Annotated in this window: 44 protein-coding genes (1 of these 44 cut by a window edge); 20 read left to right on the top strand and 24 right to left on the bottom strand. The window is 62.9% G+C overall.

Annotated elements, in window-relative coordinates; genetic code table 11:
- Window positions 1-285: the 5' portion of an MAPEG family protein gene (locus ACOTSS_RS04865; protein ID WP_448690404.1), read on the bottom strand. Its footprint begins 6 nt before the window's first position; 285 of the gene's 291 nt are visible here — the first part of the coding sequence; it begins with the start codon at window positions 283-285; its stop codon lies off the left edge, out of view.
- Between the two features lie 158 nt (window positions 286-443).
- On the opposite strand from ACOTSS_RS04865, the gene ACOTSS_RS04860 reads away from it, so the two are divergent.
- Entirely contained in the window at window positions 444-812 is a 369-nt protein-coding gene (locus tag ACOTSS_RS04860; protein WP_448690403.1) for a winged helix-turn-helix transcriptional regulator, read from the top strand.
- Between the two features lie 396 nt (window positions 813-1,208).
- On the opposite strand, the gene ACOTSS_RS04855 is transcribed toward ACOTSS_RS04860, so the two are convergent.
- From ACOTSS_RS04855 to ACOTSS_RS04830, 6 genes are all read right to left on the bottom strand, one after another.
- Window positions 1,209-4,586, bottom strand: a complete 3,378-nt coding sequence (locus tag ACOTSS_RS04855; RefSeq protein WP_448690402.1) for a TonB-dependent receptor — start codon at window positions 4,584-4,586, stop codon at window positions 1,209-1,211.
- A gap of 100 nt (window positions 4,587-4,686) precedes the next feature.
- Window positions 4,687-5,847: a mandelate racemase/muconate lactonizing enzyme family protein gene (locus ACOTSS_RS04850; protein ID WP_448690401.1), complete on the bottom strand. Its 1,161-nt coding sequence runs from the start codon at window positions 5,845-5,847 to the stop codon at window positions 4,687-4,689.
- A 159-nt stretch (window positions 5,848-6,006) separates the two neighbouring features.
- The gene (locus ACOTSS_RS04845) at window positions 6,007-7,356 is read right to left on the bottom strand and encodes a family 16 glycosylhydrolase (protein WP_448690400.1); all 1,350 of its coding nucleotides are present in this window, start codon (window positions 7,354-7,356) and stop codon (window positions 6,007-6,009) included.
- Window positions 7,357-7,471: 115 nt separating this feature from the next.
- Entirely contained in the window at window positions 7,472-8,629 is a 1,158-nt protein-coding gene (locus ACOTSS_RS04840; protein ID WP_448690399.1) for a mandelate racemase/muconate lactonizing enzyme family protein, read from the bottom strand.
- Between the two features lie 27 nt (window positions 8,630-8,656).
- On the bottom strand, window positions 8,657-9,277 hold the full coding sequence (locus ACOTSS_RS04835; RefSeq protein ID WP_448690398.1) for a 2-dehydro-3-deoxy-6-phosphogalactonate aldolase: 621 nt from the start codon (window positions 9,275-9,277) through the stop codon (window positions 8,657-8,659).
- 24 nt (window positions 9,278-9,301) lie between these two features.
- Window positions 9,302-10,219: a 2-dehydro-3-deoxygalactonokinase gene (locus ACOTSS_RS04830; protein WP_448690397.1), complete on the bottom strand. Its 918-nt coding sequence runs from the start codon at window positions 10,217-10,219 to the stop codon at window positions 9,302-9,304.
- A gap of 178 nt (window positions 10,220-10,397) precedes the next feature.
- Here ACOTSS_RS04830 and ACOTSS_RS04825 point away from each other — a divergent pair, with 178 nt between their 5' ends.
- Together ACOTSS_RS04825 and ACOTSS_RS04820 are read left to right on the top strand one after the other, a co-directional pair.
- A complete protein-coding gene (locus ACOTSS_RS04825) occupies window positions 10,398-11,954 on the top strand; it encodes an MFS transporter (protein ID WP_448690396.1) in 1,557 nt (518 codons plus the stop codon).
- A gap of 44 nt (window positions 11,955-11,998) precedes the next feature.
- Entirely contained in the window at window positions 11,999-12,778 is a 780-nt protein-coding gene (locus ACOTSS_RS04820) for a glucose 1-dehydrogenase (protein WP_448690395.1), read from the top strand.
- Here ACOTSS_RS04820 and ACOTSS_RS04815 read toward each other — a convergent pair.
- Genes ACOTSS_RS04815 through ACOTSS_RS04785 form a run of 7 tightly spaced genes read right to left on the bottom strand, consistent with a single transcriptional unit; the run spans window position 12,766 to window position 21,906 of the window.
- Window positions 12,766-14,241 carry a sulfatase-like hydrolase/transferase gene (locus ACOTSS_RS04815; protein WP_448690394.1) on the bottom strand — a complete coding sequence of 492 codons (1,476 nt, stop codon included), beginning with the start codon at window positions 14,239-14,241 and terminating at the stop codon, window positions 12,766-12,768. The genes ACOTSS_RS04820 and ACOTSS_RS04815 overlap by 13 nt on opposite strands.
- 51 nt (window positions 14,242-14,292) lie before the next feature.
- Window positions 14,293-15,039, bottom strand: a complete 747-nt coding sequence (locus tag ACOTSS_RS04810) for a FadR/GntR family transcriptional regulator (protein ID WP_448690393.1) — start codon at window positions 15,037-15,039, stop codon at window positions 14,293-14,295.
- 60 nt (window positions 15,040-15,099) lie between these two features.
- Window positions 15,100-15,987: an SMP-30/gluconolactonase/LRE family protein gene (locus tag ACOTSS_RS04805; RefSeq protein ID WP_448690392.1), complete on the bottom strand. Its 888-nt coding sequence runs from the start codon at window positions 15,985-15,987 to the stop codon at window positions 15,100-15,102.
- Window positions 15,984-17,528 (bottom strand): sulfatase-like hydrolase/transferase, encoded by a 1,545-nt coding sequence (locus tag ACOTSS_RS04800; RefSeq protein WP_448690391.1) that lies wholly within the window; start codon window positions 17,526-17,528, stop codon window positions 15,984-15,986. The genes ACOTSS_RS04805 and ACOTSS_RS04800 overlap by 4 nt, the downstream gene beginning before the upstream one ends.
- Before the next feature lie 3 nt (window positions 17,529-17,531).
- The gene (locus ACOTSS_RS04795) at window positions 17,532-19,004 is read right to left on the bottom strand and encodes a sulfatase-like hydrolase/transferase (protein WP_448690390.1); all 1,473 of its coding nucleotides are present in this window, start codon (window positions 19,002-19,004) and stop codon (window positions 17,532-17,534) included.
- A 2-nt stretch (window positions 19,005-19,006) separates the two neighbouring features.
- Window positions 19,007-20,407, bottom strand: coding sequence for a family 16 glycosylhydrolase (locus tag ACOTSS_RS04790; RefSeq protein WP_448690389.1), 1,401 nt, complete (start codon window positions 20,405-20,407; stop codon window positions 19,007-19,009).
- Between the two features lie 47 nt (window positions 20,408-20,454).
- Complete coding sequence (locus ACOTSS_RS04785) at window positions 20,455-21,906, bottom strand: aldehyde dehydrogenase family protein (protein ID WP_448690388.1); 1,452 nt, start codon at window positions 21,904-21,906, stop codon at window positions 20,455-20,457.
- 314 nt (window positions 21,907-22,220) lie between these two features.
- On the opposite strand from ACOTSS_RS04785, the gene ACOTSS_RS04780 reads away from it, so the two are divergent.
- Both ACOTSS_RS04780 and ACOTSS_RS04775 read left to right on the top strand, forming a co-directional pair.
- On the top strand, window positions 22,221-23,084 hold the full coding sequence (locus ACOTSS_RS04780; protein ID WP_448690387.1) for a formylglycine-generating enzyme family protein: 864 nt from the start codon (window positions 22,221-22,223) through the stop codon (window positions 23,082-23,084).
- A gap of 90 nt (window positions 23,085-23,174) precedes the next feature.
- Window positions 23,175-24,107 (top strand): SDR family oxidoreductase, encoded by a 933-nt coding sequence (locus tag ACOTSS_RS04775; RefSeq protein ID WP_448690386.1) that lies wholly within the window; start codon window positions 23,175-23,177, stop codon window positions 24,105-24,107.
- Window positions 24,108-24,132: 25 nt separating this feature from the next.
- Here ACOTSS_RS04775 and ACOTSS_RS04770 read toward each other — a convergent pair whose 3' ends face one another.
- A complete protein-coding gene (locus ACOTSS_RS04770; RefSeq protein ID WP_448690385.1) occupies window positions 24,133-26,670 on the bottom strand; it encodes an alpha-amylase family protein in 2,538 nt (845 codons plus the stop codon).
- Window positions 26,568-28,496, bottom strand: a complete 1,929-nt coding sequence (locus tag ACOTSS_RS04765) for a CRTAC1 family protein (protein WP_448690384.1) — start codon at window positions 28,494-28,496, stop codon at window positions 26,568-26,570. The genes ACOTSS_RS04770 and ACOTSS_RS04765 overlap by 103 nt, the downstream gene beginning before the upstream one ends.
- Before the next feature lie 633 nt (window positions 28,497-29,129).
- Between ACOTSS_RS04765 and ACOTSS_RS04760 the strand changes: the two genes are divergently transcribed.
- From ACOTSS_RS04760 to ACOTSS_RS04715, 10 genes are all read left to right on the top strand, one after another.
- Window positions 29,130-29,459, top strand: a complete 330-nt coding sequence (locus ACOTSS_RS04760) for an ArsR/SmtB family transcription factor (protein ID WP_448690383.1) — start codon at window positions 29,130-29,132, stop codon at window positions 29,457-29,459.
- Window positions 29,460-29,472: 13 nt separating this feature from the next.
- Window positions 29,473-29,901, top strand: a complete 429-nt coding sequence (gene arsC, locus ACOTSS_RS04755; RefSeq protein ID WP_448690382.1) for an arsenate reductase (glutaredoxin) — start codon at window positions 29,473-29,475, stop codon at window positions 29,899-29,901.
- A 9-nt stretch (window positions 29,902-29,910) separates the two neighbouring features.
- Window positions 29,911-30,978 (top strand): ACR3 family arsenite efflux transporter, encoded by a 1,068-nt coding sequence (gene arsB / locus ACOTSS_RS04750; protein WP_448690381.1) that lies wholly within the window; start codon window positions 29,911-29,913, stop codon window positions 30,976-30,978.
- A 5-nt stretch (window positions 30,979-30,983) separates the two neighbouring features.
- Complete coding sequence (gene arsH, locus ACOTSS_RS04745) at window positions 30,984-31,742, top strand: arsenical resistance protein ArsH (protein ID WP_448690380.1); 759 nt, start codon at window positions 30,984-30,986, stop codon at window positions 31,740-31,742.
- Window positions 31,743-32,062: 320 nt separating this feature from the next.
- Window positions 32,063-34,435, top strand: coding sequence for a CHAT domain-containing protein (locus ACOTSS_RS04740; protein ID WP_448690379.1), 2,373 nt, complete (start codon window positions 32,063-32,065; stop codon window positions 34,433-34,435).
- Between the two features lie 179 nt (window positions 34,436-34,614).
- Window positions 34,615-34,833 (top strand): DUF1153 domain-containing protein, encoded by a 219-nt coding sequence (locus tag ACOTSS_RS04735; RefSeq protein WP_448691289.1) that lies wholly within the window; start codon window positions 34,615-34,617, stop codon window positions 34,831-34,833.
- 568 nt (window positions 34,834-35,401) lie between these two features.
- The gene (locus ACOTSS_RS04730; RefSeq protein WP_448690378.1) at window positions 35,402-35,782 is read left to right on the top strand and encodes a hypothetical protein; all 381 of its coding nucleotides are present in this window, start codon (window positions 35,402-35,404) and stop codon (window positions 35,780-35,782) included.
- Between the two features lie 54 nt (window positions 35,783-35,836).
- A complete protein-coding gene (locus tag ACOTSS_RS04725; RefSeq protein ID WP_448690377.1) occupies window positions 35,837-36,232 on the top strand; it encodes a MerR family transcriptional regulator in 396 nt (131 codons plus the stop codon).
- Window positions 36,233-36,511: 279 nt separating this feature from the next.
- Window positions 36,512-36,931, top strand: coding sequence for a DUF983 domain-containing protein (locus ACOTSS_RS04720; RefSeq protein ID WP_448690376.1), 420 nt, complete (start codon window positions 36,512-36,514; stop codon window positions 36,929-36,931).
- A 6-nt stretch (window positions 36,932-36,937) separates the two neighbouring features.
- Window positions 36,938-38,302 carry an aminotransferase-like domain-containing protein gene (locus ACOTSS_RS04715; RefSeq protein WP_448690375.1) on the top strand — a complete coding sequence of 455 codons (1,365 nt, stop codon included), beginning with the start codon at window positions 36,938-36,940 and terminating at the stop codon, window positions 38,300-38,302.
- Between the two features lie 146 nt (window positions 38,303-38,448).
- Here the strand turns inward: ACOTSS_RS04715 and ACOTSS_RS04710 are convergent, their stop codons facing one another.
- Entirely contained in the window at window positions 38,449-39,237 is a 789-nt protein-coding gene (locus ACOTSS_RS04710; RefSeq protein WP_448690374.1) for a hypothetical protein, read from the bottom strand.
- A 250-nt stretch (window positions 39,238-39,487) separates the two neighbouring features.
- Between ACOTSS_RS04710 and ACOTSS_RS04705 the strand changes: the two genes are divergently transcribed.
- The 5 genes from ACOTSS_RS04705 (at window position 39,488) to ACOTSS_RS04685 (ending at window position 50,906) form a co-directional block, all read left to right on the top strand.
- Window positions 39,488-44,242, top strand: coding sequence for a DUF3320 domain-containing protein (locus ACOTSS_RS04705; protein WP_448690373.1), 4,755 nt, complete (start codon window positions 39,488-39,490; stop codon window positions 44,240-44,242).
- Between the two features lie 24 nt (window positions 44,243-44,266).
- A complete protein-coding gene (locus ACOTSS_RS04700) occupies window positions 44,267-45,385 on the top strand; it encodes a metallophosphoesterase family protein (protein ID WP_448690372.1) in 1,119 nt (372 codons plus the stop codon).
- Complete coding sequence (locus ACOTSS_RS04695; protein ID WP_448690371.1) at window positions 45,385-48,021, top strand: AAA family ATPase; 2,637 nt, start codon at window positions 45,385-45,387, stop codon at window positions 48,019-48,021. The genes ACOTSS_RS04700 and ACOTSS_RS04695 overlap by 1 nt, the downstream gene beginning before the upstream one ends.
- Before the next feature lie 102 nt (window positions 48,022-48,123).
- Entirely contained in the window at window positions 48,124-49,173 is a 1,050-nt protein-coding gene (locus ACOTSS_RS04690) for an SIR2 family protein (RefSeq protein WP_448690370.1), read from the top strand.
- Window positions 49,170-50,906 carry an ATP-binding protein gene (locus ACOTSS_RS04685; protein ID WP_448690369.1) on the top strand — a complete coding sequence of 579 codons (1,737 nt, stop codon included), beginning with the start codon at window positions 49,170-49,172 and terminating at the stop codon, window positions 50,904-50,906. Before ACOTSS_RS04690 ends, ACOTSS_RS04685 begins: the two co-directional genes overlap by 4 nt.
- Before the next feature lie 267 nt (window positions 50,907-51,173).
- Here ACOTSS_RS04685 and ACOTSS_RS04680 read toward each other — a convergent pair whose 3' ends face one another.
- The 7 genes from ACOTSS_RS04680 to ACOTSS_RS04650 all read right to left on the bottom strand — a co-directional run bounded on the left by ACOTSS_RS04680 (window position 51,174) and on the right by ACOTSS_RS04650 (window position 57,275).
- Window positions 51,174-51,680 (bottom strand): sigma-70 family RNA polymerase sigma factor, encoded by a 507-nt coding sequence (locus ACOTSS_RS04680; RefSeq protein ID WP_448690368.1) that lies wholly within the window; start codon window positions 51,678-51,680, stop codon window positions 51,174-51,176.
- Window positions 51,677-52,126 carry a hypothetical protein gene (locus ACOTSS_RS04675; RefSeq protein ID WP_448690367.1) on the bottom strand — a complete coding sequence of 150 codons (450 nt, stop codon included), beginning with the start codon at window positions 52,124-52,126 and terminating at the stop codon, window positions 51,677-51,679. Before ACOTSS_RS04675 ends, ACOTSS_RS04680 begins: the two co-directional genes overlap by 4 nt.
- Before the next feature lie 263 nt (window positions 52,127-52,389).
- Window positions 52,390-53,313, bottom strand: a complete 924-nt coding sequence (locus ACOTSS_RS04670) for a nucleotidyltransferase and HEPN domain-containing protein (protein ID WP_448690366.1) — start codon at window positions 53,311-53,313, stop codon at window positions 52,390-52,392.
- 104 nt (window positions 53,314-53,417) lie between these two features.
- Complete coding sequence (gene rlxS, locus ACOTSS_RS04665; protein WP_448690365.1) at window positions 53,418-55,382, bottom strand: relaxase/mobilization nuclease RlxS; 1,965 nt, start codon at window positions 55,380-55,382, stop codon at window positions 53,418-53,420.
- A gap of 358 nt (window positions 55,383-55,740) precedes the next feature.
- Window positions 55,741-56,100 (bottom strand): hypothetical protein, encoded by a 360-nt coding sequence (locus ACOTSS_RS04660; RefSeq protein WP_448690364.1) that lies wholly within the window; start codon window positions 56,098-56,100, stop codon window positions 55,741-55,743.
- Between the two features lie 362 nt (window positions 56,101-56,462).
- The gene (locus ACOTSS_RS04655; RefSeq protein ID WP_448690363.1) at window positions 56,463-56,786 is read right to left on the bottom strand and encodes a DUF736 domain-containing protein; all 324 of its coding nucleotides are present in this window, start codon (window positions 56,784-56,786) and stop codon (window positions 56,463-56,465) included.
- Window positions 56,787-57,089: 303 nt separating this feature from the next.
- Window positions 57,090-57,275: a hypothetical protein gene (locus ACOTSS_RS04650; RefSeq protein WP_448690362.1), complete on the bottom strand. Its 186-nt coding sequence runs from the start codon at window positions 57,273-57,275 to the stop codon at window positions 57,090-57,092.
- Window positions 57,276-57,671: the final 396 nt, after the last annotated feature.

Genomic DNA, 57,671 nt, shown 5'->3' with positions numbered 1-57,671 from the left:
GATAACCAGCGCTCCGGCTCCCGCGAGCAGTGCGCCATAGGTCGTGACCATTCCGGCCGCGCGTACCGGCGTCAGGCCGCTTAACATTCCCGCTGCATGGAGAGCGCGGCCAATGACGAGCAGCGCCGCTATCGTCCACAACAGCGCAGTTGCTACCTGTCGGTGTTCTGCGAGCCCAAGCAGGATGAGACCGAGCGGTACATATTCGACAAAATTGCCCTGCGCCCTGATGCGCCGCAGCAATGCCGGATCGTCGCCCACGCCGATCTCCGTGCCCACCTTCATGCGAAGCAGGCTGACCGGGAGGCTCAAGGCAATGAGCGAATTGCAGCCAGCGCTGCAACCATCGAAGTGATCGGAAGCATGTGATTTCTCCGCTATGCCAAGTGGTCGGGGTTGGTATATATCCTAACTTGTATTTTGCAAGTTAGGATATCGCGATTATGAAAGGCTTTCGCTCCGGCTGTCCGATCTCTTCGGCCCTCGATCTAATCGGCGACAAATGGACGTTGGTGATCCTGCGCTCTATGGTCATGGGCGCGAGCAGCTATTCCGACTTGCTTTCAGTCCCCGAGCGGATTTCCACAAATATCCTTTCCGAGCGGCTGCGAAGAATGGAAGCGGCCGGTCTTGTCGAGCGGCGTACCACGCGCCGGGGCGCCGCGCGCGGCGTCTACGCGCTCACCCGCAAGGGGGCAGCGCTGTTGCCCACGATTCAGCAACTCGCCCGCTGGGGTGAAGAGTATATTCCGGATCGATGGCAGGCTCCCGACAAATTCTACGCCGCACGTGCCGAGCAATTGGCCGGATAGCACGCAAGTCGCCGCAGCTTCCGCAATGATATTCTGTGAAGGGGCTGCGATTCCCGGCGATGAAAATCTGTGAAATGCTGGCAGGAATAGCGGATAGAACTGGCGCATCAATTTGCACCACGACGCGCTGCGCATGATCTGAGCTGCGAAAGGGAGCGTGCCGCCCAGCGAAATTGTCCATCGCTTGCGTCTGGTCGAAGGCGATCACACCATTGAAGCCGGGCAAAAACCATTCGATTGTATCATCGATGCGGCTTGTCGCTTCCCGGCGACACAAGTCGGCGCTTTGGTGTTGGACGCTCGTCGATCTCGAACCAACAGTTGGTGTCAAAAGATGCTCGAAGGGCCGTTCGTCCGTTGACAGACGAACGGCCCCGATCCTCATCTCAGAGCGCGTCAAAAGGTATAGCGGAAACCGAACCGGAAGATGCGTCCGGTGTTCGAGAGGAGAAGCGTGCGCCCCTTCGGCACGCTTCCAAGTGAGAGTGACTCGCCCGCAATGGCATTCGGAACCGGCTCATCGGCTTCAAGTACGGCATAATCGCGCCGCACCGTGTCGAGCAGATTGACGGCTTGGAAGTTGAACTGGAGGCGGTCGGTAATGTCGATGCCGCCCGAAACGTCGAGCGAGTCATAACCTTCCGTGTAGCGTCGCAAGCCGCCTTGCTCGGGCGCCGAGGAGACAAGATAGTCCGAGCGCCAATTGTAGGCCACACGAAGCTGGATCCCGCCCTTCTCGTAAAATCCGGTCAGATTGAACGTATGGTTCGACGTGTTCGGCAACGGTGCGGCACGAAACACCTGCGGGTTACCGAGCGCGTCGGTGATCGTCTGCTCCTTCAGCTTGGAGTCGGCATAGGTATAGTTGGCGACGAAACCGAGCCCGCTCAGGATGCCGGGGAGATAGGTGAAATTGTGCTGCAGCGACACTTCGACACCGCGCACATACCCGCTGCCGGCATTGACCGGGCGGTTGAACTGCACGATTTCGCACTCCTGGGTGGGATTTTGCAGCGAAAGATCGAGCACCCGGTTCGGCAGGCAATCGCCGAGCGGCTGGGCATTGGGCGTGTAGGGCAGCAACAATGTCGAAGCCGACGGGTCGAAGCTGCTGTCAGGATCAAACAAGCCGTTCGCGTCAAAGAGGAGCTTGCGGAAATCGCGAATGTAGAAGGTCTCCGACACGGAGCGTTCGGCATCCTTCAACTGCTTGTTGAACAAAGCGACCGAGAGAAGCGAGTTCCTATCGAAATACCATTCGACCGACAGGTCGAGATTGGTCGATCGGAAGGGCCGCAGGCTGGGATTGCCCGCGGTCGCGAAAGAATTGGAAAAGGTATTTTCGTTGAACAGGAAATTCGGCCGCAGCCGGTCGATATTCGGCCGAGCCATGGTCTGCGACGCCGCGAAACGGACGACGAGATTGTCCTTGGCAAGCCAGTTGAGGTTCAGCGACGGAAGGAAATTGTCGTAGCTGAAGCGATCCGTGGCGTCGACGGCCTGCAGAGGAACGAACGCGGGGTTGGTCTGGGCGACCAGATCGGGCCCCAGAACGTTGATGACGGCCGCACGCGCTTGCGCGAGCGTGGCGGTATTCGCCGCATTTCCAGCTCCGAAATAGCCGAAGAATGCAAGGTTTTCGGGTCGCTCTGCGAATTGAAGAAAGCTGGGCGTCGGCAGCGAGCCACCACGCACATCGACGTTGGTCTTCACCCAGCGACCGCCAAGATCGCCGAACACTCGGCCATCGGCAAATTCGAAATTGGCAAGCAAATAGCCGCCGAACACTTCAAGCGTCAGATCTCGAAAATCGCGGCCGTCGGGCGATGTGATGCCGGCATTTCCGCGCTGCTCCTGAAGTGCTGTGCGGAGCGCGAAGGGATCGAACTTGACGATGCCGTCGGTGATGCTGTCGCGCGGAAGACCGATCTGTTCGCCGAAGCCGTCGCGCAGGGCGCTCTCGCCGGGCACGACGAACGGCAGGATGCTGGCGCGCGGATCGCTGAAGGCAAAGCGGTCGAGGAAGGTGTTGGTCTGGCGTTGGACGCGGTTGCGCTTGTCCCACTTCGCGCCGATCTCGATCGATTTGATGGGGCCGAAACGCGTTTCCCAATCGACATCGAAATAGAGGCTCGTAGCCTTGTCGTCGATGGCGCGGTCGCGCGAGTTGATTGAACCGATATCGAACTCGAAACCGTCATCGACAATCGCGAGGTTCGGGTTGGCGCCATTGGTGCCGCCTTGCGTGCGATTGGGTACCGTGTCGCTGATGAAGATCGAGCAGATTCCTCCCGCTACACAGTCATAGCCCTTGGTGAATCCCGGACGATTGTCGAAGCCGTTGAATCCGTTGTCGAAACTCAGCGGCCCCGCCAAATCCTGATTCTCGATTTGGGCCGTGGCATAGATATACTCGTTATCACGGCCCTTGCTGCTCGAATGCCCGCCGGAGAAGTTGAAGGTAAAGTCCCCCGCCTTGTGCTCGGCGTCGAAACCAAGAACAAAGGTTTCTTCGTACGTGTCTTCATATTCCTGTACGGGGCGGACATAGCCGGGATTACGGGCATCGCCCGGACCATAATTTGTTGCGATCGAGCGATAGTTCAGAAGCGTTGACGTATTGGGGTCATACACATTGAATTGCCCTTCGCGTAACGGGAAGAACTGCGGCGCCGCGCGCATAGCCAATTGCGCCCGGTCGCGCTTCCGGTTTACATGCGTATAGGTCGCGTCGATCTGAATATCGGTGTCCGGCGTCGGTTGCCACTGAACCGTCCCGGTCACATTGTTGCGCTGCGTTTCAAAGAAGAGCTGGTCGTAGGCAATCTCGAAAGGCAAGAGCACCCGCTGCTTGTCTTCCGGTGCGGCTCCGCTCTGTTCGATCTGCCCGGTTTCGATATTGGTAAGGCCACCAGTGAAAAGCACGCCGGTGTTGTTGGAAAAAGGGCCAGCGATATTGTTCGTCGCCTCGTAGCGCGGGATATTGAGCGCATCGGTCCGGCCCGAAGTCTGCTCCGACGTTGCGACGAGCGACACGCCGATGGTGTCGTTCGCGAACTTCTCGGACAATGCTAGATTGACGCGATAATCCCCACCAAAAATATCGTCGCCGACGCTGAAGCCGGGGTCGGCGAACGGCGAGTAGCGCGCCTGGATATCGATCACGCGGCGGTCTTCCTTGACGGCGAGCGGCTTGAATGTCGTCAAGCGGATCGTCGCGCCGAGACTGCCTTCATTGTCGTCGGCGCTCGCGGTCTTTGCGACCTCGATCCGCGAGAGGATATCCGACGTAAAGGAGCTGAAATCGACCGCCTGCCCGGCGCTCCCGTTCCGCACGTCGCCGGCGGCATTGGTAACGGTAACGCCGTTGAGCGTGACGTTGTTCAGATTGGCGTCGACGCCGCGGACCGTGACCGTCGATCCTTCGCCATTGCTGCGCTCGATCGACACGCCGGTCACGCGCTGCAGAGCTTCGGCGATATTCTGGTCGGCCGACTTGCCAATATCTTCGGCGTTGATCCCGTCGACGATATTGCCGGATTCGCGTTTCGCGTCGAGGGCATCGGCGAGCGACCGGCGAAAGCCGGTCACGACGATCGCATCATCATCATCGACATTATCGTCCACAGACGCGCTGTCTGCCTGAGGCGATGCGGGTTCCTCGACCTGCGCAAGCGCGGGCGTCGCGGCATAGAGCAGCGCGCCAAAAGAGGCAGATAGAAGAAGGCTCCGGCCGAACCGAGCCTCCCCGCTCCGGTTAATAGTCATGGACATGATACTCTCCCCAAATTTTGTAATATTTGTCGTCATATTCGTCGATGCTCCGAGCGGCGGTGACAGCAAGGCCATCGGCGCGCGCGCGCGGAAATCGCTCTCAACTCACTTCAAAATGCCGTATGAAATCAGGGTCGGGATCGACACCAAGGCCGGGCTTTGTCGGCAAGGCAACGCTTCCGCCGCTCTGCTTGACCTGCTCGGAAATTCGCAACGGTTCCTGTAGCAATTCCTCGCGGAAGCGGTTGGGCGTCGTGTCATATTCAAGCATCGGCTGGACCGGATGCGCCCCGCCAGGAAAATCGGGGAGCGCGGCGAGCAGGTGCAGGTTCGTGCCGACCGCGATCGCTGAACCCCACACATGATTGACCACCGGCACGAAATGCGCCTGGGCGAGCGCAAGCACCTTCAGATATTCGGTGATGCCGCCAAGGCCGCAAACCTCGGGCTGAAGGATGTCGACGCAGCGTCCGCCGATGAGGTCACGAAAGCCCCAGCGGGTGAATTCGGCCTCACCGCCCGCTATATTGATATCCAGCGCCTCGCACAGATCGCGATAGCCTTGCCGATCCTCGGGTGCGACCGGCTCCTCGAACCAGGCGACGTCGAGCCGTTCGAGGGCGCGCCCGAGCCCGATCGCCTCGCGCGCGGTATAAGCGTGATTGGCATCGACCATCAGCCCCGTCGCATCGCCGATGGCGCCGCGCACCGCTTCGACAAGTTCGATATCCGCCTTGGGCCCAAGACCGATCTTCATCTTCATCGCGCCGAAGCCCGCATCGCGGATCTTCACGCTTTCTTCGGCGAAGCGGCGGGCAAGGTCATTCTTGCGCTGCAGCATCATGCCATAGCCATAGACCTCGATGCGGTCGCGAAACGCACCGCCCATCAACTGATAGACGGGGCAGTCGCACGCCTTTCCGGCGATATCCCAGAGCGCAATATCGACGCCGGAGAGCGCCTGGATCGGCATGCCCTTCTGGCCATGATCGCGTAGAAGATTATACACCTTGTGCCAGATGACTTCGCGGTCGCGCGGATCCATCCCGACGATAAGTGGCGCGATGACGCGCTCGACGATCGTCTTGTTGGCGAAGGCCACCGCCCCGCCGCCAAAGCATTCGCCCCAGCCGGTGACCCCCTCGTCGGTCTGAACCTCGACGAGATGCGCGGTACGCTTCGCATAATATTGCTGCGAATAACCGAGCTCTTCGTCGAGATCATATTGCAGCACATGACTCTTGATGGCGGTAATTCGCATCAGAGTGCGACCAACGGCATTTTAAAGACCGGCATGATCCGGCGCCTCCCTCTCCCAGTTGCCCGGCATGGACCGAATCGACAACACATCTAATTAAACATCATATGTTTCGAAATGCAAGACATCCATTGCTCGCGTGAGCGAACACAGTAAGGAATCTCAGGGAATCAAGGCGAAAGGTGGACTTTCGTCGCTCGACAAATGCCCGTCCTTGTTCTTGTCGCGATTGGAAAAGACCCAAAGATAGACGCGCACGATTTCGTCGGCGCTCATTTCGTCGTTTCCGTCGGCGTTGAAACGCTCGAGCGTCAGCTTCTGAAACCCGCCTTCGTTGCCACCGAGCCACTCAGCCGCGGAGATCTTGCCGTTCTTGTCGGCGTCGCGGATCTGGAGCTCGCGCGTCCCCATGAACATCACGAATTCGGCGGGCGAAAGGCGCCCGTCAACGTCGCCATCGACGCCCGGCTTGAACGGCGACGATGCGCCAGCGCTGCTGTGCGGCGCCGCAACAGACGATTTGACCATCGCGGGCGCACCCAGACGCGGCTCGTCCGACCGGCGCCACGTGCGCACCCAATCGACTTCCATCGTGCTTGGATAGCCATCAGCCGTCGCCGCCGCAGGGACGGGACAGCGCCAGAAGCCCCCGGCACAGTCCCGATAGGTGACATGCGGCGAGCGCAGACCCAGCGAGAGCGTGACATACATGGGAAGGTGCCAATAAAGGTTCGGCTTTCGCGCGACCTCGACTCCATCGACATACCAGATGACTTCGTCGGGTGACACGCGAGCGCCATAGACGTGAAAGTCGTCGCGCGGATCGAATTTGGCCTCGATCCGGTTTTTGGTCATCTCGGGAAAACTGCCCGGCCGCTTCCATATCTCCTTGCCGCCTTCGATCATCCGCATGTGGAGGTTCATGTCGATCACCTCGGGGCCGTCGCGCCCGACCGCATTTTCGACAAAGCCGCCTTGCTGAAGCTCGACGATATCGACTTCGGAATAAGTGACCGCGCCTTCCTTGCGTTCGAAACCGTGCCGTTTGTTGGTGTCAGCGACGCTATAAATCCAGAAGGCCGGACTGGAACCCGGGAAAGTCGGCACGCCCTTGATGCGGGCCTCGTAATAGCCATAGGTCTGATAGTCCCTTGAACGGACAATCCCCGATTTATAATAGAGCTGCTGCTCGCTCGGGCCGCTCGCTGCGGGAGCACGGCGCGAAGCGCGGTGGGGTGCGTAGCGGATCGTCAGCCGTAGGCGCCCGTCTTCAACCGCCGCATTGTCCGGATCCCACGTCCAGGGACCCCAATCGTCGACATCGGCATCCCAACGAGAAGGATCGACCTTCGCTTCGCCGAATTCGTCCGACAGTGTCTGGACCAACTCCCACCCGGCCTGCTGATCGGCCGGAAGCATCGGGCGGTCAGGCTCCAGGGCCTGGGCGCCGCTCGCCAGGGCCGCGCTGCCGACGCTTAAAGCGATGATCGACGTCACGTCTGAAATCCTCATGGATCCGCTCCCTCTTTCAGCGGGCGCGACTTTGCGCGCCTCGATTCTCTATGATGTTTATAAACATCATATGTTTCAGGATTGCAAGCCATGTTCGACGGATCGCGCGGCTCGACTACCAGTTCGTATAAGAGCCGTCGGGCTTTTGCATTCGCGGCGCTTCCCAATATTTGAAGCTGCACGCCGCAACCGCTTCCTCGTTCACGAGAACGCCATGCCCGGGCCGGTCGCCGATCGAATAGGTGCATTGCTCGACGCTGGGGACATGTTCGAAATAGCGCGAGAGATCCTCCTTGTCGCGCAATTCATAGGGCGCGATTTCGTGCGAGAAGAAATTGGGGATGGCGGCCGCCATTTGCAGCGTCGCCGCGGTACAGATGGGCCCCAGGGGATCGTGCGGCATCACGTCGATATAATGGGCTTCGGCAAAGGCCGCGACCTTCATCGCTTCGGTAAGCCCGCCGACATTGCACACGTCGATCCGCGCAAAATTCGTGAGACCCGACTCTATGAGTGGCATGAACTGCCATTTGTCCGAACATTCCTCGCCGATTGCAAAAGGAATGTCGGTCATCTGCCTTAGCGTTCTGTAGGCCTCGACCGACTGGTAGCGGATCGGTTCCTCGAGAAAATCGAGCGTAGCGGGCGGCAGCTTCTGACAAAAGGACGCCGCTTCGGCGACGCTGAGCCGATGATGAAGGTCGATGCCGAGCGCGACGGTCTCGCCGATCTCCTGGCGCAATTCCCTGAGCGCGGCTGCGGTATCGGCCATCGATTTGCGAATGTCGATGATCGTCGTCCGATCGCTCGATCCCAAATCGCCGGCAGCGAGGCGCACGGTTTTCCACCCGTCCGCTACGAAGCTTTTGACCTCTTCGATCATCGTCGCGTCGTGGGGCTTGATGCTCGTCACGAAACAGTCGACCCGGTCACGCTGCTTGCCACCGAGAAGGCGATGCACCGGAACGTCGAGCGCCCTACCCGCAATGTCCCAGAGCGCGATGTCGATCGCCGAGAGCGCAGCGGTGAGGACGCGCCCGCCTTCGAAATATTGGCCACGATAGACTTCCTGCCAGATCGCGCCAATGCGCGTCGGATCCTTGCCGATCAGAAACTCGCGAAAATGGTCGATCGCCCCGACCACCGCCTTTTCGCGGCTCGACAGGCCTGACTCGCCCCAACCGTGAAGCCCCTCGTCGGTCTCGACCTTGACGAGGCAGAGGTTACGGTGCCCGACCCACACCGGATAGGCTTTGACATCGGTGATCTTCATGGTTGCTGCGAACCTCCCCAAGCAAACTCAACCGCCGATGGCAGCGCGCAAGGCCTCGGCCCTGGTTTTCACGGCTTCGACCGAATCGCCGGGCCGATATAATTCGCTCCCGATCCCGAATCCCGCCGCGCCCGCCGTCTTCCATTCGGCGATAGTCGACGAACTCACCCCGCCTGTCACGAGGATGCTGACATCGGTTGGCAAAACCGAGGACAGTGCCTTCAAATGTCCTGTGCCGTATGTCGTTGCCGGAAAGAGCTTGAGGTGGCGTGCCCCCGCCTCGACCGCGACAAAGGCTTCGGTCGCGGTTGCAACGCCAGGCACCGCAATCATATCCGCCGCGATGGTCGCGCGAATGACGTCGGCATTGGTGTTGGGAGTCACGATAATCCGTCCCCCCGCCGCGCGAACCTTCGCGACCGACGCGACATCGAGTACCGTTCCCGCGCCGGTGATGCAGTCGCCCGGCAGGGCATCGGCCATCGCGCGGATGGACGCATAGGGGTCAGGCGAGTTCAGCGGCACTTCGATGCAGCGGAAGCCCGCATCGTAGAGAATGCGGGCCACAGGAGCGGCCTCGTCGGGCCTTATGCCACGTAAAATCGCCACCAGAGGCATGTGCGCGAGCGCTTGTTCGATGCTTGTCATCATCGTCGATCCTTCAATTTGAAACTATAACGCAAGAAAGCCGGCGTGAACGGCGTCGACCCCGTCGAGGATCCGGCACGACTGTCCCATGCGCTCGATGGCATGCGCATATTTGCGGCATAGGGAGGGATCACCGACAAGCTCGATCCCGGCTGCGGGGATGCCATAAAGATCGAAGGCGTTCTGCACGCACGAACCAATGAGCAGGCCCGACAAATAGCTCGGGCCGTCGCCCGCCGCTTCGCCCTGAACGAGTTTGCGCGTTCGCGTCGAGAAGAGTGAATGAAGCAGCGCGCTGGGCTGGTCGAGAATGACGTCGACACCCTTGAGAAATGTGTCCTTCTCGAACGGCTTGGCGAATATCACATCGTCCTTGGGGACAAGGATCGAATGTTCCTTGAGCATCGCGAAAAGCTCGCCGGTGAGCGACGTATTGAAAAATTCGAGGCGCCCGCCGTCCATCCGACACCACTTCGTGTGCGTTCCGGGCAGGCAGTATAGCCGGTCGGCCTGCGACACACCCGCATTCGCAGCCAGCCAACCGAGCATTTGCAATTCTTCGCCACGCATCAGGTCGGGCTGCCCCATCGGATTGGTGCAGCGCACGCCGGGCAGGATCGCCATGCGGTGGCCACACTGCTCGAACCGCTCGGCCTGGTCGGTGAGGTCAGCAAGGCTGGCGGGACACGGAAGATAGCGAGTCTGGCGCCATCCGATATTCGATCCGACCATCCCCGCCATTACGATATCGAGCTTGCCATGTTTGTCGGTCCACGGTTCGATAGCCGACAGGAGGACGTCGGCGATCGGACGGTCGAGCCTGGCGATGCCGTCGCCATAAACGACATGGTCGCGATCGGGCGCCTGCCCCTCTTCCTCGATCAACATGGCGCGCATACGACTGGTGCCCCAGTCGACGCCGACATATGGCCGGGTGTGCATGATATTATCCTCTCCTATGCGCGCTTGCCTCATCTCCCAGCTCAGCGCCATCGCTCTACATCATTCATCATATGTTTGCGAAGGTCAAACTAATATGGCATAGCGCCAGCAGTCGCCCGTAGATAATCGGTTCCGTCGGGCTATCGACGGGAACCAGGGCAGAGGGAGAGGAAATTCGATGCTGGCAACCGCCACCCAGCGCAGTGCGACGCGCTATGCCTTTATCGCCGCCTTTGGCGGCTTTGTGTTCGGGCTCGATGCGGCGAACCTGTCAGGGGCGATTCGCTATATCAGCGCACTCTTCGCGCTCGATTCGTTCGAGGTGGGGCTCGTCGCAACCTGTTCGATCGTCGGCGTCATCGTCGCCCTCTTCTTCACGGGATGGCTGTGCGAACGCTTCGGGCGCAAGAAGATCCTCCTCGCCATCGCCCTCGCCTATTCGCTGTCGTCGATTCTCTCCGCGCTGGCCGTCAACTTCGAGATGCTCGTGATCGGGCGCTTCATCGGCGGGGTCGCCTTCGCATCGATCACGGTTTCCGCCATGTATATCGGCGAGATCGCGCCTGCCGACGAGCGCGGGCGCTTCGTTTCGATGTCGCAGCTGCTGATCGTGCTCGGGAGTCTCGTGGCCTTCATAGTCAATTATTTTCTGGTCAAATCGCTGCCGACATCGACCTTGTTCACCGAGCAGAATGTCTGGCGCTACATGCTCGGCTTTGAACTGATCGCGAATGTCATCTGGGTCGCGAGCTTGCTCACCGTGCCCGAATCGCCGCGCTGGCTGATGGGCAAAGGCAGGCAGGAAGACGCCCTCCTCGTCTTTCGGCGGACGATTCCCGATCACCAAATTCCGGCAACGGTCGCCGACGTAGAAGCAAGCATCGCGGAGGAAGCCCGCCAACGTCCCTTGGCCCAACTCAGGGAGCTGTTCAGCCGTCACTATGGCTATGTCATCGCGATCGGCGCGGTCTATGCCGTGGTCCAGGGAGCGACGGGCATGAACGCGGTCCTGTTCTTTGCACCGATGGTGTTCGAACAGATCGGCATGAGCGTCGAGGACAGTTTTTTCCAGACCATCATCCTCGGGGGCACGGCGGTGCTCGGGACGATCATCGCGATCCTGTTTGTCGAGAAATGGGGGCGTCGTTTCCTGACCATTGCCGGGCTGACACTCATTTTCGTTGCCCATTTGTCGACCTGGCACGGTTTCGACAGCGCCAAATACCGGATCGACGAAAGCGCAATCGCGGCCATCGCCGAGCAGGGCGTCGATTCAAGCAAGCTCGCGCCCCTGTCCGGCCGCACCTATGACAGCGACGTCGCGCTCAAGCGCGATCTTGCGTCCGTCTATTCGATGCAGGAACTTCCGCTTGTGACCGGGCCGGTGATCAATTCGACGATCGACATCAATCCGATCTTCGTCCTGTTCGGCATTTTCGCCTTTTATGCGGCGTTTAATCTCTCGATCGGTCCGATCATGTGGGTCATCTTTTCAGAGATATTTCCGAACGCTGTGCGAAGCGTGGCGATGCCCTTCGTCGCGCTCGTGCAGACGATCGCGGGCTTCATCATCTCCTATTTCTTCCCCTGGCAGCTCGAAAATTTCGGCGCGGCCTCGACCTTCCTGATCTTCGCGATCGTCGCGGGAATCGGGGTCGCGGTCATGGCCTTCATCCTGCCCGAGACGAAAGGCAAATCGATCGAGCAGCTTGAGCGCGAGCTCGTCAGGGACTAGCCCATTTTCAGCGATTTGCAGCCATGCTGCCAAGGAGATTCATCATGCCGGGACGGCTCGAAGGCCGCATTGCCATCGTGACCGGGGGGGCCGACGGTATCGGCCGCGCCATCAGCGAACTCTTCGCGCGCGAGGGCGCGCACGTCTGCATCGCCGATCGCAATGAAGAGTTGGGCACGAAAGCGGTCGCGGACATTTCGGGCGACGGCGGCATCGTCCATTTTGTCCCGACCGATATCGCCAACGCGGCTAGTATCAAGGCGATGGTCGCCGCGACTTGCGCCCGGTTCGGCGAACCGAATATTCTTATCAACAATGCCGGCTATATTACGTTCACCGACGACCCGGTCGAAGCCACGCCAGAGACCTGGCGCGACATTTTTCAAGTCAATCTGGAGGGCATGTGGGAGTGCAGCCGCGCCGTCCTTCCCTTCATGCGCAGTGCAAAAAAGGGCTCGATCATCAATCTCGGGTCGGTTCATTCGTTTCAGATCGTGACAGGCCATTTCCCTTATGCCGTCACCAAACATGGCGTCATCGGCCTGACGCGAAGCCTTGCGGTCGAATATGGCCGCGACAATGTCCGCGTGAATGCCCTGTGCCCCGGAATGGTCGAAACACCGACCGCCCTGCGCGGCTGGGCCGCGACCGACGACCCTGAGGGCATCCGCAAGGCCGTCGGTGAGACCCATCCGCTCGGACGTAACGCAAGTCCCGAGGAAATGGCCTATCCCGCCCTTTTCCTCGCGAGCGATGAATCGAGCTTCATGACCGGCCAATCGCTGATCGTCGATGGCGGACGATCGGCCTTTTATTCCGACTGATCGGTCGTGCCGTCGGCTTTCCAGTCCCAGGGCGTCGTATAGGCATCGAGCGCGGGCTTGCGATACCGGTCCATGCGATCGGTGTCATATTCCTCGAACTGCTGATCGAGCGTCCAGAGCGGGCGCTGCTGGGTCAGCTCCCATTCGTGGAGCCGCTTGAACAATGCGAACACGCGTTCGGGAAAGCGCGCCGCAAGGTCGCGTTGCTCGCCTTCATCGCGCGCGAGGTTGAAGAGTTGTGCCGGTCGGTCGGCAAAGCGGATGAGCTTCCATTCGCCGTCAAGCACCGCCGCGCGAACGTCCTTTTTCCAGAACAGATAGCGATGCGGCGAGGCCGAACCCGCGTTTCCGATAAAGGGAATGATATTGGAGCCGTCGACGTTGCGCAGCACGCTTGTATCGCCGCCGGCGGCGGCAAAGAAGGTCGGCAGCAGGTCCATCGTGCTCACCGGTCGGTCATAAACAATTCCCTCAGGCAGACGGGCCGGCCAGCTCAGAAGGAAAGGCACCCGGATGCCGCCCTCGAGGTGGTTTGATTTTGTGCCCGCAAGCGGCCAGTTGATCGATCCGTTCTTGTCGGTCGGCCCGCCATTATCGTTAGTGAAGACGACGATCGTATTATCGCTGAGTCCGTGCTTCTCGAGCGATGCCATCACCGTTCCGATCGCGCGATCCATCGACAGCATCATCGCCGCATAGGTTTTACGCTTGCCGGTGAGCGAAGGGAAGCGCGCCAGATCCTCGTCCGTCGCTTCCATCGGCGTGTGCGGCGCATTAAAGGCAAGATAGATAAAGAAGGGACTCTCGGCGTTGCGATCGATGAAGTCTGCCGCTTCATCGCCGAGCTGGTCGGTCAGATAGCGGCTCGGCTCCTCCAGCTTGCCGAAACCCCGCTCCATCAGCTTGTCGCGCGCAACGCTGGCATCGCCTGCGCGATAAGCGAAATAGCTCCGATCGCCGCCGCGAAAGCCGTAGAATTCGTCGAAGCCCCGACTGAGTGGATGAAAGCGGTCGGCATTGCCGAGGTGCCATTTGCCGTACATCGCGGTCCGGTATCCGCGCGTCTTGAGCAGTTCGGCCATCGTCGTCTGGCTGAGCGGTACACCCATGTCGTCGCCGAGAAATTTCGAATTGGGGCTCATGAATCCCGGGACGTTGATTTCCTGATAGCCGAACTTCTGCTGATAGCGTCCTGTCAGCAGCCCCGCGCGCGACGGTCCGCATGTCGCGTCGGTGACATAGCCACGGGTGAATCGCACGCCCCTGCGCGCCAGCGCGTCGAGATTCGGAGTCAGAATGTCGCGAGCGCCCTGAAAGCCGAAATCATGATAGCCCGCATCGTCGGAGAAGATGAGGATGATGTTGGGCTGTTCGGTCTGGCTGGCGGGACGTGTCTGCGCCGCGACAGGAAGAGAGGCTGCTATGCAAACCGCTGTGCAGAGGGAGAGGATTTTGCTGATCATCGGTGGTATTTGCTCATCGGTGGAGGTTGGAAACGGCCGCAGATAGCCGCGCTAGATCAAGGGATCGTCGCCAAATTCGAGGTTGAGCCGACGGACGGCATCCTCGAGCAATTTGGCCGTCAATTTTTCGGCCTTCGCGCCGTCGCGTTTCTCGATCGCGTTGGCGACGTCGCGATGGAAAGGGATGGAAGCGCCATTTTCGCGGGGATCCTTGTTGGTGATCCGAACGCTGATGAGCAGCGCCGAATAGGTCACCCCCTCGATCGCGGCGATGAACTCATTATGCGCTGCATGGAGGATGGCCTTGTGAAACAGCGCGTCGGCGATGATGAAGCGTTCGGCCGATCCCTGTTCTTCGGCCATGCGGTCGCAGGCGAGCTGAATATCCTGAACTTCCTCGTCGGTCGCGCGCTCGGCAGCCCAGCGCGCCGCCTTGGGTTCGATCGCGAGGCGTATCTCGGCGAGCTGCGACAGGAATTGCTTGCGCGGCGGGGCAGAGAGGTGCCACGCCATCACATCGTCGTCGAGCAGCTTCCAGTTGTTGCGCGCGCGCACATGGGTGCCGATCCCGCGGCGAACCGACAACATGCCCTTCTCGACGAGAATCTTCACGGCTTCGCGTACGACAACCCGGCTCACCGCATAGCGTTCGGCCAGCGAATTCTCGTCCTCGATGAGTTCGCCGGGCTGGAATGTGCCGGCAACAATCCGCCGCCCCATCTCGCGCGCCATCTGGGCGGGAAGGCTCAACCGGACATTGGGTGTGTCCTTGAGATCATAATAGACGAGTTCGCTCATAATATCTCCATCAAGCTTGCCCGGTCACCCTAACACATAGATATGATGTTTGTATTGGCCTTATAAGCCATCGACAACGAAGCGCGGCTCGGCCACGCCGCGCGCGACGCCCGGAAAGCATAATGTGGTGCCGTGCGGCGCGGCATCCTGCGACCGAGCGTCGAGACCGATGGCCGCCGTCGTCACGAAAAGGTCCGAATAATCGCTGCCGCCGAACGCAGGACAGGTCGGACGCGGCGTTCGCGTATCGAACCGTTCGACGAGTTTGCCTTCGGGGCTGATCCGCAGCACCGCCGAGCCGTCGAAGATTGCGCACCAAAGATGCCCTTCGCGATCAATGATCGCGCCATCGATTGTCGTCACGCAACCGGAATAGTCGAGAAACAGTTCGGGATCGCCCACCGGCCACCCATCCGCGTCGAGCGTCAGGCGCCACGTCTTGCGCAGCGCCGAGTCCGTACAATAGGCGATTTGGCGCGCGCGGTCGATGCAAAGGCCATTGGGGATGGTCATCCGCTCAACCAGCCGCCGAAGCTCACCCCGATAAAAGCGATAAATGGCGCCAGCCTCGGGGTCCGCCTTCTTGCTCATCGTGCCGACCCAGAAGCCACCCCACGGATCACCGCGGCCATCGTTGCTTCGTGTGGCCGAGTTATCGGCCTCGATCGGGCAGATCGGCGTCCGAGCCCAGTCGGCGATCGCAAGCCGGTAGAGCCCGGTTTCGCTCGCGAGCAGCAGGGTGTCGCGATCGATCCAGCCGAGCGCCGAGATCATTTCGTCGAAGTGCTGCTCGCGCGCTCCGTCCGGGCCGCGCGCCATCAGCTTCTGCTTGGGAATATCGACCCAGAACAGTTCGTCCCGCCCGGGGTGCCACAGGGGCGCCTCGCCGAGTCCGCAGCGACGATCATCGAAAATCCGCGGGGGAAGACTGTCCGCGCTGCCGCTCATCGCTTTTCGCTCCGGTCGATCAGCAACGCCAGATTAGCCGCGGCAGGGTCTTCCACGGCGCGGAGACGCTCGAGCAGCCGATGCCGCAATCCCGCCAGTTTTGCGGCATGGCGAGGCGAATCGATCAGATTGACCGTTTCGCCCGGGTCGGCCTTCAAGTCGTAAAGCTCGTCGATCGTATCGCCGGGGTTCCACACATATTTATGATCGCGCGTGCGCAGCGCGCGAAGACCGAACCAGGCACCATTATACCATTCATAGGCGTAGAGCGCGTCGTCGGGCCCCTTATAGGCCGCGCTGCCGTCGATGAGGCCGGCGAGCGACTGGCCGTCGATCGGCTTGTCGGGGGCCAATCCCATCCAGTCGAACAAGGTCGCCGGAATATCGATGAGCGACACATGCCGGTCGACCACATGGGGGCGTGCATCGGGATCGCGCATCAACAAGGGTATGCGCATCAATTCGTCATAGGCATAGGCCGATTTGTCATAGAGACCATGCTCGCCGATCATGCTCCCCTGGTCGCCCAGCAGGACGATGTGCAGATCGTCATAAAGGCCCGCTTCCTTCGCCGTGCGGATGAGGTCGCCCACCGCGCGGTCGATCATCGCCACCGCGCCATAGTATTTGGCCCGCGCCTCGCGCCAGTCCCGATCGGTCATGTGCCCGACGTCGTGCCACGGCCACCAGGGATATTCCTGGCTCAGCGGCGTGGCGACGCGCGGCGCGAGATGGTTGGCCGGAAGTTTGATCGTGTCAGGATCGAACATCGACGCATAGGGTTCGGGAACGCGATAGGGCGGGTGCGGCTGCTGAAAGCTCACAACGGCGAGGAAAGGCCGATCCTCTTTCGCAACCTCGCGGATGAATTGCTGACCCTTGTGGACCTTCCCGGCGGTAAAGCTGGTTTCGTAACTGCCGGCGAGCGTCTCATAATATTGATGTTTTTCGCCGCCAGCATCACGCTCCCCGGCCTGATAGCGCCGCACGGCGGCAAGCGAGTCGCGCGGGGTGTAGGGTTTGCGCGCCGCTTCTTCTTCCTCAAATGCCTCGACATATTCGGCTCCGCGGATTTGCGGGCCGCGCTCGCCGAGATGCCATTTCCCGACATATCCGACGCGGTAACCGTTCCGGCTCGCCGCGCGCAGCAATCCCCCCTCGTCATCGCTGAGCTTCGCGAGGCGCGAATGCCAAAGCTCGACATTGTCGTCGAGGCCGGTGCGATGCCCCCACCGGCCGGTAAAAAGCGCGGCGCGTGAGGGCGAACAAAGCCCCGTCGTGCTGATCGCAAGGTCGAAGCGCGTCGACTGCGCTGCCAGCGCATCTATATTGGGCGTCGGGACCGGTCCGCCCCGGTAAGAAAAGCTGTCGAAACGCAAATCGTCGAAGAGGAGGATCAGGACGTTCGGCTTGCGGACCTTTGCTTTCGCTGTCGAGGAGGGAGCCGTAGCGTCAGCCGCAGCTCCCGCCGGCGCTGCCTTCGCCGCAACCAGCGTGGAGGCACTGAGCGCAAGACCGAGCGCGAGCGAACGAACCAGCATCGTTCAGGACCCTTCCCATTCATTGTAGATGGCGATGGCGCTACGCTTCGCCATTTGATCGTTCCAGCGCTGCCAGGCGGCATCGAGTTCGTGCGCGCGCTGTTTTCGATCACCCCGCAGATTTTTCTGTTCGCCAATATCCTTCGACACGTCGAACAGCGATTGGTCGCGCTTATATTCGACCAGCTTGTCATTCCCATCGATCGCCGCACGGCGGCCGATCCGCAAATTGTCGCGCGTATCGGCGGGGTAGCGCCAGAACAACTGGCGATGCGGGGCTTCGCCTTTCTTGGCGCCCGTCAAGTAAGGGATGAGGTTGACCCCATCGAGCGCGTTTCGCGCCGGAATGCTGATCCCGTTGACCCCGGCGGCGGTCGCCGCGATGTCGAGCGAACTGACGCTGTGCGGATAGTTGACGCCGGCCGGGATCCGTCCGGTCCAGCGCATGGCGAAAGGAACACGAACCCCGCCCTCGAACAGGTCGCCCTTGCCGCCCCGAAGCGGCAAGTTGACCGAACCGTTGCGGGCGCGAACGAGCGGCCCTCCATTGTCGGAGAGGAAGAAAACAATGGTATCGTCCGCAAGGCCGAGCGTGTCGAGCCGGTCAAGAAGCACACCAACCCCGTCGTCGACAGCACTGACCATCGCGGCATAGGTCCGCCGACGCTCATCAGCGATATGGCGGAAACGGTCGAGATATTTCTGGGTCGCCTGCATCGGCGTATGCGGCGCATTGTAGGCGAGGTAGAGGAAAAATGGCCTTTCCTTGTGACGTTCGACGAACTCGACGGCGCGTTCGGATAGCCAGTCGGTCAAATAGCCCGAGGTAGCAACCTGCTCGCGTCCGACCATCAGCCAGCTCTCATAGAGCTGTCCGCCGTTCTTGGCCTCCTTGATCGGGATGTTGCGGAGCCGATCGAGGAAATAATTGTGCCCGCCGTTGGGGAAGCCGTAAAATTCGTCGAAGCCGCGCTCGAAGGGGTGAAACTGGTCATGGTTGCCCATGTGCCATTTCCCCAGCGCCGCGCTGGTATAGCCCGCTTGGTCCAGAATATCGGCGATCGTGCGTTCGGAAAGCGGAAGACCGGCGGTGGGATCGTGCGGGTTTTCGCTGGCGTTAAGATCATAGCCGAAGCGCGACTGATAGCGCCCCGTCAACAAGCCGGCGCGGCTCGGACCACAAACCGGAAAGCTCACATAGCCGCGATCGAAACGCACGCCTTCCTTCGCGATACGGTCGATATTGGGCGTCGGAATCTCGGTCGAACCGTTGAACCCGACATCGGCATAGCCCTGATCGTCTGTCAGGATGACGATGATGTTCGGCGGGCGATCCTGCGCTTTTTTCGCAGCGGTGACGGGCTGCGCCGCCGGTACGGCGAAGGTGCCATCGCGTTCGGATGCCGAGCAGGCGGCGAGCGCCATCGAGACCCCGAGCAGGAAAGCGCTCCGTATCGCCAGTTTCTTGCCCTTCATATTCACTCCGCCTCCCCTGCCGGCACCAGCGACACATCGTCGAAATAATAGGTTCCACTAGCCCGCCCGTCCTCGTTGACGAGCATGATCCGCACCCGGTCATTTGGCCCTGAGGCTGCGTTGCGGGGAATGCGGATGGGCAGGTTTACCCACTGATCGCGCGGAAAGCGGGAGAGGTCGATGGGCGGCGACTGGTACCAGGGCTCGTCGAGGAAAAACTGGACGACCGCGCGGCCGGGTCCGGTCGGCACATAGACACGCACCGAGAAATCCTGTTCGCCCGCATCGCTCACGACGGAACCGGGGGGCGCGAATGCGGTCAGCCGGCCCTTCGGGGCTTTGTCGGCGACAAGCCGCAAGCTGCGCTTTCCGCCGAGATATTGCTCATTTTCGGCGATCGCAAAATGCTTCGCCGCCGCGCCATCGAAATACCAGTCCTGCCGCCACTCCTCTTTGTTGCGGACTTTTTCGGAAGCACCGGGAGGCTTGCGACCAAGAGTGAAGAGCGGCCCCTCGAAACCGTAAAAAGCCCGGTCGAGGCGCTCGGTATCGGGTTTTTGCCACACCCGGACATAATCGACTTCATAATCGGCGGGCAGCTCGGCGGCATGCGGATAGCCGAGCCAGGAAAATATCTCGGAATCGAAATAGAGCTGCAGCGGATTGGTGAGCACCCAGCCGTCGCCGATTTCAGCCCGCGTCGCCTCGCGGATAAATTTGCCATCCACGTAAAAGCGCAGATACGCGGGATCCCATTCGACCCCATAGACATGGAAATCATCCGCAACGCGGAAACCAAGGTCGTGCTTTAAATTGAAAACCTTGTTGAGCGGCACGCCGCCGGTCGAGAATTTGCCGGGCCGCCAGTCATGGATCGCGGCGTTGAGCGTATCGGCCTCGATCCCGCCATCGCTCTTTTTCGGCCGCCCCATCTGCTCGTAGATATCAAGTTCGGACTCATGACCCAGCGTCCAGAAAGCGCTCGTCATCGCCGCATCGGCGGCCTTGGATCGGACCTCCATATAGCCGTAAAGAAAACGGCGGTTGCCGATCACGCCGCCGGTGGTGACGGGGGCGACAGGATCGCCGTAGCGCACGCCTCCCTGCGACTCGCCAACGAAGTCATAATCCGGATCCCATTTCGAGCGGATCTTGAGCTTGCCGTCCTCGACGCGAACATTCTCGGCAACGAATTGCGAAGGCGCGCGCCCCTTCCAGCCATTGAAGCCGCCGCCTCGCCCTTGCACATTCCATTTGTCGTGATCGATGTCTTCGCCATTAAATTCGTCCGACACCAGGTGATTGAGCACCCAGCCGCTGCCATTTGACGGATCGGACAAAGGAGCCGGATCGCTCGCCCAGCTGGGGCCTCCGGTGCCGAGAATGCTCGCGCCGAACAGCATCGCGGACGCGCGCGCGCAGCGAAGCATAGCCATGTGGACACCCCGCATCACGCGGCGGTGTCCGGCGTAAGCGCGGTGCTGATCCGCTTCACCGCGAAATAATCATCGAGCGCCAGATCCGAACAATCGACGCCGATCCCCGACTGTTTCAGGCCGCCATGGGGAAGATTGATCGCATATTTGACGCCGTTGATCTGGACCTCGCCAAAACGCAGCGCGCGAGCACACCGCCGCGCGCGCGCGGGATCGGCCGTAAACACATAAGCGGTGAGGCCAGCGTCGGTATCATTCGCGGCCGCGAGCATCTCATCTTCGCCCCCGGGCGGTTCCATCAAGTTGACGACCGGGCCGAATACCTCTTCGCGCGCGATGCGCATGTCGCCTGAGACATGTCGCAGCACCGTCGGTGCGAGGAAGGCGTCGCTGGGACTTGCTTCCGGCGCAGTGCCCCCCGTCAATATTTCGGCCCCCGCAGCAGTCGCATCGGCAATGAGCCCTTCGATCCGCGCGCGCGCGCCGCGATCGATCAGCGGCCCCATCGCGATCGCGGCGTTCCGGTCGAAACCCACGATCACCGCCTGCGCGCGCTCGACGATCTTTTGCGCCAGCGCGTCGCGGACCGCGTCTTCGGCAAAGACCCGGTTGGGTGCGACGCAGATTTGCCCCGAATTTCCGAACTTCAGCGCGGCAATCACATCTGCCGCAAGATCGAGATCGGCATCGGCAAAAACCAGCACCGGCGCATTGCCGCCCAGCTCCATCGAATAGCGTTTGATCGATGTCGCGCCGGTCCGCATGACATGCGCGCCGGTCGCGGTCGATCCGATCAGGGTGAGCATCGCGGGGATCGGTGACGAAGATATGCGATCGCCGATCATCGCGTCGTCGCCGCCCACGATGTTTACGGCGCCCGCAGGCAGGCCGGTCGCATGGCAGATTTGTCCGACCGCATAGGCCGATAGCGGCGTCTTTGCCGATGGCTTTATGACAATGGGGCATCCCGACGCCAGTGCCGGCCCAAGCTTGTAGGCGAGGTTCAGCAGCGGGAAATTCCAGGCGAGAAATGCGCCGACGACGCCGACCGGCTCGCGGGTGATTTCGTGGTGATGCGTACCCTCGCGATCCTCGATCAGCGCGCTGTCGAAGCCGCGCGCGAGTCCGGCATAATAGTCGAGACTGTCGAGCAGCATCGAAAAATCTTCGCCCGCTGCCGCCCAGGGCTTGCCCATCTCCAGATGAACAAGGGTGCGAAGCCATTCCTCCTTCGCCGCGATGGCTGCGCGCAGTCGGTTCATCCATTCGGCCCGTTCGGCCCCGCTCAGCGCCGACCAGCGGGGAAAGGCCGCCGCAGCCGCGGCGAGCGCCGCATCGACAGCCTCCGGCGACGCAGCGGCGATGCGGCCGACGATCTGATCGGTCGCCGGATTGACGACATCAACGGCAGTATCTGCGCCAACCAGCCGGCCAGCAATATAAAGGGGGAAAGTCTCGCCCGTCATTCCATCTCCCGCGGCCGAACCGCCCGTTTGTCGTGCCCGGCGACGCCTCGAAACATTGACCTCGCCAGCGCACAGTTATAGGACGTGATTAAACATCATATGTTTCATGAGTCAATGAGCTTTGGGAGATGGACATGCGAAACCATGTCGGCCGCCGCGGCCTGGCCGCGATGCTACTTGGTGCCGCGGGACTGGCCGGAGCCGCGGCAGCTGCCTGGGCGCTCCTGCCAACAGGCGAGCGACCGGGAGAAGCTGAGCCGCGCATTTGCGCAGCCAGAGCGCCCGGCTATGTGCATATAACGGCTGGATCCTTCATGATGGGCCAGGAGGATGTGTATGCTGGCGAAGGTCCGGTGCGCCGCGTTGCAGTCGATGGCTTCTGGATCGACCGAACCGAGGTGACCAACGCCGACTATGCGCGGTTCGTCGCAGCGACGCACTACGTCACGGTCGCGGAAAGGCCGGTCGATCCCGGCCAGTTTGCCTTACCCGTCGACGCCATCCCGTCCGACATGCTCAAGCCAGGCTCTGCCGTGTTCACCGCTCCAGACCGTCCGTCGAACAATTACGCCGACTGGTGGGAGTATCGCCCGGGTGCGAACTGGCGCAAACCCTTGGGCCCGCAAGGCCCCGATTCCCGACCCGACCGGCCCGTCGTCCATCTCGCTTATGCCGATATGGAAGCTTATGCGCGCTGGCGCGGGGGGCGGCTGCCAAGCGAGGCCGAATGGGAATATGCCGCGCGCGCCGGCGGCGCCAATTACACCGCCCAGCCGAGCGAAGCGAACAGCTGGCAAGGTGTTTTCCCGGTCAAGGATTTTGCAACCGATGGCTTCGGGGGAATCGCTCCGGTCGGATGCTATGCGCCGAACGACTGGGGTCTTTATGATATGATCGGCAATGTCTGGGAAGTGACAAGCGACTTTTACGCTCCCGGTCACGACCCGGACCGGCCCACCCGGAACCCGCGCGGTCCAGCCGAAAGCGACGCCTTCGATCCAGCAAACCCGGGCCTGCCCTCGCGCGTCATGAAGGGCGGCTCTTATCTATGCGCCCCCAATTATTGCCAGCGCTACCGCCCCGCCGCGCGCACCGGACGCGACGCGGGGATGGGAGCGAGCAATGTCGGATTCCGGCTTGTTTATGACAGTGAGAAAGCTGCCAGCCATGCCAATTGACGCCCATGCCACGCCAAAACCCGGCAGCCAGCCATGACTAAAATCTCTCGCCGCTCCCTCCTCGCAGCGGGCGCCGCGGCGCCGCTTGCCATGAGCGAAGCCGCCCGTGCGGCGCCAGCATCTGGGCCCGCGGATCTGGCCGGAACCTCGATCCTGATCACCGGCTGTTCAAGCGGCTTCGGCTATCTTGGCGCGCTACATTACGCGCGTGCTGGTGCCGCCGTCGTGGCGACGATGCGCGACCTGCCGCGCCCCGAAGCCGATCAAATCCGTGCAATCGCCGCGCAGGAAGGGCTTGCGCTCCATATCGCCGAAATCGACGTACTTGACGAACGCAGTGTGGCGCGCGGGGTCGAAGATGCGCAGCGCATTCTCGGCGACGTTCCCGATGTCCTGGTCAATAATGCCGGGATTGCGATCGTCGGCCCGCTCGAGGCGCAGGACATCGCCGCGACGCGGCTGGTCTATGAAACAAATGTCTTTGGCTACCAACGCATGATCCGCGCAATATTGCCGGGTATGCGAAAGCGTCGGCGGGGTCATATCGTCAACATGTCGTCGCAATCGGGACGGCTCGTGTGGCCGGGGCTCGGCCACTACTGCCCCACGAAATTCGCCGTCGAGGCAATGTCGGATACGCTTGCCTATGAGCTTGCCGATCAGGGCGTGAACGTGACCTGCGTCCAGCCCGGCAGCTATCCGACGCGCCTCTGGCAGAATCGCGAGCGGCTGACAAAAGCCTTGAAGGACCGCTCCGACATCGCCCACCTCGAAGGCTATGGCGCGATCAGTACCGAAATGGGGTCAGGTAGCATCCCCCGACCACCCGGCGATACGGCCGAGGTCGTCGAGGCGATAGCCCGCGCCATCGCCGCTCCCGCAGACCACCGCCCGCTCCGCTTGATGCTGGGTCATTGGGGCAGTCCGCAAGCGCCGATCAATGCCGCCAGCCGCGATGTCCATCTCACCTTTTTGGGCAAGAGTCCCTTCGGCGAGGCGGCGCGGCGCGTTCACCGCGGCTAGGCGCCGCGCGCGTCGCCGTTATTCGTCAGCCAACCTTCAGCAGCAACACACCATTGCGGTCGATCGCGACCTGCGAACCCAGCGCCTTGCCGGTCATCAGATCGGTCGCGTCGAGCGCGCGTCCGTCGCGCCCCTCGATTCGCAAGGAAGCTGCGTTCTTGCCGATGTTGAGCGCATTGACGAGCCAACTGCCGTCGGCCTGCCGCACGGCGCGCCATGTGACGCCCTTGTGGGACGTACCATTGTCTTCGACTAGGCGAACGTCGGGTCGTCCAGATTTGGCGGCTTCGAGCGCCGCCTGGCGGAGCGTTTCAAGATCGGCACCCTCGCCCATGGTAATGAGTTTTCCGGCACTCGCGCGCAATCGTGCCGCACGCCGCTCGCCATATTCGTCCATAGACAGGCTCTGCGGTCGATCGACGATGACCGTGCCGCCGCGATCGAGATAGGCCTGGAGCGCGGCGAACTCGGCATCGGTCACATATTCGGTGCGATAAACGACGATCGTATCCCACTGTCGATTGTCCTGCTTCGCAATGATCTTCTGTGTTGCAAAGCCGACCGGGAATCCTTCGAAGAAGAGATTTTCGTATAGAGCGAATTGTTCACTCATATGATCGCGCTTGTTGATGGCCGAGGTTTCGGAATGAAATAGCCGGATCGGGCGACGCTGTTCGCGCAGCGCGATAATTTCCTCGGAATAGCTGTTGAGGTCCATCATCACCTGTGTGACCGCGTTCGCCACCTGCGGCTGCTGGTTGACGGAGCCGACAAATGACCCGGCAAGCGCCGGATCGAAGAAGTTGAGTTCGCCCTCGAGCCGGTCCTCGAACGATCCGTCAGGGTCGCGTGCCCAGAACCAGCCGAGGTTGGCATCCATCCCCTGCAGCGTCGCGAGCCAGTATACGCTGCGCACATATTCGGGGGTCATGTCCATCTTGCGGAACCATGACGTCGACAGGAAATGCGATTCCGAATTGAAGTGCAGCTTGTCGGGCGCGACCGATTCCATGAAGTCATAGGACATGCTGAGCTCTTCCCAGAAATAGGAATAATGCTCTTCCCAGGGCAGCGTTTTGGTGATGCGCAGATCCTTGCCCTCCTGCGCCTTCGCATCATCGCCGATCATCGAGGTGAGCTCGGTGAGCGCCTCGATATCGATGCCGTGCGACCGGGCATTTTCGGTAAACATGTTCGGCATGATTTTGATGCTGGTGTGGGCCTCGGGGTTCGCCTTGCGCAGCTCGCCCTGAATATAGGTGAACCAATCGGTCGCGCGGTCCATGTTGAAACGCGACCAGTCGTACCAGACCGGCGTTCCGCGCGTCGCGGGATCGATCGGAATCGCGATCTCGACGGCCCCGAAATCCTTGAACGAAGCGCCCCAATTGGCATTGAGCCGCTGGATGTCGCCCGCATATTTGCGGTCGAGCCAATCGCGAAACTTCGCAAGGGTGTAGGAGGAGATTGCGTTCATCTCCTGAAAATTCTGGCTCCAATGGCCCTTTTCGGAAAACCAGTGCGGCTCGTTCGACAATATATAGCCGAGCTGCGTCACCTTTTTGCCGCGGGTCAGCTCGCCCGTCTTGCGCGCGATCTTGCCCCAGACGTCGCGCACCAGCGGATTGTCGACATCATAGCCGGTGAAGAGCGAGCGCCCCTTGCGCACCTCGGGCTCGCGCCGTTCGACCCATTCGGGAATGCCCATGTTCCAGTAGATGAGGAAGCCGACATTGGTGTCGGGGATTTCGGTGACATAGCTGAGCCGCTCTTCGTCCCAGCTCCCATCTTCATTCAGCAGGAAAGAATTGATCGCGCGGTCATGATCGACGTCATAAACGCGCTGCCCGCCATGATAAATGGCGCCGAGATGGTCGTTATAGACCCCCTCGTCGGTGAGCGGACGCCCGACCGATTTCGAGAAATAATCGTAAAGAAAGATCGGACGCCCGTTCGAATAATAGGCGTTCTCACCGACCTTGATATTCCGCCAGTCAACCTTGTTGACCGGCCTCCGCACGATCGCGCCCGAGGTCACGCGGTCGAGTTCGGCGATCGCGCGATCGAGCATTTCATTCACCTGCTCGCGCTGGAAATCGGGAATCTCGCGCGCCCAGCGAGCGGCCTCGTCGGCATAGGGCGGGAACTTCGAAAAGGCATATTCGACCGCCTTGGGATTGGCTGCATCCCAATCGGCGAATTTGAGAAATTCTCGCGCGAACCAGATGGTCGTTTCTTCGCGCACGACATCGTGCCCCGCTGCCTTCGCCGATGCCATCCGGCTTTCGAGCGCCGCGATCTTCGTCCGTGCCGACTGCTCAAGGTCGGCGGGGGCAGCGATCGCAGGCGGCGCCGCCGACGCAGCGCCATTAGCCGCGCAGCCGGCCAGCAAGGCACCGCCAAGCAGTGTCGAGCTGGCCCACAATAGCGCAAGGCGGCGCCGGCCCTTGTCCGATTTCATCATTTCCGGTCCCCCACATCGACATAGGTACCGCGCCGCAGCGAAACGGCAGCTGTCTCGCCATTTGTCCAGCGCACCTCCGCGCGCCCGATGGCCTTGCATTGGCCAAGCCCAATGTGGAGTTCCGGGTTGAAACTTTGCGAGAAGGCGGCCGATCCTGCGCCGACGACGCGCTGGTATGTTTGTCCGCACGCCTTGACAGTCAAGCGAGCCCCCGGCGCCTGCGCCATGCCCGATGGTGACTTGCCGACCCGCGCGCCGACAAAATCGCGTCGATCGGCCTTTTGGTTGCGCAGCAGTTGCCAGCGGCCGCGCTCGCTCGAAAAAACAAGATCGAGTGCGCCGTCGGCATCATAGTCGAAAGCTTCGATCGCCCCGCCCGTCGTCCCGACGTCGGGCGAGCGAATGCCGTGCTGGACAGCGCTGTCGAAACGCTTGCCGACCCGGTTCATCAGGAGGATGTGCGTGTTCGCACGCGCCATGTCGCCATAGCGAAGCACGGCGATATCCGACCAGCCGTCATTATCGAAATCGCCGACCGCCGCGCTCGTCGTCTGCTCGTCGATATCGATGCCCATTGCCTTGGTCACATCGACGTAAACCCCGTCCCGGTTTTCGAACAGCTGCGCCGGGAGCGCGGGCTGCGGCTCGATCGGCTCGGAAATATCGACCCCGCGGACGGCTGCAGCGAGCCGCGACTGAACCTGACCCCCGATCCGCCAGGCACCATTTCCGAGGTAACCGATATAGAGTCCGCCTTCGGTCGCCCCGTCGGGCCAGCCTTCGGCCTCACCGGGGGAGATCGAGACATCGCGGCCCGCGTGGCGGTCGGTCACGTCCGCAAGCTTCGTCCGCGCTTTGCCCAGATAAATGTCATAATGCGGATAGGTTCGCTGCAAATTTTCGATCACCAGGTCGCCCGCGACATTCTTGACCTCATGCATGAAGGGTTTGCGAAAGCTGATAAAGGCAAAGGTCCGGCTTTTGGGATCATAGTAGGATTCAAGGTCGAATTGATGTTCGGCACGCGTCAGGAAGAGATCGAGGTCGCCATCATTATCGAAATCGATCTGCGCAACATTCGCGACGTGGCTCGTATTCGCAAGCGCGCCGAGGACCGTCTCGCTCGCATCGGCGAACTTACCCTCGCCGTCACCGCGAAGCGCAACGATGTTTTCGCCGCCGAACAACAGCATGTCCGCATACCCGTCGCCTTCGAAATCGGTCTGCGCGACACGATAGCCGAGCCACTTCGCCTGCGGCAGCGTCGCTGCGAAGTCGAGCTTTTCCTCGGTGACGTTCCGATAGAGATGATTGGCGCCATCGCGCTGATCGGCGGTCGGAAATCCGGTCAGCACCAGATCGAGCAAACCGTCGTTGCCGACGTCGACAAAATTCACCGCGCGCCCGCGCCCCTTTTCGAAATAATCGAAGATGCCGCGCGAAACGACCGTCCGGTTTCGATCGACTCGCAGATGCAGCGGGCGGCGCGGATTGGCACCGTCGCCCCCGCCCTGTGCGATCACGACATCCATGACGCCATCGCGGTCGAAGTCCGCGACCGCAAGTCCATGCAGATCGCCGCCAGCGATGCGTCGGGCGCTGCTGAACTTTCCGTTCCCCTCGTTCCAGTGGATAGCAAGACTTCGGCCATGTTCGGTGATGATCACATCCGGCCGGCCATCCTGATCGACGTCGGCAATGACCGGGCTGTCCCATTTTTGCCGGCGCTCAACATCGAGCGGGATCGCATCATCGACGTCGACAAACATGGCTTTCGCACTTGCACCGATCGATTCCGCCTGGCGCGCCTGCACAGTCGGAACCATCGAAGCCGCCATTGCGGCCAATGTTCCACCAACGATTTTCATGTCCGCCGGAAAAACAGCAAATTTAGGGCATCGCAGCATTGTCACCTCTTCCCGCAAGAGGCTCGACGGCCTCGTTCAAAGGCTCTCTATCAATAACATCATATGTTTGCAATTTTCATATGAGTGATTCCACAAAGACCGGTTCCACGTGCAATGCGGCTTCCGCTGGGCACAACGTCAAAGGCGCGGACATGTGCGGGTATGACACGCGTTTCAGCCCGCGCCTCTCGGCGCTCTATCGCCTCGCCCGTGGACGATCCGCGCTTCACTCGGCGAGGGCTTCTACCCGAGCCACTAGACCGCTCGCTCGACGTCGGCACGAAAAGTACCGGCATCCGCCCGGCCGAGAGCTGGCCTACGACGCTTCGCCGATACGCCGAATCCGACGAACATATACTCGCGGAGCAGAAATGACCGCGGACCTCAATCACCTCGCCTCCGGCATCAACGCCGTGGACCTGAAACTCCAACTTCGCGATATCCAGCCCGATCGTCGTAATCCTCTCGATCGTACCCCTCCCTTCAGCTTATCTCGCGGATCATACAGCGGGGAGGTGGAGAGCCGTCCAGTCATCACTTGAAGACGGTCCGTTTTTAGCCGACGATCGGCACAAGCGGACACTCGGCCTAATTCATCGGCTATTTACGATAGGAATTGACGCGCGCCAACACATCGGATAATCCCGATTAATGAACATCGATTCCGCGCTTCCCGCTCTCGCCGCTCTCGCCCATCCCACGCGCCTCGAAGCCTTCCGCTTGCTCGTCCGGCATGAGCCGGACGGCCTGTCGACCGGCGAACTTGTTGACGCTTCGGGTCTCACGCAGAGCACCTTCTCGACGCATCTCGCTGTGTTGGCCAAAGCTGGTCTCGTAAAATCCGAGAAGCAAGGCCGGCAGCAGATACAGCGAGCCGATATCGACACGCTCCGAGAACTGATGCTCTTCCTTGCGAAGGACTGTTGCCAAGGCCGCCCCGAGTTATGCGAGCCGCTGCTCGCCGAACTCACCTGCTGCTGAAGGAACCGGCCCCGTGATCGATATCATCATCTACCACAATCCCGACTGCGGCACGTCGCGCAACACGCTCGCACTGATCCGCAATGCCGGGATCGAACCGCATGTCGTCGAATATCTGAAGACACCGCCGTCACGCGCGCTGCTCGAAGAGCTGATCCAGCGCGCCGGGATAAGCCCGCGCGACCTGCTTCGCGAGAAGGGTACGCCATACGCAGAACTGGGGCTCGGCGACGAGAGCCTCGACGATAGCGCGCTCATCGACGCGATGATGGTGCATCCGGTCCTCATCAACCGTCCGCTCGTCGTGTCGCCTCTCGGGGTCAAGCTCTGCCGCCCGTCCGAAGCTGTGCTCGACATTCTTCCGGCACGCCAGCTTGGCGCCTTCGCCAAGGAGGACGGTGAGCGGATCATCGATGCCGTCGGCAATCGCGTTCGGGCCTAGGAGATCGACATGACCGCCGCAGCAAAGCGCGAACGCCTGTCGTTCCTCGACCGCTATCTGACGCTCTGGATCTTCCTCGCGATGGCGATCGGCGTCCTTTTGGGGTCAACCTTCAAGGGTCTGCCCGCCGCGATCGATGCCATGTCTGTCGGAACGACGAACATCCCGATTGCGATCGGCCTCATCCTGATGATGTATCCGCCCCTGGCGCGCGTTCGCTATGTCGAACTCCCGCGGGTGTTCGAGGACAAGCGCGTCCTCGCAATCTCGCTGATCCAGAACTGGGTCATCGGGCCGGTGCTGATGTTCGCGCTCGCGATCATTTTCCTCTCGGACAAGCCCGAATATATGACGGGCCTGATCCTGATCGGCCTCGCGCGCTGCATCGCTATGGTGATCGTCTGGAACCAGCTTGCGAAGGGCGACAATCAATATGTCGCGGCGCTCGTCGCCTTCAACTCGATCTTCCAGATCCTCTTCTTCAGCGTCTACGCCTGGTTCTTCCTGACCGTGCTGCCGCCGCTTTTCGGGCTCGAAGGCAGCGTGATCGACGTGAGTTTCTGGACCATCGCCGAGGCGGTACTCATCTATCTCGGCATCCCCTTTCTCGCAGGCTATCTCACGCGTCGCGTTCTCGCGAAGGCAAAGGGTGACGAGTGGTATGAGACGTGCTTCCTGCCGAAGATCGGCCCGGTCACGCTGGTCGCGCTGCTGTTCACGATCGTCGCGATGTTCAGTCTCAAGGGCGGCGAGATCCTGACCATCCCGGGCGACGTGTTCCGGATCGCAATCCCGCTCACCATCTATTTCGTCGTCCAGTTCCTCATCAGCTTCTGGATGGGAAAACTCATCGGGGCGGACCATGCGCGCACGACCGCGGTCGCCTTCACTGCGGCGGGCAATAATTTTGAGCTCGCGATCGCGGTCGCGATCGCCGCCTTCGGGCTCGCCTCCCCCGTGGCCTTTGCGGCCGTCATCGGCCCGCTGGTCGAAGTGCCCGTCCTCATTCTGCTTGTCGGGGTTGCCTTCCGCCTCGGACGCCGCTGGTTCCCCAATACCGTTTCTTCACAAGCCTGAGTATCATGACAGAACTGACCTATACGCGCCTCCGCTCGCTGGCCGATCCCGACCACCTCCCCGCCCTGAATGCAGAGTATATCTGCACGCAGCCGGCGCTCGGCCTCGGACCGCTCGATCCCGCGCCGCGCATCCTGCTACTCTACGGATCCTTGCGCGAACGCTCCTATTCGCGGCTGGTCGTCGAGGAGACCGCGCGGCTGCTCCAGCTCTTCGGATGCGAGACGCGCATCTTCGATCCGTCGGACCTTCCGCTTCCCGACCTGATCGCCGACGACGACCATCCTGCCGTAGAGGAACTTCGCCAGCATTCGCTCTGGTCCGAAGGTCAGGTCTGGTGCAGCCCCGAACGCCACGGTCAGATCACCGGCATCATGAAGGCGCAGGTCGATCATCTGCCACTTGCCTATAAGGGTATGCGCCCGACGCAGGGCCGCACGCTCGCAGTGATGCAGGTGTCGGCCGGATCGCAATCGTTCAACAGCGTCAACACGCTGCGCATACTCGGGCGCTGGATGCGGATGATCACCATCCCCAACCAGTCGAGCGTTGCAAAGGCATATGCGGAGTTCGACGAGGCCGGTCGGATGCTGCCGTCGAGCTATTATGACCGCATTGTCGATGTCGCCGAAGAACTGGTGCGCTTCACCGTGCTGACGCGCGGCCATGCCGACCAGCTCGTCGACCGGTATTCAGAACGCAAAGATCGCAAACAGCCCATCGTGACGCCTGCGGAACTGGCGGAACTGCCCGGGACTAGATGATCGGATTTGGCCGCGAGCTGGCTGTCTGCTGTTGGGCTTCGTATCCGATAGCGGCCGTTCATTCGCCGCGGGAAGGAAAAAAACGCCCGCCCGGGTTGGACCGAGCGGACGCCAGATGAAGAAGTCGTCCTCTCATGAGGTCGAGCTCTCGTGGGTCACGGGGCGCTGGTTGGGCAAACTTACAGGCTGCGATTGGATAGAAACGCCAATTCGGCCATCGGCATGTTGCCGCCCCCGCGATCGGCGGCTAGCTCAGTACAGACCAGCGGGGGCGGATGGCGATGCGCAGATTTTTCGGACAGCTTGCCGCGATCGCCTGCGTGATCGCCCCTGCCTGCGTGCCGCCCGCCCAGGCGCAGTCGCCCCAACCCTACGATGACGCCCGAAAAGCCGATTTCGACAAGCGCATGGCGGACATCAGGAAACGCCAGAGCGCGCTACCCTATAGCGACAAGGCCGCGCGTATCGCGCTGCTCACCGAACGCGCCAAGCTCATTTCTGAATATCATGGTGAAGACAGCGTCGCCCATGCCGACGCCCTCCAGCTTCTAGCTTTCGAATATTATTCGGAGAAGCGCTGGGCCGAGGATGCCGTTCTTCGCGCGCAGGCTCTCGACATTCGTCGCAAGCTCCAGGGCGACCGCTCGAGCGATACGCTCTATGCCGTACGCGCCCTCGCCGACTCGCTGGCAGAAGACGGCCAAAAGCCGGAGGCGACAAGAATTTTGGCCGACGTGCTTGGAGCCTGGCTGGGCAGCGCCAACCTGACCGACGCAGCCGAACGCACGGTACCGCGCGGACGCACGGTCGAAGGCAAGGCGCTCGGCATGGCGGCGGCCGCGCATGCCAAACTCGCGCTCGAAAGCGGCGATGCGACATCGGCACTGGCGTCGGCTCGCATCGCTGCGGCGTCTTCCCTTGCCTATCGGCGCGGCTTCGGCGTTGGTGTGCTCGACGAACAGATGGTCGAGCTCGCCGAGAGGGATCCGTCCACCCACACGGGCGAAGAAACATTTGCCGAATGGTCGCGTCTCTACGCCGACGCCCTTTGGGAAGCCCGCGAAACAAGCCGCTCTGCCAAGGCTGACGCGCTCCTGGTCTTGCAGGATATCATGTCAGGCCGGACCTCGCGCGCGCTGGCGCGATCGGCAGCGACGCGCGCCGCCGCTGCATCGGGCGCCGCCGGACTCGCAGTTGAGCGCGATGCCAAGGCCGCCGAACTCGGCGCCCTCTTCGCCAGAAGCGAAAGCGTAAAAACAGGCAGCGATGCCGATCGCGCGCTCTGGCAGGAGATCGGCACGGCCAATTCAGCGCTCGAAGCGATCGATGCGCGGTTAACCGCTGCAACGCCGGGCTATTTCGAACTGGTGAAACCAGCGCTGCTCGACGAGGCGTCCGCCAAGGGCTTGCTCGCCGCCGACGAAGCCTTCTTGATGATCGTGCCCACGGCACGCGGCACGCACAGTCTTGTCGTGACGCGCGAAGGAATCGACTGGCACCGCTCCGCCATGACCGAAGCGGAGCTGGCAAGCGATGTGCGCCGGCTGCTCTGGGATGTCGGCGCGAGTATAGACGTGACGCCCGAAGAAGATGAGCGTTGGTCTGCCGAAGGCGAAGGCGACTTCCCGTTCGATCGCGGCACGGCCTTCCGTCTCTATGAGGAGCTGATAGCTCCCGTCGCCAAGGCCCTCGCCGGCAAGCGGCATCTGTTCACGTCCGCGACGGGTTCGATCTCGTCCCTGCCCCTCGGCATCCTCGTTACCGAAACGCCCGCAGGCGTTGACGGCGACCCGGCCACATTGCGCGCTACGCCTTGGTTCGCGGATAAAATAGCGATCGCCCAGCTTCCCTCGCTCCAGTCGCTTCAACTTCTCAGGGCGGTGGCGGGCCGCTACGGAGCCGACGCGGCAAGCGGCATGATCGGCTTCGGCGACCCGTTACTCGAGGGCAATGCGGAAACGCGCGGCGTCGAAGGTCGAACCCGTCTTGCGCGCGGCGGTAACACGCCGCTGGCGAGCAATATCTGGCGCGCCTCGAGCGGCGAAACCCAGCTTGCCGATCCGGCGGCGCTCCGCAGGCTGGCCCGGCTTCCGGGAACCGCGAAGGAGCTGAAAGCGATGGAGGCGCTCGTCGGCCCCGACAAGGCAAAGTTGTTCCTGGCAGGCGAAGCGACGGAATCAAAGCTGAAGGCCGCCGACCTTGCGTCCGCCTCGGTTCTGTTTCTCGCGACGCATGGCCTCGTCGCGGGCGAGGCCGGCGACATCGGCGAACCCGGCCTCGTCTTCACGCCGCCCGCAGCGGCCAGCCCAGCCGATGATGGTTTGCTGACCGCGAGCGAAGTCGCGGCACTGCGCATCAACGCGGGGTGGGTCATCCTGTCGGCCTGCAACACAGCGGCCGGCGACGGCCGCGCCGGCGCGCCCGGCCTGTCCGGCCTTGCCCGCGCCTTCTTCTTTGCCGGGTCCGAGAGCCTGCTCGCCTCGCACTGGCCGGTCCGTGACGATGTCGCGGCCGTACTCACCGTGCGCTTGTTCGAGATTTTGCAAAGCGAACCAAAACTGTCGCGCGCCGAAGCCCTGCAGCGGGTCGAGCGCGAAATCCGCAACGACGCGCGCGACGATCTCTATCTCAAGAGCTGGTCGCACCCGAGCGCCTGGGCGCCCTTTTCGCTGATCGGCGATGTCGGTCGCTGATCTGCTCGCGACCAACCGTTCGCCGCATCTGCCGCCATTTGGCAAGATTTCATTAACCTCGTCCGCGCATTGTTCGTGCGGGGGGCACAGCAAGCGGCTTCAGCCGCGCGAATGGAGAGTTCGCGGTGCTCGAACTGGAAACAAGACCGGTATCGGTCGCCGGGCCGCTCGGCCCGCTCATGATGGCCGACCTTCCGTCGTCATCGACGACCTATTGGGTCGCCAGGCGCAAGGCCGAGGTTCTCGCGGCGATCGACGGCGGTCTGCTCGGGCTCGAAGACGCCTGCCGCAAATACCGGCTCAGCGAGGAAGAACTCGATGGCTGGCGGCGCACGCTTGATCGCGCCGGTATTCCGGGACTCCGGGTCACGAAGATGCGACAATATCGACGGCGATGAGATTTACCGAAAGTACCGCGCGTCCCCCACAATTGCGCGCGGTGCCACGAGGGCGGCGCGAGCAGACTGGTCCCTCTCGCGCCGTCCTTTCCCATCCGCCCGGCATCAGACCGAGACAAGGCGACCGGCACTGCTGCCTATGGCCGTTTGCGCTCGGTCTGCTTTGGGGAGGGATTCTTCGAAAGCGGCGGTTGACTTATTGCGAATGAAAAAATGTTCGATAGAGCCAGCCATGCTAGGAATTTGTCGCTCATGCTGAGCTATGAATATCGAAAAAGCGTCGTGGCCAAATTTTAAAAGGAGAGCGTCCGATGGCCGAAGATCACTGCGGCCTACCGGTCCTTGCTTTTGCCGATGCGGCAGCCTTGGAGCGCTGGCTTGAGGCGCAGCCTGCAAGCTCTCCTGGGCTCTGGATCAAGTTCGCCAAGGCGGGATCGGGCATCGCCAGCGTGACGAAGCGCGAGGCAATCGACGCTGCGCTCTGCCACGGCTGGATCGATGGGCGGCTCGACAAGTACGACGATAAACACTGGCTTGTCCGCTTCACACCGCGCAAGGCGGGCAGCAAGTGGTCTCAGGTACCGGCCGACGCACGACTCCGCGCACGCCGCGTCACACCGCCGGACTCGTCGGCATGTGGGAAGAGCATGGCAAGGGACGCATCGGGATCGAAGCCTATTACACCGGTCGCCAGCAGCTTGACGACAATCCCTATCGCACGCGCAGCCGGCCCTATTTCGAGCTGGGTGCTCTAGGGGAAATCACCCTCGGCAAGGTCAGCTTGTTCGTGAACGCCGAGAATATCTTGAACATTCGCCAGACGAAATATGATCCGATCTTGCTGCCACAGCGCGCGCCTGACGGCAGCTGGACCACCGACGCTTGGGCCCCGACTGACGGCTTTGTCGTCAACGGCGGGGTTCGCTTCAAATTCGGCGGCGACCATTGAGCCGATCGCCGCCGACTCTTATACGGACCTTGCACGAACTATAAGGTTGGCATCATGCGTATCGGCGAGCTTGCTAGGATCACGAAAACGAAGACGGAGACCATCCGCTTCTACGAAAGGGAAGGCCTTCTCCCGCAAGCATCGCGGACCGCATCCAATTACCGCAGCTATGGCTGCGAGCATGGCCAGCGCCTGTCGTTTATACGGCGCGCACGCGACTTGGGCTTCCGGCTCGACGATGTCCGCGAATTGCTGACGCTTGCCGACGACAAATCGCGCCCCTGCGGCGCGGTCGACGAAATCACGACACGGCATCTTGAGGAAATCGACGCAAAGATCGCAGATCTCGGCAAGATGCGCGCGGAGCTCAGCCGAATGCTGACGACGTGCAAGCAGGACACGATCGGCGATTGCCGGATCATTGAGACGCTGGGTCCCGACTTGGCCTAGGCTGGCCGGAAGCGGACCGACCGCTTTCCATTCCTGTCCCAACATAGCGGCCCCTGGTTCGTCGCACCCATTTTGGCATCCTTAACTGCTACCCTTCTGCCGGGGAAAAAGGGGCTCTCAGTGATCTGAATCGGTACACTGTTATTGACGGATGATTGGGATGTGCTGCGACCACGCCCTCCAGCCATGCGCATTTACGAATGAGATGCCTCGCGACTGGACGTTTCACGAGTGCAACTTATGTATGGTTTATTGCATGGCTATATATAGGCATTTTATATGGCGCACGAACTTGAGGCTCGCGAAAAATGGGGCTGGATATATAAATCCGGCCTCCACGGCCTCTGCCCACGCTGCGGAAAAGGCAAAATGTTCAAGCGCTGGCTGAAGGTCGAGCATCAATGCCCCAACTGCGGTTTGGACTATGATTTTGCGACGCCCGACGATGGACCGGCATTCTTTTCGTTATGCTTCATCGCTTTCCCGCTGATCTTTCTGGTGGTGTGGTTCGAGGTGGCGTTTAGCCCGCCGTGGTGGATGCACGCTCTTGTCTCGGTGCCGCTCATGATCATCCCTTGCGTGCTCGCGCTGCATCCGATCAAGGGATGGCTGGTCGCATCGCAATATGTGAACAAGGCGCAGGAAGCGGGCACGGGCGCGCTATGGGACAAGCTCAATGCGCGTGCGAAAGAGGAGTGACCAAGCGTGATCAAGAAGGATTGGATACCCAATCTCGGTCGCACTGGCGGCCCCAAATATCTGGCGATCGCCGACGCGGTGTCCGCGGCGATCGAAGCGGGCGAACTGCGCGCCGGTGACCGCTTGCCGCCGCAGCGCGATCTCGCCGCCCGTCTCGGCGTCGATCTCACGACCGTCACCAAGGCTTATGACCGGGCGCGAAGCCGCGGGCTGATCGTGGCACGCGGACGCGCCGGAAGCTTCGTCCTGCCGCAGGACATGATTGCTGCGGGGCCACCTCCGCGCGATACGGGCATGAACATGCCGCCCGAAGTCGAGGGCGGGTCGCTGCTCGCATCGTGGGAACGAACGACCAGTGCCCTGCTGAGCGCGCCCGGAGCGGGCGGCCGTCTCCATTACGCTCCCGCGGGCGGGTGCGAAGCCGACCGGATCGCAGGCACAAGGATTTTTGAACGAATCGGCTTGGCCAGCCATCCCGACGAGGTGGTCGTGACCGCGGGTTCGCAAAATGCCCTGCACGCCATTATCGGCGCGACACTGAAGCCCGGCGACACGGTTGCCTGCGGACCTTATGTCTACCCGGGCTTCCTCGCGCTCGCCCGAAAGGCCGGGCTGAAGCTCGCGCCCATGGCCCGCATCGAAGCGGCGGAACTCGAAGCCCTTTGCCGAAAAGGGAAGATTGCCGCACTTTACCTCGTGCCGACGAACGACAATCCGACCACGACGACGCTGAAGGCAGACGAACGCGCGGCGATCGCCGAGGTCGCGCGCCGGTACGGCGTTCAGATCATCGAGGACGATGCCTATGCCTTGCTGGACGAGGGGCCGTTGGCGCCTCTGTCCAGCCTTGTGCCGGAACTTGGCTGGTACGTCGCCACCAGTTCGAAAATCATCTCGCCCGCGCTACGCGTCGCCCATGTCCGTGCCCCCTCGCTGCGTCAGTCGATGGCCTTGGCCGCACAGGTGCACGACAACAATGTGATGGCCCCACCGCTAAACGCGGCGCTTTTGACCTGCTGGGTCGAGGATGGACGCTATGACCGGCTGGTCGCCGAAACGCGCGCCGAGTCCATGCGGCGCCAGGCGATCGCGGCAGAGATTCTGCTGCGCGCGAGCTACGCCGCCCACCCTTGCGGCTACCATCTTTGGGTCCCGCTTGGCGCCGACGGCAACGCGGCGCAGATCAGCAGCGCGCTCGCCGGCGCCGGCATGACCGCAATACCGGCCGACAGCTTTTCACCCGGCGAAACAAGGGCGCCCGCCTTACGCGTATCGCTTGGCGGAGCGATCGACGTATCGGGCGTGCGGCGCGGGCTGACGATGCTCTCCATATTTCTGTCGTCCGCCGGATCAATGCCGGGGGTAATCTGATCCGGATGCCGCATGAAATGGCCGATTGCGGTCTGGCCGCTGTCCGGCGCAAATATATTTAAGCGGACATCCCACGGGCAGTCACGACTGGGCGGCGGGCTCGCATGCCGAAGAGCACCCGAGAGCAACGGTCCCGACTCTGCCTGTCAGTCAATCAGGCGTGCGCGGAATTCACGTTCAAAGGTTACGTCGTCATAATCGCGAAAGAACCGATCAATTTCGGCGCCCCATTCGAGTTCCTTATCGCAGATCAATCCGTCGGCGGCGATAAGGTCACCAACCGCGCGGCGAATGATCCGGCCCGCGCGTTCGTTTTGCGTATAGAGACGGAGCGCGGCAAAAAAGTCATCCGCGTTCGGTGCGAGACGCTGACTATGCGCAACAATTTCTGGAACTGGGGGTTCACCGGCCCACTCGCTGCGGAGCCACAGGCTGCAAACGAAACTGTCGATCACCTCGGCTTCTAGTGGATGCCAGACACCGTCGCACCTCGCCATGAAGGCGAGAATATTAAGCCCGGCGGTGAGCAGCGTCCGATCCGCGCGGGGAAGTCCCCAGCCCGATGTTGGGTCGAGTTCTGCATCGACCGCAAAGCGCGCGAAGAAACTGCCGTCTCCGAGCATCTCGCCCGACCTTGCGTCGAAGACGCCGGCGATACGATCGCAGCGAAACTGCTTATACCTGTTCACCTTCTCGCAAATCGCACCGACATAGGCGAGCGTACCTCTGCGCTCGTAGCGCCGGCAGATGATACGCCGCATGGCGTTCTTATATTCGATGATGCAGACGTACGCCGAGATCGGTTGCGGCGTGTCGGGGGGTGAAGAGGCGACTTCCTCATCATCCGCAACCTCGTCAAGTTCGATGCCGGGCGGAAGTGGTGGCACCGCGCTGCTGCTGCCGCCGAGCCGGGCAAGATTCCCAAGAGTCGTCATTCATATTCCCCTCACGCTCCGGCGCTTCGCTGCACCGAAGGTCTTCCCGCTACTGTTATGGCTTTGAGGCCGCGCTGCGGGAAGGCCGCTTCGCTAATTCTAAAACAAAAATTGATCCAATGTGGCCGTTAAGTTAATCGGAGCGACGGAAAATGGCTGATTTGCTTGCCTAATCGGGACAAGGTTCGACTTTCGTCGCTTGGCTTGGCCCTCGCTGTCGGTATAGCCCTTGGATAGGGGGAAGAGAATCATGGCCGATATTGAACCGCTCGCATCGATCCGGGACCGCTTACTGAAGGAGCGCCACGCGCTTCTCGATCTTTCGACGCGCAATCGCCTCCTCAACACGCCGCTTCGAACGCGCAACAATCGAGCCATCGAGATCGTCGACGAGAAATCGACCGAGGTGTTCCGGCTTCTCGACGACGGTAAGGCGCTGAGCTTCCTTCCCGGCGTCAAGCTCAGCGACGAAGAGCGCGCCGAGCTGGATCCGGACGACGATGTCACCGGCGGCATCCCGCAGCCCGACGAAGACGCTGTCGATGCGCGCGGCGTCGCCGGGCGGCACAGCGACCTCCGCCTCCAGACGCGCCTCACCTCCGAAGGGCTGCAGAAGCGGCTCTTCGACATTTGGTACGACGCCCAGACGCTCGAACAAGAGCAGGGGGTCAATATCCTCTATCTCGCGATCGGGCTCTTGCGCTGGTACGACAGCGATAGCTCCGACATCGCCCGCCACGCCCCGCTCGTGCTCCTTCCCGTCCGCCTCGATCGCAGCAGCGCGGCCGATCGGTTCAAGCTCAAGGGCCGCGACGAGCCGCCCTCGCCGAATCTCACCTTGCAGGCGAAGATGAAGGTCGAGTTCGGGCTCGTCATCGAGGATTTCAAGGACGAGGACGAGGTCGATCTCGCCGCCTATTGCGCGCGGGTCGCTGCTACCGTGTCGAGCCAGGCGCGCTGGGAAGTGCTGCCTGACGCCATGGTCCTTGGCTTCTTTTCCTTCTCCAAATTCCTGATGTACCGCGATCTCGATCCCGACAATTGGCCGGCGGAGGGCGCGATCGACGCGAAGGCGACCATCGCCGCACTGCTGCGCGACGGCTTTCCCGCGACCGAGCCGATCGTCGCCGACGACGTCCGGATCGACGACGCCATTCGTCCGATCGAACTTCATCATGTCGTCGACGCCGACAGTTCGCAGACCGTGGTCATCGCCGAGGCCGCCGGCGGGCGGTCGCTCGTCGTCAAGGGGCCGCCCGGGACGGGCAAGTCGCAGACGATCACCAACATCATCGCCGCCGCCGTCGCGCGCGGCAAGAAAGTGCTGTTCGTCGCCGAGAAGATGGCGGCGCTCGAAGTCGTCCATCGCCGGCTCCAGCAGGTCGGACTCGGGCCGCTGACGCTCGAGCTCCACTCGAACAAGGCGAACAAGCGCTCGCTCCTCGAAGAGCTCAAGCGCACCCGCGACGCACAGCATCGCAGCGCGCGCGGCGACCTCACCGTCGTCGACAAGCTCGGGTCGACCGGCGACGATCTCAATAGTTTCGCGGCCCGTCTTCACACGCCGCTCGCGCCCTCCGAGCTCTCACCGCACGCGATTCTCGGGCGCCTCGCCTCCGTGGGGGACCGTGTGGGCACCCCCGCCTATCCGCTGGCCAAGGCCGAAAGCTGGTCGCGGCAGCGCGCCGCCGAGATTCAGGCGCTTGCGGCCGAGGTCGCCGAACGTGCAAAGGCGCTCGGCGAGCCGGCGGCGGATCCTTGGATCGGCGTCCATTGCGGGCCGCTCGATCCCGTCGAACGCGAAGCGCTCGGCGCGCGGATCCGGATCGCCGCGGAAGCGCTCTCTCGCGCGCGCGCGGTCGCGGGCGTCGCGGCGCGCGAGCTGGGCACCGACGAAGCCGCGCTGTTCTCGGATCTCACCAGCGCGCTCGGCGAGCTATCGGTGGCCCCGATCCCCGCGGGCGCCGATCTCGCGGCGATGAGCGATCCGCTCTGGTCGTCCGACGCGGAGCGCGCGGCCGAGCTGATCGCGGCGGGCCGGCGGCTCGCCGCGCTCTGGAGTGACGCAGAAGCCAAGATCAATGCCGCGGGGCTCGGTGCCGACTGGTCCGCGATCCGCCTCGCGGTCGTCACCAAGGGCGCGAGCCTTTTCCGCATCCTCGACAGCAATTACCGTGCGCAGCTCGCGCTGCTCCGTTCCTATCTGAAAATCGAACTACCCGGCTCGCAGGACGAGCGGATCGCCCTGATCGATGAAGCGGTAGAGGCGCAGGCCGCGCGCGCCGCGTTCGAGAAAGCAAGCGATGCGGGCGCGATGTTCGGCAGCGCCTGGAAGGGGGAGCGGTCCGACTGGGACCGGCTCGAGGCGGTCCGCACCTGGCGCGTTCGCCACGAAGGGCAGCCCGATAGCGTCTGGGCGCGGCTTGCCGCGGGCGCCGACGTCGCTGCGCTCGAGCGCGCGCGCGCCGATCTTGGCGTCCAGCTTCCCAATCTCGATGCATCGCTGCGCGATCTCTTCGGACACCTCAATCTCGATCTGGGGCGCTCGCTCGGCGCCGACGCGCTGTCGGGAGCTCCGCTCGATCGCCTCGCTGGCCGGCTTGAGGGCTGGTCCGCCAACCTCGAGGGGCTGAGCCGCTGGACCGCCTTTTATGCACGCGCCCGCGCGCTCGCAGAGGCGGGCGGGGCCAGCCTCGTCGCGGCACTGCTCGATGGCGCCATTGCGCCTAAGGATTTGCCCGCCGCCTTCGCGCATGCCTATGCGGAGGTGCTTCGCAAGGCGCTGTTCGAGGCCTGGCCCGAGCTGCGCGGGTTCGATGGCGATCATCACAATGCGACCGTCGCCGACTTTCGCCAATTCGACAGGGCGCGGATCGCGCTCGCGCAGGAACAGATCGTCGCGGCGCATGCCGCCGGGCGCCCATCAGGCGCCGCGGGCATCGGCCCGCTCGGCATTCTCAACGCCGAGATCGCGAAGAAGCGCCGCCATGCGCCTATCCGGGTGCTGCTCGACAAGGCGGGACCCGCGATCCAGCAGCTCAAGCCCGTCTTCATGATGAGCCCGCTCTCGGTGGCGCAGTTCCTCAAGCCCGGCGCGCTGCAGTTCGATATGCTCGTGATGGACGAGGCGAGCCAGATCGAGCCCGTCGATGCACTCGGCGCCATCGCGCGCGCCGACCAGCTCGTCGTCGTCGGCGACGAGAAGCAGCTGCCGCCCACCGCCTTCTTCAAGAAGCTCACAGGCGAGGATGATAGCGACGACGTCGACGAAGGGATCACGATCGAGGCCAAGGACGCCGAGAGCATTTTGGAGCTATGCCTTGCCAAGGGCGTGCCCTCGCGGATGCTGAGCTGGCATTATCGCTCGAAGCACCAGTCGCTGATCGCGGTGTCGAACCGCGAATTCTACGAGAACAAGCTCTTCATCGTGCCGAGCCCTTATGATGCGGTTGCCGGCATGGGGCTGAAGTTCAATCTCCTGAAGGATGCGCATTACGACCGCGGCGGCACCCGCACGAACGTCCGCGAAGCGCAGCATGTCGCCGCGGCGGTCATCCGCCATGCGCGCGAAAATCCCGGCCAATCGCTTGGCGTCGCGACCTTCTCGGTCGCGCAGCGCCAGGCAATTCTCAAGGAGCTCGAGCTGCTGCGCCGCGAGAATTCGGACGTCGAGGAATATTTTCTGGGCGGCAGCGCCGAGCCCTTCTTCGTCAAGAATCTCGAGAATATCCAGGGCGACGAGCGCGACATCATCTTCATCTCGGTCGGCTACGGCAAGACCGAGCAGGGCTATCTCGCGCACGCCTTCGGCCCGCTGAGCGGCGAGGGCGGTGAGCGCCGGCTCAACGTGCTCATCTCGCGCGCCAAGCTGCGCTGTGAGATTTTCTGCAACTTCACCGGCGCCGACATCGATCTTGAGCGCACCAAGGCGCGCGGCGTCGCGGCGCTCAAGCTGTTCCTGACCTTCGCCGAGACCGGCCATTTCGGGATGGGCGAGGTATCGGGCGAGGATTTCGACAGCGAGTTCGAAATCCAGGTCTGCGAGCGCCTGCAGGTCCTAGGTTATGACGTGAAGCGCCAGATCGGCGCATCGGGCTTCCGAGTCGATCTCGCGATATCGGATGCCGAAAAGCCGGGCCGCTTCCTGCTCGGGATCGAATGCGACGGCGCCCAATATCATTCTTCGCGCTCGGCACGCGACCGCGACCGGCTGCGCCAGCAGGTGCTCGAGGCGCATGGTTGGATCATTCACCGGGTCTGGAGCGCCGACTGGTATCTACGCCCTCAGGCCGAGCTCGCGAAGATCGAGGCGGCGGTCGCCGGCGCGAAGGCGGAATGGGCGGCGCGCGACGAGGAAGGCTATCGCGCTCCGCCCGCAGTGCCCGTCAGCTTCGAGGCCGAGACGGTCGGCGACACCGATATCGTGACCGCGATTGTCGGTGAGAAGCCGCGGCACGAGGCGCAGCCTTCAGCCTATGTGGAGGCCGATTTTCCCGTCATCCGCGCCGCCGAGCCGCACGAGACCTCGCTCGCGCTGATGGCCGACTATGCCGCGAAGGTCGTCGAGATCGAGTCGCCGATCCATGGCGACGAAGTCGCGGCGCGCATCCGGATGCTCTGGGGCCTCGCGCGCGCCGGTAGCCGGATCCGCGGCCATGTCGACCGCGCGCTCGGCGTCGCGGTCCGCAAGGGGCTGATCGAGGGCGGACCCTTCTATGCCTGGCCGGGCAAGCCGCTCGTCGTGCGCGATCGCTCGGGCGTGACCTCGCCGACGCTTCGCAAGCCCGAAATGCTGCCGCCCGCCGAAATCCGGCAGGCGGTCCTCGATATCGTCAACGCCAACTATGGCGCCGGTCGCCACGATCTCGTGCTCGCGGTATCGCGAAGCTTCGGATTCCTCTCTACGAGCGCGCAGCTTCGGGCGGTCATCGAAGCTGTGATCGACCGCACGCTCGAGTCAGGTGATCTGGAAGAGCGCGGGGACTTGCTGGTGCTCGTCAAATGAAGCCCGTCCGAATCGGAGAAACCAATGCGTTTCATTCACACGTCTGACTGGCAGCTCGGCAAGCCGTTCGGACGCGCATCGGAACAAGCGCGCCCTGCTCTGCTCGAAGCGCGGCTGGACGCGATCGATGCGCTGGCGGCCGCGGCGCGACGCGAAGATGCCGGCCTCGTGCTGGTGGCCGGTGACGTATTCGACAGCCCTGAGCCCGGCGACCGGATCTATCGCCAAGCTCTGACGCGCATGAAGGCTGCTGCCGACATCCGCTGGGTGTTATTGCCTGGGAACCATGATCCGGCGCGCGCGGACGGTCTGTGGAGCCGTCTGGCCGGCGAGGCGCCGGAAACGGTGGTCGTCTGTTTCGAACCGCAGCCGATCGAACTCGCCGAAGGATATTGGCTGCTGCCCGCGCCGCTCCAGTATAAGCGGACGCAGGATGATCCGACGGCCTGGTTTGACCATGCCGAAACGCCGGATGGCGCCAAACGGATCGGCCTCGCCCACGGCCCGATCCGCGATTTCGGGTCGAGCACGCCCGCGGCGAACCTGATAGCACCCGACCGCGCCCGCCGCGCGGGCCTTGCCTATCTAGCGCTCGGCGACTGGCATGGCCGCCGCGAGATTGATCCCCTGACCCACTATTCCGGAACGCCCGAACCCGACGATTTCGATCGGGAGGTGAGCGGCGTGGCGCTCCGCGTCGATCTGGCCGGCGAAACGCCGGACGTCGCGCAGGTGGAAATCGGCCGCTATCACTGGAAGTCAGAAAACTGGTCGCTTGGCAGCGCCGCTGAGCTCGACGGACTCCTCGTCAATCTCGCGCCCGGCATTGAGCGACAGCATCTCGTGCTCCGGCTCCGGCTGTCCGGCCTGCTCACGCTCGCCGAGCGCGTCGCGCTTCGTGATCGTCTCGAAAGCGAGTTGGCCCACGAGGTCCGCTGGCTCGATCTCAATCTCGACGATCTCTACGCTCGTCCGACCGACGCCGATCTTGCCGACATCGACGCCAACGGCGTGCTGCGCGTCGCCGCCGAGCGGCTGCAAGCGCTGTCGGCAACCGACGATGCCGCCGGTAAGCGCGCGGCGGCGGCGCTCGAACGCCTCTATGTCGAGCAGCGCCGCGCCGACCGGCTGGAGGCGCGTTGATGAGAATCCGCGAGCTTCGCATCGAGAATTTCCGCAAATTCCGGCAACCGCTGCACCTGACCGGCTTCGAGGACGGATTGAACCTCGTATGCGAGCAGAACGAGGCCGGAAAATCGACGGTCCTCGAAGCCCTGCGCGCCGTGCTGTTCGAGCGGCACGGCTCGCGGAGCGATCGCATCCGTTCGTTTCGGCCGCATGGCGATGAGGTCGCCCCGACCATCGAGCTCGGCTTCGATCTCGGCGACGCGAGCTGGCGGCTGCGCAAGCGCTTCCTCCAGAACCCCTCAGTCGAACTCGAGGGTCCGATCGGACGGGCAACCGGCGACGAAGCCGAGGAACGCTTGCAGACTTTGCTCGGTTTTGCGCGGGCCGGAAATCGCGGCGCCGACGACGACAGCCGCGGCGCCTTGGGTCTGCTCTGGGTCGAGCAAGGTCAATCCTTCGTCCTCGGTGCGCCCGGCCAAGGCGCCCGTCGGACGCTAGAAGAAGTGCTCGCCGGCGAAGTCGGCGCCGTGACGGGCGGCCAGCGAACCGCCACCGTTCTTCAGGCGATCGAACGCAGCCTCGCGGACTATCAGACACCGACCGGTCGGCCCGCCCGCCGCCTTCTCGATGCACAAGAGGCCGCCGCGTCGGCGGCCGAGGACGCCCGTGCGGCACAGGGCGAGCTGGAGCAATTCGACAGCGTGCTCGAGCGCTTGGAGGTGAAACGCAATGAACAGCGGCGGCTGGTTGCCGAACTCGACGATCCGGAGCAGCAGCAGAAACTGACCCAGCTTGAGGCCGACCTTGATCGCGCCAGAACCGCGGGCCAAGCGCTGCGCACCGCCGAAGCCTTGCTCCGCGAAGCGGGGGGCGAACGCGCGCGTCTCGAAGCGCGCGAAACCGCCCGCCGCGATCTGCGCGCGCAGGTCGAACAGGCCGATCAGGCTGCGACGACGGCACGCGCCGCCGCCGATGATCACGAGCCGGTCTTGGAAGCCGCGCGCCAGAGCGAAAAAGATGCAAATGCCGCCCTCGAAACGGCGCGCACCGCCCTCCGGACGGCCGAAGAACGACGGCTGGAGGTGCAGCGCAGCCAAGCCGCTCAGGCACGGCAGCGTGCGCTGGCGGCCGCCTTTCTCCGGCTCGAGGCGGCCGAGGATATCGCGGTCCAATTGCAGGCGCGCCGCGAGGAACTGGACGCCAACCGGATGACGCCGGACGCGCACAGCGACTTGCTGAACCTCGAACAGACGGTCGCCGAGGCCCAGGCCGCCGCTTCCGCCGGGGCAGCGGTCCTCTCGGTCGAGCTGCTGCCCTCCGCGCCGGCCGTGAAGCTCAACGGCACGCTGGTCGAAGGCAGCCTGCGCGTCCCCGTCAGCGAGCCGCAGAGTCTCGAACTGGAAGGAATCGGGTCGGTGTCGGTCACGCCGCCGGCTTCGGGCGAACCGGCCCAAGCCAGGCTGCGCGCAGCCGAACAGGACCTCGCCGCCTTTCTCGCCAACGTCGGCTGCGCCACGCCGCTCGCGGCCAAGGAAGCGGCCCAGGCGCATCGCGACGCCACGCAGGCCGCAGCGCTGCTCGCGGCCCAGCTTGAGGGCGCCTGTCCCGAGGATGCGGCGCTCGACATCGGCGCCGGCCTGGAATCCTTGCGCGGCGCCCTCGCGTCCGAAACGCGGCCGGGCGCGAGCGCATCGCCCGCCGCCTCCGCCGAGGCCGAGAATGTCGATCGCGCGTGGCAGACGGCGCGCACGGCCGAACGCGAGGCCGAAGGCCGTCGCCAGGCCGCGCTCGATACGTTGCAGGAAGCTCAGATCGCTAACGTCAAGCTCTCCGGCCAGGTCGAGCGCACGACAGCCGACGTGTCGCGGCTCGTCGAGCAACTGACCGCCGATCTGGATGCGATGGACGACGCCGCGCTCACCGCCGCGCTGGACGCGGCCAAGACGCAAGAAGCCCGCGCGATTCTGGCCCGCGACGAGGCGCAGCGCGCCGTCGAAGGGCTGGACGAGGCTGCCTTGCTCCAGCGCCGGGACGCCCTTCGCAAACGCCGCGAACGGCTGGTCAACGACCGGCTCGGGCTGGTCGGTGAGATCGCCCAGCTTGAGGAGCGCGCCAAGACGCTTGGCGGCGCTGGCCCCGCCACCCGGGCCGCGGTCGCCGCCGAGCTCGCGGAAGCCGCCGCCGCCGCCCATGATCGGCTTAAGGAGGAGGCCGAGATGCTCTCGCTCCTTACCGAGACCATCCGCGACGCCCAGCGCGAGACTGCCCGACGCTTCCTCGCGCCGATCACCCAGCGCGTGGCCCCCTTCATCGGACGCTTGCTACCCAATGCCAGCATTGTCTTCGGCGAGGATTTACGGCCCACCCTGCTCACGCGGTGCGGCCGCGAGGAAGCCACCGAGGATCTCAGCAAGGGAACCCAGGAACAGCTTGCGGTCCTGACGCGTATCGCCTTTGCCGATTTGCTGATCGAGAAGGGCAAGCCCGCATCGCTTATGCTCGACGACGCGCTCGTCTTCGCGGACGACGACCGCTTCGAGGTCATGCTCGAAATCCTGGCCGAAGCCGCCCAGCGTATGCAGATCATCATTCTGAGCTGCCGCACCAGCGCCTATCGCGGCCTCGACGCCAAGCGGCTTCTGCTCGCATGAGGGGCGGCGGCGCCTTTCCGCCTCCGCACGGCGCAACGGCCATGTCGCGGACCACGCCGACGGCGTGTCGGTTCGCTTAGAACGATCGAGGGGGGCAGGGATATGGCAGCCAAGAGCGCGGCCGAAATCGCGCAGGAATTTGCCCAGGGCGCGCTGAGCGCGACCCCGGTGATCATTCTCGGGAGCGGCGCATCGGCCGCCCACGGCGTCCCCGGCATGTTCGCGCTCGCGACGCATCTGACGGGCGCGGCACCGCCCGCCGCGTGGACGGCCGATGAGAATAAGGAATGGGACGCCTTCCTGACCCATCTCAAGGCCGGAACTGATCTCGAAAGCGCCTTGCAGGCGGTCCGCCCGACCGAGCGTCAAACCCATTTCATCGCCAGCGCGACGCGGGACTTCCTGCTGCCGTCCGACTTGGCGGTGCTGTCGGCGCTGCTGGCGGATCGGCATCACCTGCCGCTGTCGCGGCTCTACCGGCACCTGTTCGACAGCACCCACACGACCCTCCACGTCGTCACGCCCAATTACGATCGCCTCGCCGAATATGCCGCGGACGCCGCGGACGTCAGCACCTTCACCGGGTTCAATTACGGCTATCTCCAATCGCGTGCGCGCGATCCCAGGACGCGGATTGCGATCAGGGGCCGCGAGATGCGCACGGTCGCGGTGTGGAAGGTTCACGGCTCGCTCGACTGGTTCCAGGATGCCGCCAAGCAGATCGTCGGGATCCGCAGCGCGCTTGCCGTCCCGCCCGATTATGCGCCGCTCATGATAACGCCCGGGATCGACAAATATCGCCTGACCCATGGCGAGCCTTTCCGAACGATCCTCGCGTGCAGCGACAATGCGCTGGAGAATGCCCGCGCCTATTTCTGCGTCGGCTATGGCTTCAATGATGAGCATGTCCAGACCAAGCTGATCGAGCGCTGCGACCGCGATTCCACGCCGCTCGTCGTCATCACCAAGGAGCTGACACCGACCGCCAGGACTTTCCTGACAAGCGGGCGGTGCCGGCGCTATCTCGCCATCGAAGACGGCCCGGCGGGCGCGCGGGCCTATATGCACGACGCGCCGGTCGGCTTCGATCTCGACCAGCCGCTGTGGCGGCTCGATCAATTCCTCGATCACATAACAGGGACACCGGCATGAGCATCCTCGATTTCGCGGACGAAGAAGCGCTCGGGCGCGTCCAATCGGTCGACACGGCCACGGTCATCGTGCGCGTTGACGACGTCGAGGCGTTGCGCGCCCTCCAGGTGAATCGGCTGGTTGCGCTCCAGAGCAGCCTCGCCGGCCACAAGCTGATCGGCGTCATTCACAAGATCACCCGCACCGCGCTGGAAGAGGCGAAGGTGGCCGATGTGGAACGGGGCGAGGAGGCCCATCCCGAGGTCAATCTGGTCCGGATCACGCTGATCGGCACCTTGCTCGATCGCGATGGGACCCGCGCGAACATCTTCCGCCGCACGCTCGAAACCGTGCCGGAGATCGACGCTTGCTGCTTCGCTCTCGAAGGCGAGCGGCTGACCCGCTTCATGGGAGTGATCTCGGAAGTGACCGGAGGCGCCCAGCGCCTTTCGCTCGGCGCGTATACGCTCGATCCCAACGCCGAAGCCTATGTCAACGGCAACAAGCTCTTCCAGCGCCACGCCCTCGTCGTTGGCAGCACCGGGTCCGGCAAATCCTGGACGACCGCCCGGCTGCTTGAACAGGTCGCCGAGCTGGAAAGCGCCAATGCGATCGTGTTCGACATGCACGGCGAATATGCGTCGATGGCGGGCGACGGATTCGTGCATCTCCGCGTCGCGGGTCCGGGCGACATCGAGGCGGGCAAGAGTCTCGCCGACGGGGTGCTGCATCTGCCTTATTGGCTGATGAGCTACGAGGCGCTGGTCTCGATGTTCGTCGATCGCAGCGACCAGAACGCGCCCAATCAGGCGATGGTCATGTCCCGCGCCATCGTGGAGGCCAAGACCGGCTTCCTGACGGCTGGCGGGCATACCGATGTTCTCGCCAATTTCACCATCGACAGTCCGGTGCCCTTCGAGATCGCATCCGTGCTCGCCGCGCTGGAGCGGCTCAACACCGAAATGGTGCCTGGCGCCCGAACCGAAAAGCAGGGTGATTTTCACGGGAAGCTCAGCCGCCTGATTCAGCGCCTTGAAGGCAAGCGCACCGATCGCCGGCTCGGCTTCCTCTTCCCGGCGCCCGGCGTCGCCGACAGCTACAAGTGGCTCGACGAAGCCGTCACGCTGTTGCTCGGCGGCCGGGCCGCGAAGGGCGGCCAGGGCGGCGTGAAGGTCATTGATTTCTCCGAGGTGCCTTCGGACATCCTGCCTCTGATCGTGGGCATGGTCGCGCGCATGGCGTTCCACGTCCAGCAGTGGAGTGCCCAGGGCGCCCGGCATCCGGTCGCGCTATTCTGCGACGAAGCGCATCTCTACATCCCGCAGGACGCGACGTCCGGGGCGGCGGAGAATGCGATTGCGACCTTCGAGCGCATCGCCAAGGAGGGCCGCAAATATGGCGTCGGCCTGGTGGTAATCAGCCAGCGCCCGGCGGAAGTGAACCGCACCGTCGTCAGCCAGTGCAACAATCTGATTGCCATGCGGCTGACCAACGGCGACGATCAAACCGTCGTGCGACGCCTGCTGCCGGACAGCTTGGGCGGGTTCGGCGACTTGCTGCCGGTGCTCGACACCGGCGAGGCGCTGGTGGTCGGCGACGCTATCCTGCTGCCGACGCGCATCCGCATCGCCAAGCCCGTCAATGAACCGCTCAGCGGGACGATCGAGTTCTGGGATCGCTGGGCCGACGCCGCGGCTGCAGCGGCGCTCGACAAGGCAGTCGAGAGCTGGCGCCGGCAGACGCTCATAAAATAATCCGGGTCGCAGTTATGTGGCAGTAAAACTTTTGGGAACCGAGACCTATCAACTGATGTCGCCCCGGAAGACTTTTCCGCCGTCCACTGGATTGATGGTACGGTTAGTGACGTTTCTACGCGAGCTCACGTGTCGGGCGCCTGGGCTTCGGCAGCTTTCGGGAGTGGCGGTGCCGTCACCGAATGGCGAAGATCGGGCGCAAACCCGAAGCGCCTCCCCTGCCCACCTTCGAACAAAGAAATTCCGCACCCGGCAATTATCCGCTTATCATTGAGACCCGACTGCCGTGCGGCAACGCGCAAGAGCACGCATCATATGATATTCAACGCCCTCCTCACCGATGCCGACCTCGTTTGCGATCTCCCTATACGTTTGGCTTCGCAGCCGATGCATTAAGAAGATGCGACGTGTCCTCTGCGGCATTGCCAGAATTGTCCGACGCAATGTTCGCCGCAAGTCGGCAGCCTCGATCGAATGGGCTTGTTCCGGGCAAACCTCAGTATCGCGCCCGTCATCCAGCGGGAAGAGCCGGGTTTCTTTGCGCGCTTTCCGACGCGAACGCTCGATCAGCAGGTTCCGGGCAGCGCTAAACATGTAGGCGCGAGGATTTTCCAGCCGATCGAACACTTCCGCACACAGCATCCTTGCGAAAACTTCCTGCGCAAGGTCGGCCGCCGCGTCACGGCCCGCCCGGCGCCTGAAGAAATGGAACAAGGGTCCGTTCTGGGACCGATAGAAAGCCTCAAAAGAGGCGGTGGAACCCGGGGCCATCATGATAAGGGCTCCCGGACTCCGCGCGAGGTTAGCGGCGCATCCCGTGAGGCCCGGTAAAGCGTGATGCCGGCCTCGATCCGATCGAGGATGAAGGTATCGCGCTCGGCCGTCGCGATCCGGATGTCGGACTTCGAATATATCTCGACATCGACGGCGCAGCGATCCCCGAGTTCCCGGTGGACAATATCGCGGGCGCGTCGCCAGCATTGCTCGTCGGCAAACAGGGGATGATTGACGACGACCCAGAACTCGTAGTCCGAGAAGTCGATCGTGCGCTTGTCTTCGTACCAGGATCGGCGCGCATAGGGGCCGATCAGGATGATCCGTTTGATGCGGCCGGGTTTAGGGGCCTGTACCTGTTGGGGATCGAAGAAGGCGCGCAGAATGCGCGTGATCCGCTCGATCTCGCGCTGCTTGCGGCGGATCAGGTGGCCGACGCGCGCCATAACAACTTCGCGCGCGTAAACGTCGTTCGTACTTGGGGTTTGCAATTGCAGCTCGCACCGCGGCGGTCCGCGCAATCATGCGCGGATGTGCAAGCGGTGTCCGCTGCGAGCCGACGAAGCGGCTTTCAGCAACCGTCCGACGCGCAGCCGGACCTACATGATGCCTGGCAGGACTATCCTCAGGATGGCCGCCAGTCACTCCATCCCGTGAAAGGAACTATGCCAGAAATGCGGATTCCCGGCAAGCGGTCCGGCAGCGGCGCCTATTCGGCGCCAACCGCCTTTTCGAGTTCTGCGATCGTGTCGGTGCAGACCTGATGCACGACGCGGCCAAGCTCCTCGGTCCGCGCTCCGAGCCATGTGAGTTCCTCTTCACTGATTTTGTAGTGCTTGGAATAACGGGCCTTTGTGTACGCTTCCTTCAACTTCTGGAACATGGCTCGCTCACGATGCGTCCCCTCCGGCCAGATACCGAAGAGGCGGCGGTCTACGCCTTCGGCGAGGGATCGCAGAAAGGCGATATTGTGATTGTACGGCGTGTAGTACGTCAGTGTGAGAAGGACGCCTTGATAGAGGCTTTCCGTCGCCTGATGAAACAAGAAAGCGGCGTCTTTGCTGTAGCCCCGGCGTTGCGCCTCTAACGCGAGATCGTGTTTCCGCAGGCCGGCAGGTAAATACTCCTCAAAATACTCCCTAGCTGCTTCAAGCGCCTGCTGCGGTGACTTGGGCTTCGGCCGTGCCAGCTCGGTGTCGTCGGCTTGGTAAATCGCTATGCCGTCCTTCACGACCTCCATGAAAAATACACGTCCGTGCGAAAGCCCGTCGTTCACTTCGTGCAGGCTGTGGACGATGAAGTTCACCGGTGTCCGGAGTGTCTTCTCAATCGTGTACGCACGGATCAATCTTTCCTCGGCCTTCGCCCAATAGGCGGCGCGGTCGGTCAGCTCCTTCTGGCTGACGATAATCAGGATATCGTAGTCGGACTTATACTGGTTTGCCGACAGCGGCGCATCGACCCAATCTCCCCGTGCGTGACTGCCGAACAGGATGATCTTGAGAATGCGCGCACCCTTGCGTTGACCCCTCGCATTCTCGATCGCCTGCCCGAACTCGTCGAAAATAATCTCGACGACGCGTTCAAGTTCGCGCTGCTTGGCCGCAGGAAGATGATCGAGATCGGTGCGCATGGTGATGAATCTTCGAGAATATCGCGCAGTTTGGCAAGGGCTAACGACCGCGCGAATGCGATTGAATTAGCTTGGTATGCGAACAGATGGGAGGCCGGTGGTCGTCACGATATCGCCGGGCCGCTACGCTGCCGCCCCAACGTCCAATTGATCCCGCCGTCACGCATGATGCCCGCTACCGGCTTACCAACCTGCCGGTCGAGCACCGGCCGCCACGGCACCAATGTAAAATCCCGCGACCGTTCGACGAGCGCGTGCCGCCCGTTCGCCATCTCCACGGAGCGCACCAGACGCCCCTCGATCCGATCGCCAGACTTTGCTTCCCTGAAAGGCTTACCGAGCTCATCCGAAAGTTGTCCGGCGACGCGCAGTAGTTCGCGCCGCTGGAGCGCCGCGAACATGCCGCGGCGATAGGTAATTTGCCCGCCCTGCTCGTCCGCCAACTCCTGGGCGATCAGCCACTGGCGGCGAAGCGCCTGCGCGGCTCTGACCTCGCCCCCGAACCCGGCATCGCGCAGCTGGGTCGGGGTCACGGCCACGAGCTCGCGATCGATCCACGTTGCCGCATCGATCGCGGGCAATTTTTCGATGGGCTCGGCGGATAGAATTTCGACATCGACCGGCCGGCTCCGCAGCTGACGGTTTTCGAACGCCTCGACCTTGGCAAGATGATCGGGCGATATGATCCATGTTCCGTCGGGTTCGCGCTCGACGCTGCGCATGATCTTGCGCATCGCCTCGAGCCGGCGAACATGGGTTTCGGCGAACGCCTGCTGCGCCGTGGGATCGTGGCGCAGATGGGCATCGATCGAGTATCGTCCCTCGTTCGCCGCGGCGACCTCGACGATCGTCCGGTCGGCGACGCGCACGGTCCCGCCGCGCGGCGCGATGCTGACGATCGCGCCTTCGGGCGTCGGATCGGTCTTATCGCCGGCACCGATGTCGGCATAATGGACACGGCCGTCGACGCCATCGATGAGCAGATAATGGCGGTCGCCATGTTCGTCGGCGAGGCCGCGCATGATGACGCGGCCGACGAGCCGTGTCCCCTCCCCGGCCGCGGGATCGAAGATCAGGCGATCGGTGCTCGCGCGCTCGACATTTCTGGCGCTGAGTTCGCGCTGCATCGTGCGGATGATATCGCCGCGCTCGCCCATGCGCCGGAGCGTATCGGTCAGGCCCGGTTCGAGACGCCAGCTCTCGCCGCCGAGATGCGTAGCAAGTCCCATGCGGCCAAGTTTCTGGAGTCTGCCCGTTCGGAGCGACTGCTGGAAGGGCTCGGCGTCCCGAGCCGTAACAAGACCGTGGGCGTTCATTTCCCGGGCCAGCCGACGGTCGATCAGCGTCAGCCTTTCAGCCTCCGTATCGGCGCGCTGGCGCTGTTCGATTTCGAGGTCGGTCCGCGGCCCCAAGTCGAGCGTCGCGATCGCCATCGCGCGCTCGCGGGCGCCATGCGAAATATATTCGCGTGCGATGACGAGATCGGCGCCGCGATCATTCTTGCCGCGCAGCATGACATGGCTGTGCGGATGGCCGGTGTTGAAATGGTCGACGGCGACCCAGTCGAGCTTCGTCCCGAGATCTTTTTCCATCTCGCGCATGAGTCGGCGGACGTAAGTTTTGAGGTCGCCAAATTGATCGCCATCCTCGGGCGCGACGATCATCCGGAACTGGTGCCGATCCTGGCCGCAGCGGGTGAGGAACGACTTGCCATCGGCGATATCGAGATCGGCGGAATAGAGTTCGCCCGGCAGGCCTTCGCGCGTCACGCCGTCGCGCTGGATATAGGAGAGATGCGCCTTGGCGCCGCCGAGCCCCTTGCCGGCGAGCGTGACCGGACGAAATTTCACGATGACCCGGCGCGACCGGAGCGCCGTATGCCTGCCCTGCCCGCGCAGGACCCGCGCAACGCTCGCGCCGCGGCCGATCCGGCTGCCATCGAACTGGCCACGCCTACCGGTCCTTTTGCCCGCGCGCCGCGCCGCCTTGATCACGAGGCCGATATAGCGGGCTTCCTTGCCGCGGCTGCGCATGCGCCCGAGCCGCGGGGTGAATTCATCCTCGTCCATATCGCGTCCTTCCTGATGGAACGACGCTCCCCACGACAAGAATGGCAATTCCGCCGGATTTGACAAGGAGTCTCGCGTTTTCGGCGCGTGAGGCGTGGAAATCCGCGCGATCCGCGCCGCGAGTCTCGCGACGATAACTCGTATCTCGCGAAAACTCCGAAAAAAGGATGTGCAGACAGTGAGTTACAATATCGCGAGATATTGCTTCTATCTTGCTATCAGCACCCACCTCTCGATCCGGCGCTTCGTCCCGTCCCCCGCCCCCCGCTCTCAACAGCTCACTTCCGCCGCAGACGAGCAAAGAAAAAGGAGCAGCGCCTCGTCGGCACCGCTCCTTTTCGCGGGCGATCAGCGCCCTTCAGACAGTCGTTCTGAACGCTTCTAGGGCCGCACTTCCATCCTCGAAATGCCGCACGCCCAGCAGCGCATCGACCGATCCGAGCGCGTCGACAAGCAACACCGCGACATAGTTCCGCCCGTCCAATATTCCGCTCACCGCGATGCGATCGAGCGCGTCTTCCTCGTCCCAATCGAGGCTATCGTAGCTGCCGAGCCAGCGTTCGCGCGCCCTCGCTTCCCAGTAAAAGTCGGCGCCCTCGGCCTCGATAAACTGCCGCGCCAGGCCTTCTGCTGCCGCACTTCCGAACTCGATTTCGAGCCCGGCAACGAGCCGTTCGAACACCCGGGCTTCACCCATATCGATCGAAGATTGAAACATGATCCTTCTCCTTTGCGAAACGCCCTCCTCATCGAGGACAGTCCTTCGAAGGCGGGCGGCGGCGCGGCTGTCAGGGCCGCGCGGAGCGCAGCGCAGCGCGCCGCGAAGCGGCGGCGGGGGAGCCAATTTTCGAAGAAAATTGGGGGGACCGCCGGCCTTGCACAGCCGCGCCGCCGCCCGTTATACTTGGCCTTGCCGAGACGAGCCTCCACCCTCCCGCGGCCGCGCGACGCCACTGGTACGGCGCTTTCCGGTCGCAGTTACCGGCGCCTTTCGCCGCATCATCCGGACGAAACTCTCGCGGAATACGAGCGGCGAAAGGCCCCCGCACCGTCGCCGGTACGGGGGCGTCCGGGGCCGGTTCAGTCGGCAGGATTCCAGATCAGCGCATAGCTGTCGTCGTCGTCCTGCCCCGCGGCGCGGCCGAGATTGCAATAGAGCCGGCGCGGTCCGAACTCGGGGGCGGCAAGCGTCAGCGACACATATTGTTCGCCCGAGACCTGCCCCACGCGAAGCCAGCCCGCGCCGATCTCGACGCCGTCCGAATAGACCCGGTAGTCGGGCTGGGTCTCGCCGGCCTTGCTGCGGTTCGTCCGGACCTCGATGCCCGCACGGATCGTCAGCGTCTTGAGCTGCCCGACAAAACCCTTGTCGATGCTGCCGTTCACATAGCCGATAGCTGCCATTTTTCGTCTCCTCGAAACCGCCGCAGGGACCATCCCCGCGGCATGGGCGGACCGAAGAACGGCGCGATGGCGCCGCGCGAACCCGAAGGGCCGCAGCGAAGCGGAGGACTTGAGGCGGACGATTATTTGAAGCGACGCGGCCGCGAGGAGCGCGTGGCACACGCGCGGGGAAATAATCGCCCGCCGATGGTTTCGCGCGGCGCCGCGCCGGTCCAGGTCGCTCGCCCGGCGCGGGGTGATGGGCCTGTGGAGACAAGAGGAAAAAGACGGGGTAGCGGCTATGCGAACGGCAGCGCCGATCGATCAGCGTTTGCCGGGGCGGCGCCTCCGCGCCGCCGCGTCGTCCCGGATCACGCGCATCATGGGAGCGATTTCGGGCATCACGACCGGAACAATATCGTCGACGGTGCCCATCGCGCGACCGGTGGCCGCCGGTAAGGAAGGCAAGGAAGACTGTCGCACGATGACGCACATCGCGGGCGCGGCCACTTGCCGCTTCGCCCTTTCGGGAAAGCGCGCTAGAACGGCGCACCAGCCACCGGAGTCGGGGCCGTTAGCGACCCGCGGTCCATGATTTCGGCAGCTTGGGGGCGATGCATCATCGATGCGCATGTCGTCGGGGCGGTGGGAGGGGGAAAACCGCACCGCCCCATATTTCCGGCATCACCGGCGTACGCCGCACCCGTCCGCCGGTTCACCAGTGTCATAGAGACAATCGCGACAAGGTCGCGCGTCGTTTTTGGCGCGTTCGTCCAATGCGAATCGCGCGCTGCGCGGCAGGACGCGCCCGGCGACATCTTCTACCGACCGGAGGCCCGTAGCGACCCGCGGCTCCCGGTATCAGTGGGGGCGATGACCGAGGTCATCGTTTGGCGGCGTGCGGAG

It is taken from the genome of Sphingopyxis sp. NJF-3 (assembly GCF_053514865.1).
This window is presented reverse-complemented; position numbering and strand designations above follow the sequence as displayed.

Excerpts from the sequence above, each read along its gene's own strand:
- ACOTSS_RS04720 (WP_448690376.1), top strand. The coding sequence starts at position 36,512 with ATGGCGCACGAACTTGAGGCTCGCGAAAAATGGGGCTGGATATATAAA.
- ACOTSS_RS04760 (WP_448690383.1), top strand. The coding sequence starts at position 29,130 with ATGAACATCGATTCCGCGCTTCCCGCTCTCGCCGCTCTCGCCCATCCC.
- ACOTSS_RS04845 (WP_448690400.1), bottom strand. The coding sequence starts at position 7,356 with ATGAGGATTTCAGACGTGACGTCGATCATCGCTTTAAGCGTCGGCAGC.
- ACOTSS_RS04685 (WP_448690369.1), top strand. The coding sequence starts at position 49,170 with ATGAGCATCCTCGATTTCGCGGACGAAGAAGCGCTCGGGCGCGTCCAA.
- ACOTSS_RS04850 (WP_448690401.1), bottom strand. The coding sequence starts at position 5,847 with ATGCGAATTACCGCCATCAAGAGTCATGTGCTGCAATATGATCTCGAC.
- ACOTSS_RS04725 (WP_448690377.1), top strand. The coding sequence starts at position 35,837 with ATGCGTATCGGCGAGCTTGCTAGGATCACGAAAACGAAGACGGAGACC.
- ACOTSS_RS04820 (WP_448690395.1), top strand. The coding sequence starts at position 11,999 with ATGCCGGGACGGCTCGAAGGCCGCATTGCCATCGTGACCGGGGGGGCC.
- ACOTSS_RS04815 (WP_448690394.1), bottom strand. The coding sequence starts at position 14,241 with ATGATCAGCAAAATCCTCTCCCTCTGCACAGCGGTTTGCATAGCAGCC.
- ACOTSS_RS04775 (WP_448690386.1), top strand. The coding sequence starts at position 23,175 with ATGAGCGAAGCCGCCCGTGCGGCGCCAGCATCTGGGCCCGCGGATCTG.
- ACOTSS_RS04825 (WP_448690396.1), top strand. The coding sequence starts at position 10,398 with ATGCTGGCAACCGCCACCCAGCGCAGTGCGACGCGCTATGCCTTTATC.
- ACOTSS_RS04710 (WP_448690374.1), bottom strand. The coding sequence starts at position 39,237 with ATGACGACTCTTGGGAATCTTGCCCGGCTCGGCGGCAGCAGCAGCGCG.
- ACOTSS_RS04785 (WP_448690388.1), bottom strand. The coding sequence starts at position 21,906 with ATGACGGGCGAGACTTTCCCCCTTTATATTGCTGGCCGGCTGGTTGGC.
- ACOTSS_RS04735 (WP_448691289.1), top strand. The coding sequence starts at position 34,615 with ATGATGGCCGACCTTCCGTCGTCATCGACGACCTATTGGGTCGCCAGG.
- ACOTSS_RS04780 (WP_448690387.1), top strand. The coding sequence starts at position 22,221 with ATGATGGGCCAGGAGGATGTGTATGCTGGCGAAGGTCCGGTGCGCCGC.
- ACOTSS_RS04675 (WP_448690367.1), bottom strand. The coding sequence starts at position 52,126 with ATGGCGCGCGTCGGCCACCTGATCCGCCGCAAGCAGCGCGAGATCGAG.
- ACOTSS_RS04670 (WP_448690366.1), bottom strand. The coding sequence starts at position 53,313 with ATGCGCACCGATCTCGATCATCTTCCTGCGGCCAAGCAGCGCGAACTT.
- ACOTSS_RS04790 (WP_448690389.1), bottom strand. The coding sequence starts at position 20,407 with ATGCTGTTCGGCGCGAGCATTCTCGGCACCGGAGGCCCCAGCTGGGCG.
- rlxS (WP_448690365.1), bottom strand. The coding sequence starts at position 55,382 with ATGGACGAGGATGAATTCACCCCGCGGCTCGGGCGCATGCGCAGCCGC.
- ACOTSS_RS04705 (WP_448690373.1), top strand. The coding sequence starts at position 39,488 with ATGGCCGATATTGAACCGCTCGCATCGATCCGGGACCGCTTACTGAAG.
- ACOTSS_RS04655 (WP_448690363.1), bottom strand. The coding sequence starts at position 56,786 with ATGGCAGCTATCGGCTATGTGAACGGCAGCATCGACAAGGGTTTTGTC.
- ACOTSS_RS04830 (WP_448690397.1), bottom strand. The coding sequence starts at position 10,219 with ATGCACACCCGGCCATATGTCGGCGTCGACTGGGGCACCAGTCGTATG.
- ACOTSS_RS04805 (WP_448690392.1), bottom strand. The coding sequence starts at position 15,987 with ATGAGCGGCAGCGCGGACAGTCTTCCCCCGCGGATTTTCGATGATCGT.
- ACOTSS_RS04855 (WP_448690402.1), bottom strand. The coding sequence starts at position 4,586 with ATGTCCATGACTATTAACCGGAGCGGGGAGGCTCGGTTCGGCCGGAGC.
- ACOTSS_RS04840 (WP_448690399.1), bottom strand. The coding sequence starts at position 8,629 with ATGAAGATCACCGATGTCAAAGCCTATCCGGTGTGGGTCGGGCACCGT.
- arsB (WP_448690381.1), top strand. The coding sequence starts at position 29,911 with ATGACCGCCGCAGCAAAGCGCGAACGCCTGTCGTTCCTCGACCGCTAT.
- ACOTSS_RS04695 (WP_448690371.1), top strand. The coding sequence starts at position 45,385 with ATGAGAATCCGCGAGCTTCGCATCGAGAATTTCCGCAAATTCCGGCAA.
- ACOTSS_RS04700 (WP_448690372.1), top strand. The coding sequence starts at position 44,267 with ATGCGTTTCATTCACACGTCTGACTGGCAGCTCGGCAAGCCGTTCGGA.
- ACOTSS_RS04680 (WP_448690368.1), bottom strand. The coding sequence starts at position 51,680 with ATGATGGCCCCGGGTTCCACCGCCTCTTTTGAGGCTTTCTATCGGTCC.
- ACOTSS_RS04800 (WP_448690391.1), bottom strand. The coding sequence starts at position 17,528 with ATGCTGGTTCGTTCGCTCGCGCTCGGTCTTGCGCTCAGTGCCTCCACG.
- ACOTSS_RS04795 (WP_448690390.1), bottom strand. The coding sequence starts at position 19,004 with ATGAAGGGCAAGAAACTGGCGATACGGAGCGCTTTCCTGCTCGGGGTC.
- ACOTSS_RS04835 (WP_448690398.1), bottom strand. The coding sequence starts at position 9,277 with ATGACAAGCATCGAACAAGCGCTCGCGCACATGCCTCTGGTGGCGATT.
- ACOTSS_RS04660 (WP_448690364.1), bottom strand. The coding sequence starts at position 56,100 with ATGTTTCAATCTTCGATCGATATGGGTGAAGCCCGGGTGTTCGAACGG.
- ACOTSS_RS04860 (WP_448690403.1), top strand. The coding sequence starts at position 444 with ATGAAAGGCTTTCGCTCCGGCTGTCCGATCTCTTCGGCCCTCGATCTA.
- arsH (WP_448690380.1), top strand. The coding sequence starts at position 30,984 with ATGACAGAACTGACCTATACGCGCCTCCGCTCGCTGGCCGATCCCGAC.
- ACOTSS_RS04810 (WP_448690393.1), bottom strand. The coding sequence starts at position 15,039 with ATGAGCGAACTCGTCTATTATGATCTCAAGGACACACCCAATGTCCGG.
- ACOTSS_RS04770 (WP_448690385.1), bottom strand. The coding sequence starts at position 26,670 with ATGCAAGGCCATCGGGCGCGCGGAGGTGCGCTGGACAAATGGCGAGAC.
- ACOTSS_RS04690 (WP_448690370.1), top strand. The coding sequence starts at position 48,124 with ATGGCAGCCAAGAGCGCGGCCGAAATCGCGCAGGAATTTGCCCAGGGC.